52 protein-coding genes (2 of these 52 cut by a window edge) are annotated in these 56025 nt (G+C 72.2%); 33 read left to right on the top strand and 19 right to left on the bottom strand.

Going from position 1 to position 56025, the window contains the following annotated elements; translation table 11 throughout:
- Nucleotides 1–526 carry the 5' portion of a hypothetical protein gene (locus EDD29_RS22700; RefSeq protein WP_123666350.1) on the bottom strand. The gene continues 8 nt to the left of window position 1, outside the view, so 526 of the gene's 534 nt are visible here — the first part of the coding sequence; the start codon lies at nucleotides 524–526; the stop codon falls past the left edge of the window.
- Nucleotides 527–571: 45 nt separating this feature from the next.
- Complete coding sequence (locus EDD29_RS22695; RefSeq protein WP_123666349.1) at nucleotides 572–1471, bottom strand: NmrA family NAD(P)-binding protein; 900 nt, start codon at nucleotides 1469–1471, stop codon at nucleotides 572–574.
- A gap of 101 nt (nucleotides 1472–1572) precedes the next feature.
- On the opposite strand from EDD29_RS22695, the gene EDD29_RS22690 reads away from it, so the two are divergent.
- A complete protein-coding gene (locus EDD29_RS22690; protein ID WP_123666348.1) occupies nucleotides 1573–2148 on the top strand; it encodes a TetR/AcrR family transcriptional regulator in 576 nt (191 codons plus the stop codon).
- 11 nt (nucleotides 2149–2159) lie between these two features.
- Nucleotides 2160–3287, top strand: a complete 1128-nt coding sequence (locus tag EDD29_RS45580; RefSeq protein WP_170201515.1) for a hypothetical protein — start codon at nucleotides 2160–2162, stop codon at nucleotides 3285–3287.
- 12 nt (nucleotides 3288–3299) lie between these two features.
- Here the strand turns inward: EDD29_RS45580 and EDD29_RS22680 are convergent, their stop codons facing one another.
- From EDD29_RS22680 to EDD29_RS22660, 5 genes are all read right to left on the bottom strand, one after another.
- Nucleotides 3300–4625, bottom strand: coding sequence for an alginate lyase family protein (locus EDD29_RS22680; protein WP_123666347.1), 1326 nt, complete (start codon nucleotides 4623–4625; stop codon nucleotides 3300–3302).
- A gap of 90 nt (nucleotides 4626–4715) precedes the next feature.
- Complete coding sequence (locus EDD29_RS22675; protein ID WP_123666346.1) at nucleotides 4716–5501, bottom strand: MerR family transcriptional regulator; 786 nt, start codon at nucleotides 5499–5501, stop codon at nucleotides 4716–4718.
- A 33-nt stretch (nucleotides 5502–5534) separates the two neighbouring features.
- Nucleotides 5535–6695 (bottom strand): serine hydrolase domain-containing protein, encoded by a 1161-nt coding sequence (locus tag EDD29_RS22670; protein ID WP_123666345.1) that lies wholly within the window; start codon nucleotides 6693–6695, stop codon nucleotides 5535–5537.
- A 170-nt stretch (nucleotides 6696–6865) separates the two neighbouring features.
- Nucleotides 6866–8245 carry a hypothetical protein gene (locus tag EDD29_RS22665; RefSeq protein WP_123666344.1) on the bottom strand — a complete coding sequence of 460 codons (1380 nt, stop codon included), beginning with the start codon at nucleotides 8243–8245 and terminating at the stop codon, nucleotides 6866–6868.
- A 79-nt stretch (nucleotides 8246–8324) separates the two neighbouring features.
- Nucleotides 8325–9005: a GntR family transcriptional regulator gene (locus EDD29_RS22660; RefSeq protein WP_211359841.1), complete on the bottom strand. Its 681-nt coding sequence runs from the start codon at nucleotides 9003–9005 to the stop codon at nucleotides 8325–8327.
- Between the two features lie 178 nt (nucleotides 9006–9183).
- Between EDD29_RS22660 and EDD29_RS22655 the strand changes: the two genes are divergently transcribed.
- From EDD29_RS22655 to EDD29_RS22615, 9 genes are read left to right on the top strand one after another with little or no spacing between them, the layout of a single operon-like run.
- Complete coding sequence (locus EDD29_RS22655; protein WP_123666343.1) at nucleotides 9184–10728, top strand: ABC transporter substrate-binding protein; 1545 nt, start codon at nucleotides 9184–9186, stop codon at nucleotides 10726–10728.
- Between the two features lie 6 nt (nucleotides 10729–10734).
- Complete coding sequence (locus tag EDD29_RS22650; protein WP_123666342.1) at nucleotides 10735–11742, top strand: ABC transporter permease; 1008 nt, start codon at nucleotides 10735–10737, stop codon at nucleotides 11740–11742.
- Entirely contained in the window at nucleotides 11739–12599 is an 861-nt protein-coding gene (locus tag EDD29_RS22645) for an ABC transporter permease (protein WP_123666341.1), read from the top strand. The genes EDD29_RS22650 and EDD29_RS22645 overlap by 4 nt, the downstream gene beginning before the upstream one ends.
- Entirely contained in the window at nucleotides 12596–13531 is a 936-nt protein-coding gene (locus EDD29_RS46400) for an ABC transporter ATP-binding protein (RefSeq protein ID WP_123666340.1), read from the top strand. The genes EDD29_RS22645 and EDD29_RS46400 overlap by 4 nt, the downstream gene beginning before the upstream one ends.
- Complete coding sequence (locus EDD29_RS46395; RefSeq protein WP_123666339.1) at nucleotides 13510–14331, top strand: ATP-binding cassette domain-containing protein; 822 nt, start codon at nucleotides 13510–13512, stop codon at nucleotides 14329–14331. The genes EDD29_RS46400 and EDD29_RS46395 overlap by 22 nt, the downstream gene beginning before the upstream one ends.
- Nucleotides 14328–15377, top strand: coding sequence for a sugar phosphate isomerase/epimerase family protein (locus tag EDD29_RS22630; RefSeq protein ID WP_123666338.1), 1050 nt, complete (start codon nucleotides 14328–14330; stop codon nucleotides 15375–15377). Before EDD29_RS46395 ends, EDD29_RS22630 begins: the two co-directional genes overlap by 4 nt.
- Nucleotides 15374–16792, top strand: coding sequence for an FAD-binding oxidoreductase (locus EDD29_RS22625; RefSeq protein WP_123666337.1), 1419 nt, complete (start codon nucleotides 15374–15376; stop codon nucleotides 16790–16792). Before EDD29_RS22630 ends, EDD29_RS22625 begins: the two co-directional genes overlap by 4 nt.
- Complete coding sequence (locus tag EDD29_RS22620; protein WP_123666336.1) at nucleotides 16789–17838, top strand: sugar phosphate isomerase/epimerase family protein; 1050 nt, start codon at nucleotides 16789–16791, stop codon at nucleotides 17836–17838. Before EDD29_RS22625 ends, EDD29_RS22620 begins: the two co-directional genes overlap by 4 nt.
- A complete protein-coding gene (locus EDD29_RS22615) occupies nucleotides 17835–19055 on the top strand; it encodes a M24 family metallopeptidase (RefSeq protein WP_123666335.1) in 1221 nt (406 codons plus the stop codon). Before EDD29_RS22620 ends, EDD29_RS22615 begins: the two co-directional genes overlap by 4 nt.
- A gap of 43 nt (nucleotides 19056–19098) precedes the next feature.
- Here EDD29_RS22615 and EDD29_RS22610 read toward each other — a convergent pair whose 3' ends face one another.
- A complete protein-coding gene (locus EDD29_RS22610) occupies nucleotides 19099–19797 on the bottom strand; it encodes a GntR family transcriptional regulator (RefSeq protein WP_148086056.1) in 699 nt (232 codons plus the stop codon).
- Nucleotides 19798–20126: 329 nt separating this feature from the next.
- Here EDD29_RS22610 and EDD29_RS22605 point away from each other — a divergent pair, with 329 nt between their 5' ends.
- Nucleotides 20127–20948 (top strand): VOC family protein, encoded by an 822-nt coding sequence (locus EDD29_RS22605; protein WP_148086055.1) that lies wholly within the window; start codon nucleotides 20127–20129, stop codon nucleotides 20946–20948.
- Nucleotides 20949–21034: 86 nt separating this feature from the next.
- On the top strand, nucleotides 21035–21706 hold the full coding sequence (gene lexA, locus EDD29_RS22600) for a transcriptional repressor LexA (protein WP_123666332.1): 672 nt from the start codon (nucleotides 21035–21037) through the stop codon (nucleotides 21704–21706).
- A 152-nt stretch (nucleotides 21707–21858) separates the two neighbouring features.
- On the opposite strand, the gene EDD29_RS22595 is transcribed toward lexA, so the two are convergent.
- Nucleotides 21859–22335 carry an AbfB domain-containing protein gene (locus EDD29_RS22595; protein ID WP_123666331.1) on the bottom strand — a complete coding sequence of 159 codons (477 nt, stop codon included), beginning with the start codon at nucleotides 22333–22335 and terminating at the stop codon, nucleotides 21859–21861.
- Between the two features lie 214 nt (nucleotides 22336–22549).
- On the opposite strand from EDD29_RS22595, the gene EDD29_RS22590 reads away from it, so the two are divergent.
- The 7 genes from EDD29_RS22590 to EDD29_RS22560 all read left to right on the top strand — a co-directional run bounded on the left by EDD29_RS22590 (nucleotide 22550) and on the right by EDD29_RS22560 (nucleotide 28476).
- Nucleotides 22550–22909 (top strand): DUF488 domain-containing protein, encoded by a 360-nt coding sequence (locus EDD29_RS22590; RefSeq protein WP_211359840.1) that lies wholly within the window; start codon nucleotides 22550–22552, stop codon nucleotides 22907–22909.
- Between the two features lie 120 nt (nucleotides 22910–23029).
- The gene (locus EDD29_RS22585) at nucleotides 23030–23890 is read left to right on the top strand and encodes an SIS domain-containing protein (protein WP_211359839.1); all 861 of its coding nucleotides are present in this window, start codon (nucleotides 23030–23032) and stop codon (nucleotides 23888–23890) included.
- Nucleotides 23887–24756: a 1-phosphofructokinase family hexose kinase gene (locus EDD29_RS22580; RefSeq protein WP_123666330.1), complete on the top strand. Its 870-nt coding sequence runs from the start codon at nucleotides 23887–23889 to the stop codon at nucleotides 24754–24756. The genes EDD29_RS22585 and EDD29_RS22580 overlap by 4 nt, the downstream gene beginning before the upstream one ends.
- Nucleotides 24753–25535, top strand: a complete 783-nt coding sequence (locus tag EDD29_RS22575) for a class II fructose-bisphosphate aldolase (RefSeq protein ID WP_123666329.1) — start codon at nucleotides 24753–24755, stop codon at nucleotides 25533–25535. Before EDD29_RS22580 ends, EDD29_RS22575 begins: the two co-directional genes overlap by 4 nt.
- A complete protein-coding gene (gene melA / locus EDD29_RS22570; protein WP_123666328.1) occupies nucleotides 25532–26830 on the top strand; it encodes an alpha-glucosidase/alpha-galactosidase in 1299 nt (432 codons plus the stop codon). Before EDD29_RS22575 ends, melA begins: the two co-directional genes overlap by 4 nt.
- Nucleotides 26827–27672, top strand: a complete 846-nt coding sequence (locus tag EDD29_RS22565) for a carbohydrate kinase family protein (RefSeq protein WP_123666327.1) — start codon at nucleotides 26827–26829, stop codon at nucleotides 27670–27672. Before melA ends, EDD29_RS22565 begins: the two co-directional genes overlap by 4 nt.
- A gap of 42 nt (nucleotides 27673–27714) precedes the next feature.
- Entirely contained in the window at nucleotides 27715–28476 is a 762-nt protein-coding gene (locus EDD29_RS22560) for a DeoR/GlpR family DNA-binding transcription regulator (protein ID WP_123666326.1), read from the top strand.
- 199 nt (nucleotides 28477–28675) lie between these two features.
- On the opposite strand, the gene EDD29_RS22555 is transcribed toward EDD29_RS22560, so the two are convergent.
- Both EDD29_RS22555 and EDD29_RS45570 read right to left on the bottom strand, forming a co-directional pair.
- On the bottom strand, nucleotides 28676–29212 hold the full coding sequence (locus EDD29_RS22555; protein WP_123666325.1) for an AAA family ATPase: 537 nt from the start codon (nucleotides 29210–29212) through the stop codon (nucleotides 28676–28678).
- A 38-nt stretch (nucleotides 29213–29250) separates the two neighbouring features.
- Nucleotides 29251–29457: a hypothetical protein gene (locus tag EDD29_RS45570; protein ID WP_170201514.1), complete on the bottom strand. Its 207-nt coding sequence runs from the start codon at nucleotides 29455–29457 to the stop codon at nucleotides 29251–29253.
- A 658-nt stretch (nucleotides 29458–30115) separates the two neighbouring features.
- Here EDD29_RS45570 and EDD29_RS22545 point away from each other — a divergent pair.
- The 3 genes from EDD29_RS22545 (at nucleotide 30116) to EDD29_RS22535 (ending at nucleotide 32526) form a co-directional block, all read left to right on the top strand.
- Nucleotides 30116–31057 (top strand): carbohydrate ABC transporter permease, encoded by a 942-nt coding sequence (locus tag EDD29_RS22545; protein WP_123666324.1) that lies wholly within the window; start codon nucleotides 30116–30118, stop codon nucleotides 31055–31057.
- A gap of 12 nt (nucleotides 31058–31069) precedes the next feature.
- On the top strand, nucleotides 31070–31951 hold the full coding sequence (locus tag EDD29_RS22540) for a carbohydrate ABC transporter permease (protein WP_123666323.1): 882 nt from the start codon (nucleotides 31070–31072) through the stop codon (nucleotides 31949–31951).
- A gap of 170 nt (nucleotides 31952–32121) precedes the next feature.
- Nucleotides 32122–32526 carry a peptidoglycan-binding domain-containing protein gene (locus EDD29_RS22535; protein WP_170201513.1) on the top strand — a complete coding sequence of 135 codons (405 nt, stop codon included), beginning with the start codon at nucleotides 32122–32124 and terminating at the stop codon, nucleotides 32524–32526.
- A 188-nt stretch (nucleotides 32527–32714) separates the two neighbouring features.
- Here the strand turns inward: EDD29_RS22535 and EDD29_RS22530 are convergent, their stop codons facing one another.
- From EDD29_RS22530 to EDD29_RS22520, 3 genes are all read right to left on the bottom strand, one after another.
- Complete coding sequence (locus EDD29_RS22530; protein WP_123666321.1) at nucleotides 32715–33896, bottom strand: Gfo/Idh/MocA family protein; 1182 nt, start codon at nucleotides 33894–33896, stop codon at nucleotides 32715–32717.
- Nucleotides 33897–33966: 70 nt separating this feature from the next.
- Complete coding sequence (locus EDD29_RS22525) at nucleotides 33967–36585, bottom strand: carbohydrate-binding protein (protein WP_211359838.1); 2619 nt, start codon at nucleotides 36583–36585, stop codon at nucleotides 33967–33969.
- Nucleotides 36586–36644: 59 nt separating this feature from the next.
- Nucleotides 36645–38036, bottom strand: a complete 1392-nt coding sequence (locus EDD29_RS22520) for a DUF4832 domain-containing protein (RefSeq protein WP_123666320.1) — start codon at nucleotides 38034–38036, stop codon at nucleotides 36645–36647.
- A gap of 150 nt (nucleotides 38037–38186) precedes the next feature.
- Between EDD29_RS22520 and EDD29_RS22515 the strand changes: the two genes are divergently transcribed.
- The 4 genes from EDD29_RS22515 (at nucleotide 38187) to EDD29_RS22500 (ending at nucleotide 43394) form a co-directional block, all read left to right on the top strand.
- Nucleotides 38187–39539, top strand: a complete 1353-nt coding sequence (locus EDD29_RS22515; RefSeq protein WP_123666319.1) for an ABC transporter substrate-binding protein — start codon at nucleotides 38187–38189, stop codon at nucleotides 39537–39539.
- Between the two features lie 79 nt (nucleotides 39540–39618).
- Entirely contained in the window at nucleotides 39619–41112 is a 1494-nt protein-coding gene (locus tag EDD29_RS22510; protein WP_123666318.1) for a glycoside hydrolase family 36 protein, read from the top strand.
- A 64-nt stretch (nucleotides 41113–41176) separates the two neighbouring features.
- Nucleotides 41177–42337, top strand: a complete 1161-nt coding sequence (locus EDD29_RS22505; RefSeq protein WP_123666317.1) for an ROK family transcriptional regulator — start codon at nucleotides 41177–41179, stop codon at nucleotides 42335–42337.
- A gap of 289 nt (nucleotides 42338–42626) precedes the next feature.
- The gene (locus EDD29_RS22500) at nucleotides 42627–43394 is read left to right on the top strand and encodes a DeoR/GlpR family DNA-binding transcription regulator (RefSeq protein ID WP_123670621.1); all 768 of its coding nucleotides are present in this window, start codon (nucleotides 42627–42629) and stop codon (nucleotides 43392–43394) included.
- Between the two features lie 94 nt (nucleotides 43395–43488).
- Here the strand turns inward: EDD29_RS22500 and galK are convergent, their stop codons facing one another.
- The 4 genes from galK to EDD29_RS45565 form a co-directional block, all read right to left on the bottom strand.
- Entirely contained in the window at nucleotides 43489–44586 is a 1098-nt protein-coding gene (galK, locus tag EDD29_RS22495) for a galactokinase (RefSeq protein ID WP_246052934.1), read from the bottom strand.
- On the bottom strand, nucleotides 44565–45515 hold the full coding sequence (gene galE, locus EDD29_RS22490) for a UDP-glucose 4-epimerase GalE (RefSeq protein WP_123666315.1): 951 nt from the start codon (nucleotides 45513–45515) through the stop codon (nucleotides 44565–44567). Before galE ends, galK begins: the two co-directional genes overlap by 22 nt.
- Entirely contained in the window at nucleotides 45512–46597 is a 1086-nt protein-coding gene (gene galT / locus EDD29_RS22485; RefSeq protein ID WP_246052932.1) for a galactose-1-phosphate uridylyltransferase, read from the bottom strand. The genes galE and galT overlap by 4 nt, the downstream gene beginning before the upstream one ends.
- A gap of 91 nt (nucleotides 46598–46688) precedes the next feature.
- Nucleotides 46689–46883, bottom strand: coding sequence for a hypothetical protein (locus EDD29_RS45565; protein WP_170201512.1), 195 nt, complete (start codon nucleotides 46881–46883; stop codon nucleotides 46689–46691).
- 210 nt (nucleotides 46884–47093) lie between these two features.
- Here EDD29_RS45565 and EDD29_RS22475 point away from each other — a divergent pair, with 210 nt between their 5' ends.
- The 4 genes from EDD29_RS22475 to EDD29_RS22460 all read left to right on the top strand — a co-directional run bounded on the left by EDD29_RS22475 (nucleotide 47094) and on the right by EDD29_RS22460 (nucleotide 51871).
- Nucleotides 47094–47747 (top strand): hypothetical protein, encoded by a 654-nt coding sequence (locus tag EDD29_RS22475; protein WP_123666314.1) that lies wholly within the window; start codon nucleotides 47094–47096, stop codon nucleotides 47745–47747.
- Complete coding sequence (locus tag EDD29_RS22470; RefSeq protein ID WP_123666313.1) at nucleotides 47738–49006, top strand: DUF6357 family protein; 1269 nt, start codon at nucleotides 47738–47740, stop codon at nucleotides 49004–49006. The genes EDD29_RS22475 and EDD29_RS22470 overlap by 10 nt, the downstream gene beginning before the upstream one ends.
- A gap of 976 nt (nucleotides 49007–49982) precedes the next feature.
- On the top strand, nucleotides 49983–50789 hold the full coding sequence (locus tag EDD29_RS22465) for a DUF4184 family protein (protein WP_123666312.1): 807 nt from the start codon (nucleotides 49983–49985) through the stop codon (nucleotides 50787–50789).
- The gene (locus tag EDD29_RS22460; RefSeq protein ID WP_123666311.1) at nucleotides 50786–51871 is read left to right on the top strand and encodes a DNA glycosylase AlkZ-like family protein; all 1086 of its coding nucleotides are present in this window, start codon (nucleotides 50786–50788) and stop codon (nucleotides 51869–51871) included. Before EDD29_RS22465 ends, EDD29_RS22460 begins: the two co-directional genes overlap by 4 nt.
- A gap of 53 nt (nucleotides 51872–51924) precedes the next feature.
- Here the strand turns inward: EDD29_RS22460 and EDD29_RS22455 are convergent, their stop codons facing one another.
- The gene (locus tag EDD29_RS22455; protein ID WP_123666310.1) at nucleotides 51925–52275 is read right to left on the bottom strand and encodes a hypothetical protein; all 351 of its coding nucleotides are present in this window, start codon (nucleotides 52273–52275) and stop codon (nucleotides 51925–51927) included.
- A 345-nt stretch (nucleotides 52276–52620) separates the two neighbouring features.
- On the opposite strand from EDD29_RS22455, the gene EDD29_RS22450 reads away from it, so the two are divergent.
- Nucleotides 52621–53325, top strand: a complete 705-nt coding sequence (locus EDD29_RS22450) for a sigma-70 family RNA polymerase sigma factor (RefSeq protein ID WP_123666309.1) — start codon at nucleotides 52621–52623, stop codon at nucleotides 53323–53325.
- Nucleotides 53326–53466: 141 nt separating this feature from the next.
- On the top strand, nucleotides 53467–56025 hold the 5' portion of the coding sequence (locus EDD29_RS22445; RefSeq protein WP_123666308.1) for a helix-turn-helix transcriptional regulator. Its footprint extends 204 nt past the window's final position; 2559 of the gene's 2763 nt are visible here — the first part of the coding sequence; it begins with the start codon at nucleotides 53467–53469; the stop codon falls past the right edge of the window.

The raw sequence follows: 56025 nt of genomic DNA, 5'->3' as shown, positions 1-56025 counted from the left end.
CCACCACGTAGTACTCGTACCAGGGGCCGGATATGTGTTCGTAGTCCAGGCTCTCGAAGCCCTCGCCGAGGGGCGGGATGGTGCCGGGGCCGTCCGGCGCGTAGATGAATCCGGCGTGGGCGAAGATGAAACCCGTGCCGGCGACCTGGAGGAGGACCGCGGTGCCCTCCCGCATCGGCTCCTCGATCTTGTAGAGCCCGGCCCTGCCCGGCTCGCCGCTCTCGGCGATCCTGCGAAGGTCGTCGTCGATCGCGCTGAGCAGGACCCGTTCCGGCAGATCCGAGTCCGTCGTCGCGAAGCTCGCCGCCAGGATCAGCACGGGCAGGGCCAGCCAGATCGCCTGCGGCCCGGCGCGGAGCGCGCGCACGACCGTCACCGCGACCACCAGCGACACGCCCGCGAAGAGGGCCAGGACCAGCGCCAGGGTCAGCAGTCCGTCGGAGACGGTCGCCGACCGGTACAGCAGCGCGCCGCCGGCGACGAGTGAGGCCGCGCTCAGCACCGCGGCCTTACTGATCATCTTCATCCCCGCACCCTAGAGGTCCGGGGTGCCGGCTCAGAGGGTCATGGCCTACAAGTGGGTGCGGGTCCAGTCGGCGAAGGTGGTGACCGGGATGCCGAGCGCCTGGGCGAATTCGGGGCGGGCGGGCTGGAGGACGGCGTTGGTCCATGCGTGTCCGGCGCCCCAGGCGGGCATGCCCGCTGCGAGGGCCTCCTCAAGGGTCATGGACGGGGCGGAGACCGGCACGCCCCACGCCGTGGACAGGGTCCGCGCGATCTGGGTCAGGCTGAGCAGCTCGCCGGCCAGTTCCAGCTCCACCTCGTGGAAACGGTCGGGGTCGGCGATCGCGTGCGCGGCGGCCGCGCCGATGTCCTCGGTCGCCACCAGCGCCAGCCGGGTGTCCGGCTGCAGGACCGTCAGCAGGCCGCCGCGGGGTCCGTTGGGGGCGAGCTGGGGGAGGTTGTCCATGAAGAACGCGGGCTTGATGATCGTCCACCGCTCGAAGCCCGTGCTCCGCACCTTGTCGATGATCGCCTGCTTGGTGGTGAAGTAGCCCTCCATCGCGGCCCAGCGGCCTTCCGCCCAGCCGGGGGCCCGGGTGTGCTCGCCGACCCCGCTCGTCGAGGACTGCACGAAGTGCCGCACGCCGGCCGCCACCGCGGCGTCGGCGAGGTTGACGGCCTGCGCCAGCTCCGCCGCGTGGTCGACGCTGGTCTCGGTCATCGGCGGCATCTGCACCGAGAACACCGCGCGGACCCCCTCGACGGCCGCGTCCAGGGAGGCCCGGTCGGAAAGGTCGGCCTTCACCAGTTCCGCGCCCAGGGCCTCGACGGCCCGGGCCGGCGCGGAGTCCGGGTAACGGACGAGTGCGCGCACGGGCGTGCCGGCGGCCAGGAGCGCACGGGCGGTGGCGCCGCCTTGACGGCCGGTGGACCCCGTGACCAGGACGGGTGCGGTGGCAGTGGTCATGATTTCTTGCTCCTCATGGATGGGAAGCTAAACGGCGGGGCCCGCCGTTTAGCTTCCGCTACGATATGGCGGGGCCCGCCGTTTTGCAAGGAGAGCGAGATATGACCGGTCAGCGTTCGGACGCCCGCCGCAACCGCGAGCGGATCCTCGCCGCGGCCGAGGCCGAGGTGGCCGCGCACGGAGCCGATGCGTCCCTGGAGCAGATCGCCCGCGTCGTCGGCGTCGGTTCCGCCACCGTGCGCCGTCACTTCCCCACCCGCCGGGCCCTGCTCGACGCCGTCTTCCAGGAGCGGATCGGGAACCTGTGCGAGCGCGCCCGCCGCCTGGGCGAGGCCGGCGACAGCCGCGCCGCGCTCCTGGACTGGCTCCGTGACCTCGTCGCCTATTCCGTCTCGGCCCGCGGGCTCGCCGAGTTCCTCACCTATGAGCCCCCCACCGACGCGCCCGCGTCGCACTCCTGCGGCAACGCGCTCGAGGCGGCGGGCACGCCCTTGCTCCGGCAGGCGATCGCCGACGGAGCGGTCAAGCCGGACGTCACCTTCCACGACCTGCTCACCCTCGCCGTCGGCATCGCGCTGGCCACCGAACACCACGGGGACCCCGCCTCCCAGGCCGAGCGCCTGTTCCACCTCGCCGTCGAAGGAATCAGCCCCACCCCCGGACCGGCCGCGGTCTAAGATGTCGCGACATGGCGGAACTTGCTCAGGTCCTCGGGCGCTGGAGCGCGGCCGCCGACATCGCGGTCGCGGACGAGCCGACCGCCCGCCGCCTCGCGGACGTCTTCATCGAGCGGGGCTACACCCAGGTCCTGCTCGCCCCCTGCGCCTACCGCGGCCGCTGGGGCGACGAACAGGGCTGGCGCGTCCTGGCGTGGGACGACGGACCCTACCCCGATGACGACGTCGAGTGGTGGACGGCCGAGGAGCGCCGGTTCGTCGAGCGGTTGAAGGACGCCTATGGAGTCCGCCACCCGAGCCCGCCGGAACTCGGCTCACTCGACGGGTTGCTCGTCGACCGGACGACCGAGGAGGTGCGGGAGCTCCGCCTGGCGTCCTTCGCACACACTCCGCCCCGAGCCCGGAGCGCCGTGGTCGCCCGGCTGCTGGACCACGGACCCCCGTCTCCGTCGGGCGAGGGCGAGCCGATCGCGCTCACCGGACTGGACGACGTCGACTGGTCGGCCCTCGACCACGCCTACGGCTCCGCGGACGACACGCCCGAGATCCTCCGGGCGCTGGCCGCCAACGACGAGGGCTGGTCGGACGCCGCGTACGAGTACTTCAGCGCCATCGTGCACCAGGACACCGTGTACCCGGCGACGGGGCGCACCATCCCGTTCCTGGTGCAACTCGCGCTCTCGCCGAGTCTCCTGCCGGAACGCCGCCTCGAACTCCTTCGGGACCTTCTGTACATCGCCGCCCAGAACACCTGGGCGCTCTGCGAGGCCGACGGTAACGGCCCGGGGGCACTGACGACGCGTGCCGTCGCCGAGGCGGTCCCCGACCTGCTGACCCTGTGGGAGCGGGCGCCGCAGGCCCACAGGGCCCGGTTGCTCCTGCTGGCCACGCTCGACCCGTCGGCGGCGGTGCCGCACCTCGGGCGGTTCACCGAGTTCCGCGCCGAGCTGGACGGGCCGAGCCCCACCCTGGACCTCGCCCTGGCGCTCATCGCCCAGGACGAGCCCCGCGCCCAGGACCTCGCACTCCAGACCACCACCTGGGACGTCAGAACCCCGGCCTGCCTCGCCGAGGATCTTCCCCTCAGGGCGCGCCTGATCAACGTCCTCCTTCACCTCGCCGATGACGAACTGGGCTGAGTCTTCGAAGCACTAGGGAGTTCCCCAGACGAGGGTCTCCCAGGCGACGAACTCGTTCGCCTGGCGCTCTTTGCGCTGTTTCAGCAGGACCTTCCGCGTGTTCGGGAGCGCGACGGACTTGTGGTACTGGGTGTATCCGATCTCGAGCGCGCCGGGAAGCATGCGGTCCTGGAACGCGCGCCCACCGCAGAGCTGCCGTGGCGACGGCTTCACCGTGTAGCGGGCATGGAATTCCATCGCGGCGGTCAGTCGCTTCTTGAGCCAGGAGAACTGTGCCCGGTCGCCCTGGATGCGTGCCGTCACCGCGGTCTCCAGGGCCGAGTCGATGCCGTAGCTGGGATGCTTCAGATCCCGGCACGTCTCCTGGGTCTGCCCCGACATATAGGCGCCCCGGTACTTCTCGGGAGCCGGGCACTCGGAGGGCGTGAGCGCGCCGGGGACCAGGATCAGCTGGTCGTCGGGATCGCCGTCGGGAATCTCGGGGCACATGTACCAGGACCGGTTGAGGCCCCAGGAACCGTCCACCGGCGGCCAGGGGTAACCGCTGCCGTTGTCGTCGCCCACCAGGTAGAAGTAGGCGGGCACCCGGTCGTGGAGCAGTTTGATCGCCTTTTTGTAAAGGGCGTGATCGTTGAGATAGACGGCCATGCCGATCGTGGCGTCCGCGGAGGCCAGATCCCAGTTGCCGTTCATCCCCTTCTGCGTTCCGCTCTTGACGAAGGGCACGTAGGCGCGCCGCAGCATGGCGCCGAACCGGGAGGCGCCCTGCCACTTCTTCCCCTTCGGCTGCGAATACCGGATGATCTCGGCGGCCTTGGTGAAATTGATCCCCGTCCAGGCGGCCTGGAGCGGGGCGTCGGCGTCGTGCGGCCCGCCGTCGCCCACATGCGTCTGCACCTTCGCCGAATAGGCGTCCAGAATCCTTTCGGCGGCGCGCAGATAGGACTTGTTCCGGCTCAGGTACCAGATCAGCGCGTCACCGTAGGCGGCCAGCGAATCGTTCCGCTCGTTCTTGCAGCCCGCGTCGCCGGTCACCTCCCCGTTCGGCAGGCACAGGATCCGCTCGAACGGATGCGGGATCCGCCCCGGCTTCGTCAGCGGATCCTTGCGGAGCTTCGCATAGGCCGACTTGAAAGGTTCCTTCTTCAAGTTCTTGCGCACTTTGTCCAGACGCTGCCGGTTCACGCCCACCCCGGGATGCAGGAACTCGGCGGCCGCGGAGCCCGCGACGGGTTCGACCTGCGCCGACTCCGCTCGATACCGGGGCAGGAGCACCGCGACGAGCGCCACCAGGAGCGCACACCCTGTCACGGCCAGCACGCACGCGCGCCTGTTCATGGCGGTCCTCGGTGGGTCTAGGGGGGCTCGGAATCGGCAAGTTTACTCAGCGCACCCGGACGATCCAGGGCTTCGCCGACATACGTGCGGTCAACGCGGATCCGGTCTGGGAATTCGGACACCGGCGGCGCGGAGCCTGCTCTCGAAGAGCTCCGTCAGCCGCACCGCGGCCGGTGTCCGTGCTTCGCCGTGCCGGGCGATGAGCGTGTACCGGGTCGCGGCCTCGGTGCGGGCCTGGAGGCCGGTCACGGTCTTCAGCAGCGCGGGGTCGGCGAGGTAGCGGTCGGCCGCCGCGGTGGCGAGTTCGGCGAGCCGGGGGTCGTCAGGTTCCCAGGTCGCGGCCTCGGCGACGCGTCTGGCCAAGGCGACGAGCCGGGTGTCCTCGAGCGCGTGCTCGAACTGGGCGAGGTAGTCGTCGAAGCCTTCCGGGACCAGTGCCCTGGCCAGCACCCAGCCCTCCCTGGTGGCCGCCACCTCCGCCGCGGGGAAGCCCAGGCCGGGCATCCGCGCGAGCAGCGCGACGGCCCGGTCGGGCAGCAGCGCCCGGTCGCCGTCGGCGAGCCGGTGCAGCGTGTCGCGCCGCGCGATCAGCTCCTCGATCCGGGCGGTGAGCTGCCGTTCGACGTCCGCGAGGGCGGCGGCGAACGGCTCGGCCTCGGCGTCGAGCAGGGGCCTGATCCCGGCGAGCGGCACCCCGGCGGCGGCCAGCGTCCTGGCCTGCACCAGCCGCAGCAGATCGGCCGATCCGTACCGCCGGTACCCGGAGGCGTCGCGGTCCGGCTCCTCGACCAGGCCGAGCCTGTGGTAATGCCGCACCGTCTTCACCGTGACGCCGACGAACGCCGCCGCCTGCCCGATCGTGACCCCTTCCTGCATCCGCTCATCCTGCCTCGTGCCGGGCCCCGGCGGCTACTCGCCCGGCCCGTCGTGGAACACCTCGGCGACGAGTCTCCGCTGGGCGTCCTGGAACGCCGCGGCGATGGACAGCTCGGCGTCGTCCACGCAGTTCAGCGCCGCGGTCAGGGTCCTGCCGCCGCCGGGCGTGCCGTACATCAGCGCCGCGTGGCCCACCGCGGCGCCGTTGTGGGAGATCAGGGTGCCGCCGTCGTCCGTGGTCAGCACGAAAACGCCCAGGCCGTAGTCCATGTTCGGGATGCCCGTCGGGTGCGGGGCGCACATCTCGGCCAGCAGCGGCGCCGGCAGCAGCCTGCCGCCCAGCAGCGCGGCGAAGAACGTGTGGAGGTCCCGGGTGGTGGAGATCATGTCGCCGCCGCTGGAGATCCAGGACGGGTTCTGGCGGGTGATGTCGACCGTCCTCTGCTCGCCGGCGTCCTCGTACCGGTAGTAGGCGTGGGCGTGCGGCTCGGGGATCTCCGGGGAAGCGTCCGGCACGATGGTGCCCGTCAGCCCGAGCGGCTCCAGGATCAGCCGCCGCATCTCCGCGGCCAGCGGCCGGCCGGTGACCTCCTCGACCAGCAGCCTGGCCAGCACGTAGTTGGTGTTGGAGTAGCTCCAGCCCGTCCCCGGCTCGAACCGCGCCGGCTTCGACAACGCCAGCTCCACCAGGTCCTGCGGCCGGTGGACCTTGAACCGGTCACCGACCCACGCCCCGCCCGCGGCGCCGTAGGGGATCGGGATCCCCGGCACGATCGTCCCGTCGTCGTTGACCTCACCGGTGAAGTTGAACAACCCGCTGGTGTGCTGCAGCAGCATCCGCACCGTGACCCGCCCGTCCACCCCGAACTCGGGCAGGTACTCGCTTACCGGGACGTCCAGCCCGACCCTGCCCTCCGCCACCAGTCGCAGCACCAGCGTCGCGACGAACGTCTTGGTGTTGCTGCCGATCCGGACATGCCCGTCCGCCGACGGCGCCACGCCTACGCCCAGCTCCGCCGTCCCGGCCCCACCGACCCACTCACCCCGCTCATCGCACACCCGCACCGAAATCCCCATGAACCCGGCCTCGACGATCCCCTCCATCACCTTCCGCAACCCCGCACGCCCCCGCCCACCGCCCACGGCGACCTCGGAAACATCGACGCTCTTGCCCTGCTCGGAAACCTTCGTCATGGCGAACCCCTTTCGACCCTGTCCTGCGCGGCACCTTGCCGCTGCGCCGACCCTCCACCCTGACCAAGGGTCAACCTCAACAGTGACCTGCCTCACATCCGCACCGACTGAGCCGGTCTCGTCGTCGTTGGGGTGGGACCCCGGCACATCCTTGCTGCCCTGCGGGACGCTCAGCGGGCGGGGGACTCCGGGGACGGGAGACCCCAGGAAGCCAGAAGCCCGTTCAGGGCGCGTCGTTCGGTCGCGTGGGAGTGCGGGAAGGCGGGGCGGCGGCCTTCGCGTAGGGCGGTGAGGTGGGCGTCGGGGTCGAAGGGGGCGTCGTCGGGGAGGGTCGCCAGGCGGGTGTGGACGGAGGCGAGGAGCAGCGGGTCGAGGGGGATGGCGTGTGCCGCCAGGTCGGCGGCCAGGGTCGGGTGGGCGGTGCCGGCGGTCAGGTGGGCGACGGCCGGGGCGTGCCAGCGCGGGTCGGCCAACGCGGCCAGGACGGTGATCGCGGCGGGCTCTTGCGGGGCGAGGGCGGCGAGGGCATCGGCGGCGCCGGCGGCGGAGGCGCCCGCCGGGATCAGGGCGTGCACGGCGGCCAGGCGCAGTGCCGGGCGGGGGTCGGTGAGGGCGCTCGCGACGTTGCGGGCGAGACGTTCCCGGTGCGGGGAAGGCAGGCGGTCGGGGCCGTCCGCGTGGAAGGCGCCGTGGGCGGCGGCCAGGGCGGCTCGCCGGACGGGTGCCGAGGACGAGGCGAGCAGGGCCGCGACGATGTCGGGTACGGCCTCTTGGGGGATGTTCTCGACCAGGTCGTCGACCGGATCCCAGCCCCACGGGTAGCCGAGGTTCATCGGGACGTCGTCGACGTCGCCCCGGTCCAGCCACGGATCGCCGCCGGCGAAGCAGTCCTTCACCGCGGCGGCGGCCGGGTCGCCCGGCCAGGCGGGGCCCGGACCCGAGGCGAGGACGGTCCGCTCCTGGCACGCGAGGGCCGCCGCGAGCGCCGCGGCGCCCCGGATCGCCGGGCGCTCATCCCCCAGTGCCTCCCGGATCAGGTCGTCGCCCCGGGACAGGACGGCCTCGGCGATGAGGAGGTTCCCCACGGCCGTCGGATCGTCCTCGCCGCGCAGACGGGCGCGGAGCGCCGGGACGGACTCGTCCGCCCGTCCGGGGCACTTGGCCAGCGCGTAGGCGGCGAGGCCGCGCACGAGGGCCTCGGGATGGTCCAGCAGCGGCAGGATCCGGTCGGCGAGCCCGCTCACCGCCGCGCGGACCTCCGCGAGCGACGCGACGGACGGGTCCACGATGTCGGCCATGTCGCCCAGCAGCCACAGCACGCCAGAGGTCGGCTCGCGGCCGTCGAGCAGCGCCCCGAGGAACGGGACCGCCGGTCCGGTCGCCGAGCACACCGACCCCTGGTGCAGGATCGTCCCCCGCAACGCCCCGAGCGCCTCCCACCCGTCCTCACCCCCTTCGGCGACCCGCCGCAGCAGCCCCGGAACCTCGCCCGCAGGCCCGTAGGCCCCCTCCAGGTCCTCCCACGCGACCGCGTCCAGCCCGTTCAGCACGCCGGCTCCCTTCCCGCCCCCATGATCGCCCAGCCCGGCGACCTGCCGCCACCGGTCCCACCGGCCGGGCACGCGCTGGTCAGGACGGGGGCAGGACGCCGAGGAGGGTGCGGAGGGACGGTGCCCGGCCGGAGGCGACGTGGACGAAGGCCAGGGAGCCGGCCAGGTCGACGTTGCCCGTGCGGAGCGCCTCGTAGAGCTGTTCGTGCTCGGCGCACTGGAGGGTGAGGTCGCGGTCTCCGGTCATCCGGAACAGCCACTCCATCCGGCCGTCGAGCGGCTGCATGAGGTCGTGCAGGAGGAGGTGCCCGGAGGCCTTGACGATCTGCCGGTGGAAGGCGACGTTCGCGGCGGCGGCCGTGGCGTCGTCGCCGTCGGCCAGGGCGCGCCGGGCGCGCTGGATGCAGTCGGCCAGGGCCAGGACGTCGGGCGCCCCGGGATCGGCGGCGGCGCGCCGGGCGGCCAGCCGCGCGGCGAGGACCTCCAGGCTCTCGCGGACGTCGAACAGCTCGTCGATGTCGCGGAGCGTCGGCTGGGTGACCACGGCGCCGCGCCGGGGCAGCAGCTTGACGAACCCGTCGTTCTCCAGCAGGGGCAGGGCCTCGCGCAGGGGGACGCGGGAGACCTGCATGAGCTCGGCGAGCTCGCGTTCGATCAGCCGCTGCCCGGGGGCGAACCTGCCGTTGAGTATCTGCTCCCGCAACCAGGCGTAGACGCGCTCCGACAACGACTGGTCCCTGAGGTCATCGAGGACGGACAAGGGCTCTCCATTCTCACTTTGTAATACAAAACTAAACCAGCCCGATGCCCCTGAAGCTAGACGCCCTCCAAAACCCCAGGTCAGGAAACAGATTCGTTACAAGCGCGATACGGGATCGACCCGCGAGCTTGGAACTTTGTATACCAAGCTCGTTTCCAGCCCCCCTCGGGAGCACCACATGCACCGCTCTCTGCACGTCCTGCCCGTCGCGGCGCTCGCCCTCGCGCTCACCGCCTGCGGCGGCGGCTCAGCCCCCGCCTCCGCCCGCACGGACACCCTGATCGTCGGGACGTCCGCCAAGCCGCAGACCCTCGATCCGCTGCTCGCCTCCGACGTCCAGACGGACTTCACCGCCGCACCGGCCTACGACACGATCCTCGGCTACGACCGCGAGGACCGGCTCGTCCCGCTGTTGGCGACCGAGTGGAAGGTCTCCGCCGACGCCACCTCCATCGACCTGACCCTGCGCTCGGACGTGAAGTTCCACGACGGGAGCCCGCTCACCGCCGACGACGTCGTCTACACCCTGGACCGCACCGCCGAGCTCGGCCTCGGCACCGCCTCGCTCATCGCCGACTACGCCTCGGCCGAGGCCGCCGACGCCACGCACCTCACGATCAGGCTGAAGAAGCCGAACTCCTCGTTCGCCGGGGCGCTCAGCCGCGTCTACGTCCTGAACGCCAAGCTGGTCGAGGCCAACGCCGGCACCGACCACGGCCAGTCCTGGCTGGCCACCCACGAGGCCGGGTCGGGCGCGTACGCGATGTCGTCGTACGCGTCCGGTCAGCAGATCGAGTTCACGAAGTTCGACGGCTACTTCGACCCGTCCCGCGGCGACGCCGGCACCCTCGTCTACCGGTACATGGGCGAAAGCGCGACGATCCGGGACGAGCTGCGCAGCGGTTCCATCGACGTCGGCTACGGGATGAACCAGACCGACATCGCCACCTTCGAAGGCGCCCCGGGCTTCACCACCACGCCGGTGCCCAGCCCTCTCCAGCTGTACGTCTTCTTCGACAACTCCGAAGGCCCCACCGCCGACATCCGCGTCCGCAAGGCCATCCGCCTCGCCTACGACTACCAGGGCCACCTGGACGGCATCCTCAAGGGCTCCGGCGTCCTGGCCAACGGGCCCCTGGCCAAGACCGTCGCGTGCGGCCTGGAGCGGCCCGACTCCGTCCAGAACGTCGCCGAGGCCAAGAGCCTGCTCGCCGAAGCGGGCGTCAAGGACCTGTCCCTGACGCTGAGCTACCAGCCCGTCATCCCCGAGCACGCCGCGGCCGCCACCCTTTTGCAGTCGAACCTGCGCGACATCGGCATCGACCTGAAGCTCAAGTCCGTCACCTACCCCGAGTTCATCAAGTCGCTCTCGACCAAGGGCGAGGCGCCGCAGCTCGGCCTGATGTACGACTTCCCGCTCTACCCAGACCCGACGGCGATGCTCTACCGCGTCTACGAGTCCGGTTTCGTCGGCACCGGCTCCAACTACGGCTCCTACGCGAACCCGAAGGTCGACGCCCTACTCGACAAGGCGCTCAAGGAACCCGACCCGGAGAAGGCCTGCGCCATCGACAAGGACATCCAGGAGATCATCGACGACGACGCGGTGTCGGTGAACATCGCCTCGTCCCAGATCCGGTTCGTGCACCGCAGCGAGGTCGGCGGCATCGCCTACACCCCGACCCACATCCTCAACGACGCCGCCGCGTTCACCCTGGACTGAGCCGACATGAGCCGCTTCCTTCTCCGGCGGCTGCCCCAGACGGCCCTCTCCGTCTGGGGCATAGCCACCGTCATCTTCTTCCTCATGCAGGTGATCCCCGGCGATCCCGCCCGGATCGCCGCAGGCCGCACCGCCACGCCCGAGCAGGTCGAGGCGGCCCGGCAGCGGCTCGGCCTCGATCTGCCGATCCTGGAGCAGTACCTGGGCTACCTCGGCCGGCTCCTGCACGGCGACCTCGGCACCTCCGTCGTCACCTTCCAGCCGATCACCGCCGACCTGGCCGACGTCCTGCCGCCCACGCTCGAACTCGTCCTGCTCACCATGCTGGTGAACCTGTGCGTCGCGGTGCCGCTCGGCGTCGTCGCCGCGGTCCGGCAGGGCCGCGCCGCCGACACCGCGATCCGGGTCATCGTCGTGCTCGGCGGCGGCGTCCCCGTCTTCTGGCTCGGCCTCATGCTCCAGTACCTCGTCGGTACGCGGCTCGGGCTGCTGCCGATCTCCGGCCGCCTCGACTACGGGATGGACTCGCCCGTCGTCACCGGGTTCGCCACGGTCGACGCGCTGCTGGCCGGGAACACCGCGGGATTCGGCAACGCCGTCGCGCACCTGATCCTCCCGGCCATCGCCCTGTCCGCGCCGTTCCTGGCGACCGTCGCCCGCGGCGTCCGCTCGACCCTCATGGGCACACTGGCCTCCGACTACGTCGTGTTCGCCCGCGCCAAGGGCGGCTCGACCGCCCGCGTCGTCGTCCGGCACGCGCTGCGCTCGGCGCTCACCCCGACGCTGACGATCGTCGGCCTCCAGTTCGGGTGGATGCTCGGCGCCGCGCTCCTGGTGGAGTCGGTGTTCGGGCTGACGGGCCTCGGCACCTACCTGTCGACCGCCGTGACCTCCCAGGACACTTTCGCCGTCCTCGGCACCGTCCTGGTCATCGGCGTCGTGTTCGTCTTCGCCAACCTGCTGGTCGACCTCTGCCAGCTCTGGCTCGACCCCCGAGTGAGGGCCGACGCATGACCGTCATCGCCGCACTTCGCCCGCCCCGCCTACGGCGGCCCGCCCGGATGCCGCTCGTCGACGAGCTGACCTTCGCCCTGGTGCTGGTCTTCGCCGTGCTCGCCGTCATCGGGCCCTGGATCGCCCCTCACGACCCCTACCAGGTCGACATGGCGCGGACCCTCCAGCCGCCCGGCGGCGCGCACTGGCTCGGCACCGACTCCTCCGGCAGGGACGTCCTGTCCCGGCTGCTGGCCGGGACCCGCCTCACCCTCCTGTCGTCGCTGTCGGTGGTCGCGCTCGCCGCGGTCACCGGGACGGCCGTCGCCGCGGCCGCCGCGCTGGCCCCCCGCTGGCTGGACGCGGCCATCATGCGGGTCTGCGACGTGTTCCTGTCGCTGCCGAGCATGGTCCTCGCCCTCGGCATCGCCGCCGCCCTCGGCTCCGGGCTGCGCTCGACCGTCATCGCGATGGCCTCGGCGATGTGGCCCGCCTACGCTCGCCTCGTCCGCGGCGTCATGCGCCAGACCATGACCGCCACCCACGTCGACAGCGCCCGCGTCCTCGGCGTGTCACGGACCCGGCTGATGGCCAGGCACATCCTGCCCAACTCCCTGGACGACCTGTACGTGCAGGCCGCCCTCGGCGTCGCCACCGTGATCATGCTCATGTCCGGCCTCGCCTTCCTCGGCGTCGGACCGCCCCCGACCAGCCCCGACTGGGGCGCGATGATCGCCGACGGCCGGGCCGTCGTCACCACCGCCTGGTGGGTCGCCGCCGCCCCGGGCATGGCCATCACCCTCGCCGCCGTCGCGTTCGGCCTCGCCGGCGACGCGCTGCGCGTCCACCTCGACCCGACCCTGCGGGAGCGCCGATGACCCCCCTGCTCGACGTCGCGGGCCTCACCGTGAGCCTGCCGGACGGGACCCGCCTCGTCCACCGCCTCGACCTCGCGCTCCGCGCCGGCGAACGGGTCGCGCTCGTGGGCGAGTCCGGTTCGGGCAAGTCCGTCGCCGCCCGCGCCGTCATGCGCTTGGACGACGGGCTGCGGCTCGGCGGCAGCGTCCGCCTCGCCGGACGGGAGCTCCTCGGCCTCACCGAACGGCAGATGCAGGGCGTTCGCGGAGGCGGCATCTCCATGGTCATGCAGGATCCGCTGACCGCGCTCAACCCGGTGCTGCCCGTCGGCGTCCAGGTCGCCGAGCCGCTGCGGATCAGGGGGGTGCCCAAGCGGGCGGCCCGCCGTGAGGCGATCGAGATGCTCGACCGGCTCGGCGTGCCGCGCGCCGCGGAACGCGCCGACGCCTACCCGCACGAGTTCTCCGGCGGGATGCGCCAGCGCGTCGTCCTCGCCGCCGCCCTCATCGCCCAGCCGAGCGTCCTCATCGCCGACGAGCCGACGACCGCGCTCGACGTCCGCGTGCAGGAGCAGGTCCTCTCCCTCATCGAGGAGTTCTCCCGCGACCTGCGCCTGGCCGTCCTGCTCATCACCCACGACCTCGGCATCGTCGCGGGCTTCGCCGACCGCGTCGCGGTCATGTACGCGGGACGGCTCGTCGAGGTCGGCGACGTCGACGCCTTCTACGCGGGGCCCCGCCACCCCTACGGGCGGGCGCTGCTCGCCTCCGTGCCGCGCGTCGACCGGGACCCGGGCCGGCGGCTCGACGTGATCGGCGGCGTCCCCGCCACACCCAAGGCGCTGCCGTCAGGCTGCGCCTTCCACCCCCGGTGCCACCGCGCCGAGGCCGTCTGCGCAGAGCGGGTGCCGGAGCTGAAGGGACAGGTGGCATGTCACCTGGTGACGTCGTGAGCGGCCTGCTCGAGGTGACGGGCCTGACCAAGACCTTCGGCGGGACCCCCGCCGTCCAGGACGTGTCCTTCGCCCTGCGCGAGGGCGAGGTGCTCGGCCTGGTCGGCGAGTCGGGATCGGGCAAGTCCACCACCGTCCGGTGCGTCGTCGGGCTGACCGAGCCGGACGCGGGCCGCGTCGTCTACGACGGCGTCGACGTCCGCACCGCGCGCGGCGCGGAGATGCGGCGGTTCCGGCGGGAGGTCCAGATGGTCTTCCAGGACCCGTACAGCAGCCTCAGCCCCCGCATGACCGTCGAGGAGATCGTCGGCGAAGGGCTGCTGGTGCACCGGCTCGCCACCGGCCGCGCCGGCCGCCGTGATCGTGTCGTGGAGGTGCTGGAGCTGGTCGGCCTGTCCGCCGCCGACCTGCGCCGCCACCCCCGCTCGTTCTCCGGCGGGCAGCGCCAGCGGATCGCCATCGCCCGCGCGCTGGCCGTCGCACCCCGCGTCCTCATCTGCGACGAGCCCGTCTCGGCCCTCGACGTGTCGGTCCAGGCACAGGTGATCAACCTGCTCCAGGACATGCGCGAGCGGCTCGGCCTGTCGGTGCTGTTCATCGCGCACGACCTCGCCGTCGTCCGGCAGCTGTGCGAACGGCTCGTCGTCCTCGACCAGGGGCGCGTCGCCGAGACCGGCGACCGCGACCAGATCTACGGCGCGCCCGCCCACCCCTATACCCAGGCGCTGCTCGCCGCCATCCCGCTGCCCGACCCGGCGGCGGAACGCGCGCGACGGGCCGCCGGAAGGAGCAGCACATGACCGGGTTCCGGATCGGCCAGGACATCAAGCTGGAGGCGACCTACGGGCCGCCTCCGTGGAAGGACCTCTTCGACGCGCTGCGCCAGACCAAGGAGGCCGGGTTGGAGGGCGTCAACGTCCGCACCCTCTACGAGGTCTCGCCCACCCTCGACCGGGCCCTCCTCGCCGACGCCGCCGAGCTCGCCCGCGAGCTCGATCTGTACCTGGAGCTCGGCGTCGGCAAGGTCAACCCGTACATGACCGCCGAGTACCCCCATATCCGCGCGCTGGGGGAGGGCGGCTACCTGGAAGGGATGCGCCGCCTCGTCCTGGCCGCCGCCGAGATGGGCGTCACCGAGCTGTGGACCGCCACCGGCGGCTTCAAGCCCCGCTACCGCGGCCTGCACGCCACCGACCGGTTCCGCGCCGAGGCGCCCTGGCCCGACCAGCTCGCCGCCACCGCCGCGCTGCTGCACCGGCTCGCGCCCGTCCTGCGCGACACCGGTGTGCACCTCAACCTGGAGACGCACGAGGAGATCACCACGTTCGAGCTCGTCCGGCTCGTCGAGGACGTCGGGCCCGACGTCCTGGGGATCTGCTTCGACTCCGCGAACGTCGCGGTCCGCGGTGAGGACCCGATGGCCGCCGTCCGCCGCGTCGCCCCCTACGTCCGCTCCACCCAGCTGCGCGACGCCGCCCTGTGCTTCACCGCCGACGGCATCAGCCGCTTCCTCGCGCCCTGCGGTGAGGGCGTCATCGACTGGGCGCTCCTGCTCGGCGAACTCGCCGACCGCGCTCCCGTCCGCAACCTCACCATCGAGGCGATCGGCGGCCTGCGCGCCGAGATGACCCTCCACCCCTACGACGACGCCTGGCGGGCCGGCCACCCCGACCTGACCGTCGCCGAACTCGCCGGGCTCTTCCGCCTCACCCGCGTCTACGAGGCGTCCGGCCGTCCCGGCCTGGAAGAGCTGCGCCACGGGACGCAGCCGACCTTCGCCGGATTCACCGCGGCCTGCGCCGCCCATCTCCGCACCGTCCTGACCGAGAGGGAGACCCGCCCATGAGCATCGAAGACCTGAGCGCCGCCGTCACCTGCAGGGTGATCCTGCCCGGCGAGACCGGCTACGACCTGGAACGCCGCGTCTGGAACGCCGACGTCGACCGGAGGCCCGCCGCCATCGTCAAGTGCCGCGACGCCGACGACGTCTCCCAAGCCCTCACCTGGGCCGTCGGCCACGGCTTCGAGATCACCGTCCGCGGCGGCGGCCACAACCTGGCCGGCACCAGCGTCATCGACGGGGCCGTCCTGCTCGACACCGGGCCGATGAAGGACGTCCTGTTCGACACCGAGGCCGGGACCGTCACCGTCGGGGCGGGCTGCCGCTGGGGCGACGTCGACCGGCCCGCCGCCGACCTGGGCGTCGCCGTCCCCGCCGGGGTCGTCTCGCACACCGGCGTCGCCGGGCTGACCCTCGGCGGTGGCGCGGGCTACCTGTCCCGCATGTACGGGATGACCGTCGACCACCTGGTCGCCGCGACCGTCGTCGTCGCCGACGGGCGGATCCTGCGCGTCAGTGAGACCGAGCACCCCGACCTGTTCTGGGCGCTGCGCGGCGCGGGCCACAACTACGGCGTCGCCACCTCGTTCACCTTCCGGTACGTGCCCCTGCCCGGCGAGGCGACCGTCCGCATCGCCCTGTTCGCCACCGACGACCGCGCGAAGGTGCTCCGGTTCTTCCGCGACTGGTCCGTCACCGCTCCCGACAACGTCTCCACCTACGCGCGCCTCTACAAGTGCCCCGCCTACTGGTCGCAGGTGCCGACCGCGCACCGCGAGACCGAGATCCTGTCCGTCGCGACGGTCTTCTACGGCGACCCGGCCGAGGAGGAGGCCGTCACCGCGCCGATGTTCGCCCAGGCCGAGCCGGTCTACCGGAGCCTGCGGACGATCCCGCACGTGACCCTCCAGCACGCCACCGACGACGAGTTCCGCTACGGAGTCGGCCATTACTGGAAGCACGTCTTCCTGGAGGCGCTGTCCGACGACGTCATCGACCTGGCCATCGACTGGGCCGACCGCTACCCCGGCCGCTCGCTCCAGGCGCACGCGAACATCGCCCACCAGGTGATGTGCCCGTTCGAGGTCATCGGCGGCGGCGGCGCCATGGCCCGCCGCGACCGGGAGGCCACCGCCGCCGGCTCCCACTTCATGCCGTTCAGCGCCAACATCGGAGCCGACTTCGAGTTCGCCGAAGAGAAGCCCCCGCTCCTGGACTGGGCCCGGGGATTCGCCGACGCCCTCGCCCCCCACCAGGGCGGCACCTACGTCAACTTCGCCAGCGTCCAGGGCGACGCCGACGCCGCCCGCGCGGTCTACGGGGACAAGTACGACAGGCTCGTCGCGGTCAAGCGGGCCTACGACCCGCGCAACGTCTTCCACCGCGGCCTCGTCGACCTCGCGCCGGAGGGTGCCGCGTGAGGATCGGCACCGACACCAGCAAGTTCCCCGGCGCGGCCGAGAACGGCGCCGCGTGGACGCTGCGCGAGATCGCCGCGCTCGGCCTCGAAGGGGCGTTCTTCCGCTCGCCCTACGAGCTCAGCCCCACGCTGGACCCCGGCGAGATGCGGGACGCCGTCGCGCTCGGCCACGACCTCGGCCTGTACGTCGAGGTCGGCACCGCGAAGGTCAACCCGTTCGCCGCGCCCGAAGCGCCCCGCGTCCGCGACCTCGGCGACGGCGACTACCTGCGCGGCCTGGAACGCCTCATCCGCGCCTGCGCCGGGGCCGGCGTCACCGAACTGTGGACCGCGACCGCCAACTACCAGTTCCGGCTGCCCGGCCTGCGCGCCTGCGACCGGTTCCGCGACGACGTCGCCTGGGCCGGCCAGCTCGCCGCCACCGCCAAGGTCCTCGACCGGCTCGCGCCCCTGTTGCGCGACCTCGGCGTCCACCTCAACCTGGAGACCCACGAGGAGATCACCAGCTTCGAGGCGGTCCGGCTCGTCGAGGACGCGGGACCCGACGCCTTCGGCATCACCTTCGACACCGCCAACGTGTTCGTCCGCGCCGAGGACCCCGTCGCCGCCGCCGCGCGCGTCGGCCCCTACGTGCGGCAGAGCCACGTCCGCGACGTCGCCCCGATGTTCACCGACGACGGCGTCGGCAGGTTCCTCGCCCCCTGCGGGCAGGGCGTCATCGACTGGCCCGCCCTCCTCGCGCACCTGCCCGCCGAGGCGACCCTGTCGATCGAGGGCATCGTCGGCGGCCGCGCCGAGATGCCGCTGTTCCTGCACGACCCGCTCTGGCAGGAAGGCCACCCCGACCTGACCGTCGCCGAGCTCGCCGAGGTCCTGCGGCTCACCCGCGGCTACGAGGACCGCGCCGCCGCCGGGGAGGCCCCCGGGCTCGCCGCGCTGCGCGCGCCGTGCGGGCCCGGGGACTCCCTCGCCTTCATCACCCAGAGCGCCGCGCACCTGCGCGCCGTGCTGTCCACCCGATCGGCCGACCTGGAGGTCACCGTATGAGCACCTGGTTCCCCACCCTGTCCCTGGCCGAGCGCGACCGCCGCTGGGCGGCGCTGCGCGCGCTCATGGCCGACCACGGCCTCGACGCCCTCGTCGTCTTCGGCGGGCAGCGCGACCCGCTCGACCAGTACGTCGCGGGGGAGGCCGGCGGCACCGTCGTCCTCACCCCGCAGGACGACCCGGTCCACCTGCTCGGCAGGTTCCCGCTCCAGCGGTTCGACGAGCCCGGCCGGGACCGGCAGCGGTGGATCGCCGACTTCCGCGTCGGCGCGAAACTGCCCGACGTCCTGGCCGAACGCGGTGTCACCCGCGGCGCCGTCGGCGTCGTCGGGCTGAGCAGCCGCCAGGTCGGCATCTACGCCGGCAGCATCCCCCACTCGGTCTGGCAGGGCGTGCTCACCGCGCTGCCCGACGTCACCTGGGTCGACGTGTCGGCGGAGTTCGAGATCATCACGGTGGTCAAGAGCCCCGAGGAACGGGACATGATCCGCAAGTCCGCGCAACTCGGCGAGGACGCCTGCGCCGCCTACATCGCCGCGTGCAAGCCCGGAGCCCTGGAGAGCCTGCCCGTCGCGGGTGCCGTGGGCGCGATCCTCGCCGGGGGCGGCAGCCCCTTCCGCGGCCCGTACATCCTGGAGCGCAGCGGGCCGAGCCGGTTCGCCTGGGGCCAGCCGGAATGGATGACGATGGGCGGCGCGCCGCGCACGCTCCGGCGCGGTGACACCATCGCCTCGGAGATCTTCGCCTTCTACGGCGGATTCGAGACCCAGCAGCAGATCGACGTCAGCATCGGCGAACCCGCCAAGGAGTTCCGGCGGCTGGAGGAGATCGTCCTGGAGTCCCACCACGCCGGGCTCGGCGCGCTGCGCGCCGGCATGAGCTTCGCCGACCTGTGCGACATCATGCACGAGCCGCTCACCCGCGCGAAGGTCTGGAACACCGGGCCGCTCGTCCAGACCGTCTCCCCCGTCATCTTCAACGGCAAGACCCACGAGGGCACCGAACACGACCCGGGTCTCGCGCACCTGCCGTCCCTGCCCCCGGTCGTGGCCCGCGACGGCGACTTCACACTCGTGCCCGGCGTCGCGTTCGCGTTCGAGGCCAACGCCCTGTACGAGGGCAAGCGCGTCTGCCTGGGCGGCACCGTCCTGCTCACCGAGGACGGCTACGAGGAGCTCAACACCCTCCCGAACAGGCTCGTCGTCGTCGACGCCTGACCGCTTCGCACCCCGGCCTCCGGCTACGCCGGGGGCCGGGGGCTCAGTCCGCGTCCGGCGGCAGCACCCCGGCCAGCTCGGTCATCGCCTGCTCCCTGATCCGGGCCACGTGCGCCAGCGCCAGCGCCCCCGCGACCTCCACCTGGCCCTGCGCGATCGCCCGGAAGAGCCGGTCGTGCTCCTCGAACTCCTCTTCGGTCTGCTTGCCGGTCATCCGCGTCAGCCACTCGCGGCGTCCGCTCAGCGACCGCATCACCCGCTCCAGCAGCCGGTGTCCCGCCAGATCCAGCACCAGCCCGTGGAACGCGCTCGTCGCCCGCTCCGCGGCGGCCCGGTCGCCCGCCCGCGCCGCCTCACGTGCCGTGTCGATGCTCTCGGCGAGCGCGCGCAGCCCCTCGTCGGCGGGGTTCGCGGCCATCCTCTGGGCGGCCAGGCGCGTGGCGAGGACCTCCAGCGCCTCCCACACGTCGAACACCTCCGCCACGTCCCGGAGGGTCAGCTGGGTCACGACCGCGCCCCGGCGCGGCAGGAGGTCGATGAAACCGTCGGTCTCGAGCTGGGGCAGCGCCGTGCGCAGCGGCACCCGCGACACCTGGAGCGCCTCGGACAGCTCGCGCTCGATCAGGCGCTGACCCGGCCGCAGCTCCCCGGAGATGATCTGCTCGCGCAACCGCTGGTAGATCTGCTCGGGGAGCGACATGTCCGCCACCCCCGGCGGTCCGGCTCCGTCTGCCCTGGTCACCTGAGCCCGTTCCTGGTCGGCAGTGCCACGCCCGCAAGATTACCGGATCACCACAGCCCGGAACGGCCCCGCAGCCCCGCCGGTTCCGCGCCGCCGTCCACAGCCTGCGACCCTGCGGCCGGGAGAGGCCCGGGCCCGGACTTCCCAGGCCGAGGCCGTTCGGACGACGCGCACCCAGGCGCTCACGAACGACCCGCGATCGTCGGCGCGGTCCTCCGACAGTTTCGAGGTCGGCCACGAGGGCAAGGAAAGGCGAAGAGATCAATAAGTGCAGGTAAAGATCTTTGTTCGGGATGTCGGTGGCGGGCGGGGAGGGCGAGCATGGAGGTATGGAGCAGCGGTATCCGCTCGGGTCTCCGTGCTGGGTGGAGTTGAGCGCGGAGGACATCGATGAGGCTGCGCGATTTTACCGGGGGCTTTTCGGGTGGGAGGTCTCCCGGCTGGAGTCGGGCTACCCGGTCTTCACACTGGAGGGCGAGGCCGTGGCGGGGATCTGGCCTGAGCCGGTGTCCGGCGGGTCGGCGTCCTGGACGGTGTACTTCGCGGTCGAGGACATCCGGTCGCTGAACTCGCTCGTCGAGGACGCCGGGGGCAAGGTCGTGCTGGAGCCCGTTCCGTTGGAGGACCACGGCGTTCTCGGCGGCTACATCGATCGTGAGCGGGTCCACTTCATGGGCTGGGAGCCGCACGGCCGGTACGGGGCGGAGGTCTCCGGGCGGGACTGCACCTGGGGGTGGACCGAACTGGTCACCCGCGATGTCGAAGGCGCGAAGGACTTCTACCCCCGGGTCTTCGGCTGGGGCAGGGTGGGTGAAGGCGACCAGACCCTCTGGACCGTCGAGGGCCGGCCGGTCGCGAGCATGGCGCCCATTCCCCCGGACGTCCCCGGTGAGGGCTTGTCCGCCTGGATCGTCCAGTTCGCGGTCCCCGACTTGATGGAATGGGCACGCCGCGCCGAAGACCTGGGCGCCCACCGCATCGTCGAATTCGACGACCCCGTCCATGGTCCCGCCGTCGCGCTCACCGGTACCCAGAACGCGATCTTCGTGCTCATTCCCACCTCGAGCCTGGAGACCCGACGAAGGACTCCGTCCCCCGGCGCCCCGAAGGTCCTCAGCCGGAGCGGACGCATCATCCGCCCGCCTGCCTGACGGGGAACGTGGTCCCGTCGGATCAGCGCAGGTCATGGGACCCGGGCGTCGGCCCGACGAGGCCGCCCGACCTGCCGCCTGGGGCTATGCTTCGGGCGGTGAGCTACGACGATCTTGACGGGTTCGAGGACCTGAACGCGGCAGCCCTGCCGGCGCGGCAGCAGCGGATCCTGGTCGTGATCCGGGACTGGGTGACCCGGCACGGTTACGCGCCGAGCACCCGGCAGATCGGCGACGCGGTGGGGCTGCGGTCCTCGTCGTCGGTGTCGAAGCATCTCGTGAGCCTGGAGGAGAAGGGCTTCCTGCGGCGCGGCACGGCCGTGGCGCGCCCGATCGACGTGCGGGCGTTCCTGCCCGGGGCCCGCGCCGCGGGGCCGGGGGACGACGCGGTGGCCGTGCCGGTGGTCGGCGACATCGCGGCGGGCGTCCCCATCACGGCCGACGAGCACGTCGAGGACGCCCTGCGGCTGCCCCGCGGACTCACCGGCCGCGGCACGGTGTTCGCCCTGCGCGTGCGCGGCGACTCGATGATCGACGCGGCCATCTGCGACGGCGACATGGTCGTCGTCCGCCAGCAGCAGGAGGCCCACTCGGGCCAGATCGTCGCCGCCATGATCGACGGCGAGGCCACCGTCAAGGTCTACCGCCGCCGCGACGGCCATGTCCTCCTCGAACCCCGCAACCCAGCCTACGACCCGATCGACGGCGACAACGCCTCCATCCTCGGCATCGTCGTCTCCGTCCTCCGCACGGTCTGAGAACACGGGCCCTTCTCGCCCTCGCACCGCGGGCACATCTCCGTAAGAGTTCTCCCGTTCGCCGTGGACTTCGATCGGAGCGCGGCCAAAGCTCTCAGAGATGACTTGTCCCGCGCTCATGTCGAACGTGGGCCGAGGAGCCATGGTCGGCGTCAGTGGATCGGGTCATCCGGGATGAATCCATCGACGACTTTGAAGGTCGCGTCCTTGCGGCTCAGCTCGTCGTTGACGGGATCGAGGAAGAGGTGGAAATCCCTGTGCCGGAGGAACCGGTCGGGAAAATTGAATGAGCGGAACGACGCGCTGGCTGGATCGGCCAGTCCGGGCACCATTTCGAACGTGGCGTCCTTCCGCATGAGCTTCATCTCGTCAGTCTCCGGAGGGGGAACGCCGAGGGCGCCCACCGGGCCCTCGTGGAGTCTGATGCGGAACCCCTGGTGGCGCAGGTAGTGGATGGGGAAGTTGCGGGATTGGATGGAGATGAGATCCGGGTCGGCGAGACCGCGCACGATGGCGAAGGTCGCGTCATGGCGGTCGAGTTCGCTGGCGATGGGTGTCAGTTCCCCTTGGAAATTTGCGTGCCGAATGAACCTGTCCGGAAAGTTGAAGGACTGAAAGGATGTTCCCATGCCGCACCCCCCGATCTCTTTAGAGCTTGCACGAAGCGACGCATGCACTACATTCTTATTTCTACCCTCAGGTCGGATGCCCATCCCTCTCCGGTCTCGCGAAGGCGTCCGCGCAGAACTTCACCATGGTCTGCCGAAGCCTGGCTTCCCACGTTGACACCGTCCCCAGCGGGGGAAGGCAGGTGGGAAGGGCCGGGCCTTCGTGGGGGGGGCGATGGTGGAGATCGGGATGCGCCGGGTCTACGAGGATCTGAGCGGGGTGCGGGGTACTCGGGTGCTGGTGGACCGGCTCTGGCCGCGGGGGGTCGCCAAGGCGGAGGCGCCTTGGGACGAGTGGTTGAAGGACGTCGCGCCTTCCAACGAGCTGCGGCGGTGGTACGGCCACGCGCCTGAGCGCGAAGAGGAGTTCGGACGGCGCTACCTGGCGGAGCTGGACTGCCCGGCCCGGGGCGGCGCGGTGGCTCGGCTGCGTGAGCTCACGCGGTCCGGACCGGTGGTGCTGCTGACCTCGACGAAGGAGATCGAGCACAGCCACCTGCCCGTCTTGGCCGGCTTCCTCAGCCGAAACCCCTGACGGAGCCGAACCCTACGGCGGGACGACCTGAACGGTGGAGCCCCGCGCGGGGTCTCCGCTGGCTGGTTGATTTTGCTTGATTGTGCTAGAAAGTGCTCATATTCGAGCACGGAGGTTGATGTGGTGTTTCACGTTGAGGCGGAGATCAGGTCGCAGCCGGAGTGCTGGCGGCGGGTGGGCGAGGTCGGGGCCGGGGGGCTGCCGGAGCCGGGGGAGCGGGTCGCCGTGGTGGGGTGCGGGACCTCGTGGTTCGTCGGGCAGGCGTATGCCGCGCTGCGGGAGGCGGCGGGGCAGGGGGAGACGGACGCGTTCGCCGGGTCGGAGTTTCCGGTGGGGCGGCGGTACGACCGGGTCGTCGCGCTGACGCGGTCGGGGACCACGACCGAGGTCCTTGACGTGCTCGCGCGGGTGGAGGCGCCCACGGTCGCCGTCACCGCGGATCCGGAGACGCCGATCATGGGGGCGGCCGACCAGGTCGTCGTGCTGGACTTCGCCGATGAGCGGTCGGTGGTGCAGACGCGGTTCGCGACGACCGCGCTGGCGCTGTTCCGGGCGAGCCTGGGCGAGGATCTGACGGCCGCGATCGCGGACGCCGAGGAGGCGCTGGCCGTCGAGATCCCCGCGCTGGACCGGACCCAGTTCACGTTCCTCGGCCGGGGCTGGACGAACGGGCTGGCGGCCGAGGCGGCGCTGAAGATGCGCGAGGCGTCGCTGAGCTGGACCGAGGCGTACCCGGCGGCCGAGTTCCGGCATGGGCCGATCGCGATCACCGACGAGCGGTCGGCCGTGTGGTCGCTGGGCCCCGGGCCGGACGGCCTGCGGGAGCAGGTCGAGGCGACCGGCGGCCGGTGGGTCGAGCACGACCGCGATCCGATGGCCGACCTGGTGCTGGTGCACCGGCTCGCGGTCGCGCTGGCCGAGGGCCGCGGTCTCGACCCCGACGCGCCCCGGCATCTGACCCGCTCGGTGATCCTCAGGTGATCCTGACCGTCACGCTGAACGCCGCGCTCGACGTCACCTATCCCGTCGACCGGCTGGTGCCCGGGGCCGTGCACCGGGTCGGGCCTCCCCGGAGGCGCGCGGGCGGCAAGGGCGTCAACGTCGCGCGCGTCCTGGCCGCGCTGGGCGAGGAGGTGCTGGCCACCGGCTTCGCGGGCGGCGCGACGGGCGCGGCGTTCCTGGCCGATCTGCCCGTGCCGTCCGCGTTCGTGCAGATCGGCGGCGAGACCCGGTGCACGCTGACCGTCCTCGACGCCGAAGCCACCCTCTTCAACGAGCCGGGCCCCCTCGTCACCGAGCCCGAGTGGCAGGCGTTCCTCACGCGCTTCCGCACGCTGCGCGCCGACGTCGTCGTCCTGTCCGGCTCGCTTCCGCCCGGCCTGCCCGACGACGCCTACGCCCGCCTCATCGAGGCCGCCGACGCCCCCGTCATCCTGGACGCCGACGGCCCCGCCCTGCTGCACGGCCTCCCGGCCCGGCCCGCCCTGGTCAAGCCGAACGCGCAGGAGCTGCGCGCCACCGGCCGCACCCCCGCCCAGCTCCGCGCGCTCGGCGCCCAGGCGGTGGCCGTGTCCGACGGGCCGCGCGGCCTGGCGGTCCATCTCGCCGACGGCGGCTGGCGCGCGACCCCGCCCGAGACGCACGGCAACCCGACCGGCGCGGGCGACGCCGCCGTCGCCGCGTTCGCCCGCGGCCTGCGCCGCGGCACCCCCTGGCCCGAGCTCGTCGCCGACGCCGTGGCGCTGTCGGCCGCCGCGGTGGCCGCGCCCGTCGCGGGCGACTTCGACGCCGACCGGTACACGGCCGCCGAGATCCGGCCGACCCCCCTCCCGAAGGAGCACGAATGATCGCGGCGTTCAACGCCATCCAACTGGAGCACGCCGAGGCGATCGTCCAGGGCGCGGAGGCCGCGGGCAGCCCTGTGGTGCTCCAGCTCAGCGAGAACGCGGTGCGCTACCACGGCGCGCTCGCCCCGCTCGGCCGCGCCCTGCTGACGCTCGCCGACGCCGCCCGCGTCGAGGTGACCGTCCATCTCGACCACGCGACGGACGAGGCGCTCGTCCGCGAGGCGGTCGCGCTCGGGTTCGGCTCGGTGATGTTCGACGCCTCCGCGCTGCCGCACGCCGAGAACGTCGCCCGCACCGCCGCGATCGTGCGCGAATGCCACGCTTCGGGCGTCCGGGTGGAGGCCGAACTCGGCGAGGTGGGCGGCAAGGACGGCGTGCACGCGCCCGGTGTCCGCACCGATCCCGTGGAGGCCGCCGAATACGTCGCGGCCACGGGCGTGGACGCGCTGGCCGTGGCCGTGGGCTCCTCCCACGCGATGCTCACCCGCGACGCCGAACTCGACTTCGCCCTCATCGCGAAGCTGCACACGGCGGTCCCGGTGCCGCTGGTCCTGCACGGCTCCTCGGGCGTGCCCGACGCGGACCTCGCGGAGGCCGTCCGCCGCGGCATGCACAAGATCAACATCGCCACGCAGCTCAACAAGGTGTTCACCGCGGCCGTCCGGGCGCGGCTCGCGGCGGCCCCTGACCTGGTGGACACCCGCAAGTACCTCGGCGCGGGCCGGGACGCCGTCGCCGCCGAGGTCACCCGCCTCATCCACGTCCTGGAGGCCCGATGATCCGCGTCGCCTTCGTCGGCGCCGGGTCGGTGGTGTTCACCCGGCAGCTGATCCACGACCTGCTGTCCTTCCCCGAACTCGACGGCCTCCACCTGGCCCTGCACGACATCGATCCCGAGCGCCTCGCCGTCGCCGAGTCCCTGGCCCGGCTGACCGCCGAGCGGCTCGGCGCGCGCCCGGTCGTCACCGCGCACCCGGACCGAAGGGCCGCGCTGGAGGGCGCCGACTTCGTCGTGAACCTGGTCGCGGTCGGCGGGCACGCGGCCACCCTGACCGACCTCGACGTCCCGCGGGCCCACGGTCTGCGCCAGACCATCGGCGACACCCTCGGCGTCGGCGGCGTCTTTCGCGCGCTGCGCACGTTCCCGCTGCTGGACGGCCTGGCCGCCGACGTCAGGGCGGTCTGCCCGCGCGCGTGGCTGCTGAACTACACCAACCCGATGGCCATGAACCTCCAGTACCTGGCCGCGGTCGCGCCGGACGTGCGGGCCGTCGGCCTGTGCCACTCGGTGTACTGGACGGTGCGGGGCCTGTGCGACCTCGTCGGCGTGCCGCACGAGGAGGTGGACTTCGTGTCGGCGGGCGTCAACCACCAGGCCTGGATCCTGCGCTGGGAACGGGAAGGCCGCTCGCTCTACCCCCTGCTGGACGCCGCGATCGAGGCCGATCCGCAGCTCGCCCGAAGGGTCAGGGTGGACATGTACCGGCGGTTGGGCTTCTATCCGACGGAGACGTCCGAGCACTCCGCCGAGTACGTCCCCTGGTACCTGCGTCATGCCGGAGAGATCGAGAGGTTGCGCATTCCGGTGCGCGATTATGCGCGGATCTCGGCGGAGAACCTCGCCGAGTACGAGCGCGTGCGCGATCGGCTGGCGGCGGGGGAGGACCCGGGCCCGGGGGAGCAGGAGGGCGCGGTGGAGTACGCGCCGCAGATCGTGCACTCGCTCGTCACGGGCACCCCCCGCGTCCTCCAGGTGACCACCGCCAACACCGGCCTGATCGCCGATCTGCCCGACGGCGCGGCCGTGGAGGTGCCCGCGACCGCCGACCGCACGGGCGTCCGCCCGCACCACGTGGGCGCGCTGCCGCCGCAGCTCGCCGCGCTCAACCGGAGCTTCCTCGGCGTGGTGGACCTGGTGGTCCAGGCCGCCGTGAAGGGCGATCGCGACCACGTCCGGCACGCGCTCCTGTGCGATCCGGCCACGGCGGCCGCGCTCACCGTCGAGGAGATCACCGCCCTGTGCGACGCGATGCTGGGCGCCCACCGCGACCTGCTGCCGGAGGCCCTGCGATGAGGGATCTCGTGGTGGTCGGCGACACCAATCCCGACGTTCTGCTGTTCGGCGCGCCCGAGACACCCCCCTTCGGGCAGGCCGAGACGCTCGTGTCCGACGGCGTCCTCGCGCTCGGCGGCTCGGCGGCGATCGTCGCGCACGGCGCGGCCCGGCTGGGCCTGGACACCGCGCTGGTCTCGATGGTCGGCCGCGACGCCGCGGGCGACTTCGTCCTCGACGTCCTGCGCGCGGCGGGGGTGGACGTCTCCGGCGTGGTCCGGCATCCCGAGCTGCCGACCGCGCTCACCGTCTGCCTGAACCGGCCGGACGGCGACCGGGCCATCCTCACCGCGCCCGGCTGCCTGCCGCACTTCACCGCGGCGGAACTCCCCGAGGCGCGCCACGCGCACGCCGCGTCGTACTTCCTCCAGCCCGTGCTGGACGTCGTGGGCCTGTTCCGCCGCTTCCCCGGCAGCACCTCCCTGGACACCAACCACGACCCCTCCGGCCGCTGGGAGCTCGCCGAGGGCCTGCCCGACGTCGTCGACGTCCTCCTGCCGAACGAGGCGGAAGCGGCGTCGCTGCCGCGCTTCCCCGGCACGACCGTGGTGAAGCGCGGCGCCCGGGGCGCGCTCGCCCTGCCCTCCGGAACCTCGGTGCCGTCGCCCCCGGTCACCCCGGTCGACACCGTGGGCGCGGGCGACAGCTTCGACGCCGGCTTCCTCGCCGGCTGGCTGGACACGGGCGACCTGGAGTACGCGATGCGCCTCGGCTGCGCCTGCGGCGCCCTGTCCACCCGGGCGCCGGGCGGGACCGCCGCGCAGCCGACGCGAGCGGAGGTGGATTCCCTGATACGCGCATGATGTGTCGTCATTCGATCAGGTCGGCCGTTCTATAGTGAGCGAATGCGTCAAGAACGGCTCGCTTTCATCCTCGATCGGCTCGCCGCGCACGGCTCGGTGACCGTCACCGGCCTGTGCACGGAGCTGGGGGCGTCCCCCGCGTCGATCCGGCGCGACCTCCAGACCCTGGAGGACCAGCAGCTGCTCAAGCGCACGCACGGCGGCGCCGTGGGCGCGGGCGTCACCTATGAGCTGCCGGTCCGCTACCGTGCGGGCCGCCACGACGAGGAGAAGGCCAGGATCGCCGCCGCCGCGGTCGCGCTGGTCACCGACGAGGTGCACACCATCGGGCTGAACGGCGGCACCACCACCACCGAGCTGGCCCGCCGCCTCGCCGCGCTCGGCAGGCCGCTCACGGTCGTCACCAACGCCCTGAACATCGCCGGCGACCTCGCCGTGCGGCCGTCGATCGAGCTCGTGGTGACGGGCGGCCGAGTACGCCCGGAGTCCTACGAGCTCGTCGGCCCGATCGCCGACCGCGCCCTGTCGGGCATCAGCCTGGACGTCGCGTTCCTCGGCGTGGACGGCGTCGACGCCATCGTCGGCATCACCACTCACGACGAGGTCGAGGCCCAGACCGACCACCACCTGATCGCCGCCGCCCGCCGCGTCGTCGTCCTCGCCGACGGCTCCAAGATCAAGGTCCGCGCGTTCTCCCGCATCGCCGAGACCGCCGAACTCCACATCCTGGTCACCGACGCGACCGCCGACCCCGCCGAACTGGACCGCCTCCGTGCCGCCGGCGTCCAGGTCCACGTCGCCTGACAGGCCGCCCCCGACCCGCCCGTCCGCTCCCGAACACGGCCCCGGCCCCCGAAGGAGCCGTGGGCGATGGTGGTGACCGTGGGTCGTGTTCCCGCAGGTCGCGCTTCGCGGAACTCCTCGACGGATGCCGGAGCCGGACGCGTAGGAGTCACCGGAGACGAAGTCACGAGATCAACGCAGGTCGAGGACACGGCTCGTCTCACCGGAGCTGTTCCAGCGCGGCGAGTACCGTCGCCGGCCGTGTGCCGAGGGGGCCGTCGAGTTCCAGGATGGGCAGGTCCGCCCAGACGTCGAACGGGTCGGCGCTGATCAGGTCCAGCAGCGCCTCGTTCATCCGGGAGCGGAGCGCGGGCATCTCCGGCGGCGGCAGGGTCCGTTCCGTTTCGGGGGTGATCACCGTGATGACGAGCAGATCAAGGCTCATGAGAGCCGTGCGGAGCGCTTCGCCGCCGACTCCGTTCACGGGATCCGCGCCGATCGCCGCCATATAGGCCAGGTAGTCCACCGGTGTCCGGTCGAACACGATCCCGTCCTCCGGTGAAGCCAGGCTCCGCACCGAGCACTCCAGCAGCGCCCGGTAGTCCTCCAGCGAGGGCGGAAACCCGAAGTCGTACCCTTCTTCCTCGAGCAGGTAGTAGGGCTCCTCCGCCATCACATGACGGGGCAGCCGCTCGCAGAGCCCCTCGGCCAACGTCGTCTTCCCGGTTCCATGCGTCCCAGAAATCCCGACTCTCATTTTTCCGCTCCGTTTCCGTTCCCACTGGAACGGCGATCTTAGGGCCGGCACGGAGCCGCTGAGCCCGCCTCGTCATCGCCGAGTCCGCTGGGCCGGTCGGGGTCGTCGGCGGGATCGGCCGCAACGGCCTGCCGGTGGACGTCGACCGAATCGTTCAGGTCGGTCAGCGCCCCCGACCGCTCGAACCCGATCCGCACCGTGCTTCCCGGATCGCTGAGGCCGCCGGGGCGGAGGTCCGCGACCACGGGGGTGCCGCGGATGTGTGGAGAGGGAGTCCGGCGCCCGCTCAGGCGGGGCGGGTGGTGAGGTGGTGGAGGGCGGTCTGGGCGGGGCGGGGCGGGTCCGGGTGGGTTTGCCGCCGGGATGGGCGTGGAGGCCGGCGTGGCCGATGAGGAGGGCGGTGAGGGCGCGGAGGGCGGCCCGGCCACGGGCGCGGAGGCGGGGTCGGGTGGGTGGTGCAGGCGCCGCAGCCGAGACGTCCGGTGGGGGCGTCGCCCACGGCAGCCGGACGGCCAGGTCGTCGCCGAGCCGCCACCTCTGACCATCCGAGCCCCGCGCCCCGAACCGCACCGGACGGTCGGCCGGCTCGGGACACTGCTCCCGCACCGGCTCCCGCACCGGCTCCGCGGTGATCTCCACTCCGCCTTGCGTCATGGCGGGCGACCGTGGACGCCTCCCGGAGGGCCCCGCAAGATCGCGGACCCGCCGGACGGCGGAGCCGCCCCGGTGCCCCTGACGCCGCCGCGATCCGGGCGCGTACCGTGTCGGTACCGCGACGGCGTCCGGGTGAATTCGGCGGATAAATATGATGCGCTCTTGACAAATTTCCGCTGTGCCACATCATTATTGTCCGTTGGGTGTGTCGTGGGACACGGCGCACGGCCACCGAGAAGGAGTGGGCGCATGCAGGTGGCGGGAACGCGGTTCGGTTCCGGGGTGAAGCGGCGGGTCGGCCGGGTGGCGGAGAAGGGCAGGGCGCGGGACGACCGGCGCGTCGGGTGGCTGTTCCTGGCGCCGGTGATCCTCGGGTTCCTCGTGTTCTACGCCTATCCGACGGTACGCGGTGTCTGGTACTCGCTCACCGACTACAGCCTGCTCAACGACCCGTCCTACGTGGGCGCCGACAACTACGAGCACCTCATCGACGACGCGCAGTTCTGGAACGCGCTGAAGGTGACCGGCTACTACGTCGTGGTCAACATCGCCTCGCAGACCGTGCTGGCGCTCGGGCTGGCGACGCTGATGCACCGGCTGACGCGGTCGGTCGTGCTGCGGGCCGGGCTGCTGGTGCCCTGGCTCGTGCCGAACGTGACGGTCGGCCTGCTGTGGGCGTGGCTGCTGGACCCCGACCTCGGATTCGTCAACCACCTGCTCGGGTCGGCGGGCCTGGACACGACGCTGTCCTTCAACTCGCCCGCGTGGGCGATGCCGCTGGTCGCGCTGGTCAACAGCTGGGCCTACACCGGGTACACCTCGCTGCTGCTCTACGCCGGGATGCTCCAGATCCCCGAGCACCTGTACGAGAGCGCGTCGATCGACGGCGCGGGCGAGCTGCGCAAGTTCCGGTCGATCACGCTGCCGCTGCTGCGGCCGATCCTCGCGCTGGTGCTGGTGGTCTCGATGATCGGCTCGTTCCAGATCTTCGACACCGTCGCGGTCGTCTACGGCGGCAAGGCGCCGATCCCCGAGACCCGCGTCATCTACTACTACATCTACCAACAGGCGTTCACCTACTTCCACATGGGCTACGCCGCGGCTGTGGCGATGGTCCTCGTGGTCATCCTCGGCCTGCTGACGGCCTTGCAGATGCGGATGCTGCGCGCGTCCCGCTCGGACCTGGGCTAAAGGAGCCGCTCGATGTTCTCCGGATTGAAGATCGGCCGGCGGGCGGCCTGGGCCGTCCTCTTCGTCGCCGTCGTGCTGACCCTGTTCCCGTTCTACTGGATGGTCCGCACCGCGCTCACGCCGGCCGCCGACCTGTACCGCGACGCGACCGCGCTGTGGCCGCAGCACCCCACGCTGATCAACTTCAAGCGCGTGCTCGGCCTGGTCGACCTCGAGCAGGTACGGGAGGCGGGCGGCTCCGGCGCGGAGATCAACTTCCTGCGGTACACGCTGAACTCGATCGTCTACAGCGGCCTGATCGCGATCGTGCAGACCTTCTGCTGCGCGATGGCCGGCTACGCCTTCGCCCGGCTGCGCTTCCCCGGGCGGGATCTGATGTTCGGCGTCATCATCGCGGCCCTCATGGTGCCGCCGATCTTCACGCTGCTGCCGAACTTCGTCCTGGCCAAGCAGCTCGGCCTGCTGAACTCCCTGCCGGGCATGGTGCTCCCCAGCCTGCTGATGACGCCGTTCGCGGTGTTCTTCCTCCGCCAGTTCTTCCTGTCGATCCCCAAGGAGGTCGAGGAGGCCGCGGTCATCGAGGGCGTCGGCCCGTGGCAGATGTTCTGGCGGATCGTCCTGCCGATGAGCCGCGGCCCCCTGATCACCATCGGCCTGACCACGGTGGTCTGGAGCTGGAAGGACTACCTCTGGCCGCTGCTGGTGGGCAAGGAGGAGAGCACCCGGGTCCTCACCGTCGGCCTCGGCGTGTTCCTCCAGCAGTCCCCGAACACCGCCCCGGACTGGACGGGCCTCATGGCCGGCTCCGTCATCTCCATCATCCCGGTGCTCATCCTGCTGCTCTTCCTGGGCAAGCGCCTGGTCCAGTCCCTGAACTTCTCCGGCAGTAAGTGAGCCAAGCCCATCGGAACGGTTCGGTCCCGCACCGGGAAAAGGGCACCTGGTCTGCGCGGATCACCTGCGGTCACTTTTCGGGTGCATGAGGTTCCGTGAATTCTGGGGTTGACTGCGAAAAACGTTTCTTGCACAGTGAAACGGTTCTGTCTTCTGGCGGAAGGATCCTTTTGTTCTCCTTCGTTTCGGCGCGCCCGCTGCGCCGGGCTGCGCTCGTCGCCGGTGCGGCCTCCTGCGCGGCGGTCGTACTCTCGGCACCGGCGTCGGCCGCTCCGTCCCAGCTTCAGCTCGGGGACACCGGCGCCAGCGTGGTCTGCCTGCAGAAGGGCCTCAACCTCGAGTACAGCGACTGGACCAGCAACTCGTCCCCCCTTGCCACCGACGGGATCTTCGGCACCGCGACGCGCAACGCCGTCAACGACCACAAGTCGTGGTTCGGCCTCACCACGGACGGCATCTTCGGAAAGGGCGCCGGCGACGCCATGATCTCCCTCTCCTACACCGCCACCGCGAACGGAAGGACCGCGGCGACGACCTGGCGGAACGGTTGCGCCAGTCAGATCCCGCACAACTAGACAGGGCCCGGAACGACACCGACGGCGATATCCCGGCATTAATTCGGATAACTTTGTTCCGGATTCGTGGCTCGTGCCGCGATGGAACGGCCGGTCATATTGATGAGCCCGGTGGTCCCCTTTTGAGCGGGCCCCGGGAGGTCCCGCGGCGACCGCCGATGCCCTCGCGCGTCGGCGGTCGCCGGTGTTCAGCGGGTCTGGTGGCGGGTGAAGTAGGCGACGAGGTCGGGAGCCAGGGGCGGGACGGTGAAGGGGGCGCCGTCTTCGCGGAGGGAGCGGGTGGCGAGGTAGCCGGCGGCGACGCTCATGCGGGCGGCGACCGGTGAGGTGTCGGTCGGGCCGCCGTGGCGGGCGAAGCGCAGGAACTCGGCCATGATGGCCGTGTCGGCGCCGCCGTGGCCGCCCTCGGCGGGTGGGACGGTGTAGGCGATGTCGCAGTCGTCCCGGTACGTCGACGGGCCGCGGTTCCAGACCTTGACGACCGCGCCGTCCTCGTCCCCGAAGTTCTCCAGCCGCCCGTGGGTGCCGATGACGGTGTAGTTGCGCCAGTAGTCGGGGCTGAAATGGCACTGCTGGTAGGCCGCGATGACCCCGTTGTCCAGCCGCATGTTCATCACCGACACGTCCTCGACGTCGATGCGGTGGTTCAGGCCGGTCGAGGAGGTCGGCGGCCACGGCCAGTCGGTGAGCCACCCTTCGGCGGGCGGCGTGCCCTCGGGACGGCGCGGCAGACCGCCGTAGAGCATGAGTTCGCCGAGGGCGTTGACGCGCTCGGTGTAGCCGCCCGCGAGCCAGTGGACGACGTCGAGGTCGTGCGCGGCCTTCTGGATGAGCAGACCGGTGGTGCGCCGCCGGTCGGCGTGCCAGTCCTTGAAGTAGTAGTCGCCGCCCCGGCCGACGAAGTGCCGCACCCAGACGGTCTGCGGCGCGCCGATGTCACCGCGCCGGATGATGTCGCGCATCAGGCGGATCACTCCCATGTGCCGCATGTTGTGCCCCAGGTACAGCCGGGTCCCGGTGTCGGCGGCGGTGCGGAGCACCCGGTCGCAGTCCTCGATCGTGATGGCGAGGGGCTTCTCCAGATAGACGGTCTTGCCCGCCTCCAGCGCGGCGCAGGCGAGGTCGGCGTGGGTGTCGTCCGGGGTGGCGATGACGACGGCGTCGACGTCGGCCCGGTCGAGCAGGCGGTCGTGGTCGGTGAATCCCGCCGCGCCCTCGAACCGCTGAACGCCGCGCGCCAGCGCCGCAGTGTCGGTGTCGCACACGGCGGTGACGCGGCTTCCCTGTCCGGGCCGGTGCGCGGCGTCGGCGAGTTCGCCGCGCTGCCCGGCGCCGATGAGGCCCAGCCGCAGGTCTCGCGGGTCGGTCATGAAGTCCTCCGGAAATGGGGGACCCCGGACCGGACCCGAGGGCACAGTCCGGGGTCGTGGGTGAGGGGGCTCAGCCGGTGACGGTGATCTTGTCGACGTCAGGGGCCCAGCCGCCGGGGTCGGCGAGGGTGATGGTGTTGGCGCCTGCCGCGAGGGTGACGGTCACCGTCTTGGTGCCGACGGTGTTCCAGTCGGCGGTCGCCGGGAAGCCGACGGAGGTGGCGGGCCCGCCGTTGACCTGGACGGTCGCGGTGCGCGCCTCCGCCGTGAGGTAGGAGATCGTCAGGGTGCGGGTGCCGCCGGTCCCTCCGGCGACATTGTTGAAGGTGAGCGTCGCGCCGTTGCCGACGTAGCCGACCTTGGACCCGCCCGAGCACGTCGCGCAGGCCGCGATGACCGCCGTGCCGGTCCGCGTGTTCCCGGTGGCCTCGGCCTCGACCGTCGCGGACGTCGTGGTCGTGCCGCCGACGCTGATCTTGTCGAAGTCGGGCGCCCAGCCACTCGCGTTGGCGAGGGTGATCGTGTTGTTCCCCGAGGTGAGGATCACGTCGACCGTCTTGGTGCCGACGGTGTTCCAGTCGGCGGTCGCCGGGAAGCCGACGGACGTCGCCGCCCCACCGTTGACCTGGACGGTCGCGGTGCGCGCCTCCGCCGAGAGGTAGGAGATCGTCAGCGTGTGCGTCCCGGCCGTCCCGTCGCCCACCTGGTGGAAGGTGAGCGTCGCGCCGTTGCCGACGTAGCCGACCTTGGACCCGCCCGAGCACGTCGCGCAGGCCGCGATGACCGCCGTGCCGGTCCGCGTGTTCCCGCTCGCCTCGGCCTCGACCGTCGCGGACGGTGTGCCCGCCGCCTGCGTGGTGACGGAGAGGGCGGAAGACGCCGCCGAGGAGTTCCCGGCCGCGTCACGCGCCTTCACGGTGTAGCTGTAGGCCGTGCCCGCGGACAGCCCGGTGTCGGTGTAGGAGGTGGTGGCGGTCGTGCCCACCGCGGTGCCGTTGCGCAGCACCTGGTAGGAGGTGACCCCGACGTTGTCGGTGGCCGCGTTCCACGTCAGCGCGGTCGAACCGGACGTCGTGGCGGACGCGGCGAGCCCGGTCGGCGCGCTGGGCGCGACGGTGTCGGTGCTCGTGCCGACGGTCACCGGGCCGAGGCCGAGCCAGCCGTCGGCGTTCTGGGCGGCGTTGGCGAAGCGGAGCTTCTTGGCACCGGCGTTGACGGCCTCCAGCGGGTTCTTCACCCGCATCACCCACTGGTAGTCGCCGTTGGCGACGCCCGAGAGGCTGACGCTGGTGTCGTAGTACTGCGGGTGGCCGTAGTCCAGGTACGTCGGGTCGGCGCCGACGTTCCAGTCCGGGAAGGACCTGATCCTCAGCGGCATCACCTTGCGCAGGTCCCAGGAGGTGTCCCAGGACTTCACGACGGTCCCGGCGCTGTTCTTCAGGCCGAGCGAGACCGTCCACGGGTAGTAGAACGGGGCGACGCCGTTGTTGGCGATCCGTACCCCGACCTTGGCGGTGCCGGAGGCGGTGCCGGTGTAGTAGGAGTCGGTGACGCCGAGGTCGTAGCCCATGAGCCGGACCGCGGCGGCGACGTTGGCGTCGGTCGAGCTGTAGCCGGCGCTCTGCTCGTTCATCTTCCAGGTGGTGTGCTCCAGCTCGATGCACGCCTTCATGTCGTCGACGTCCCCGGAGCCGCCCGGCCAGAAGGAGAAGGCCCGCGACTGGATCTCGGGCCGGACCTCACCGCCCATCGAGGAGGTGATCCACTTGTTCTCCACGCCGGCGTCGAGCGCCCGCTGGAGCTGGGAGTAGCTCGCGCCGCCGAGCGACGTCGGCAGCGTCACCCCGGCGAGCGGGCTGCCTTCGCGGAAGCAGAACGAGTCGTCGTGGTAGCCGATGTCGAACCCGCTCGCGGCCGACCCCCCGGCGCCCGGGTACCGGACTTCGAGCTTGGTGGTGTTGAAGGCGTTGTCGAACGCCTGGAGGATCTGCGCGCCGTGCGCGTCGGTCGGCATGTAGTTCGGCAGGCCGTCCGCGGTGTCGGTGTCGTAGGGCCAGGTGTGCCATTCGCCCCACAGCCCGATGAGGCCGGTGTGGACGAAGCCGACGCGCGGGTCGCCGTCGTACCGCGCCCCGAACGCCGCGATGAAGTTCTGGAGGGCGGTGAGGAGGTACGCGCTGTCGTAGTCGGGGCTGGTGGTGCCCCAGTTGGCGTTGGTGCGGTAGGTGACGTGGCCGTCGAAGCAGTGCGGGATCGCGTTGGCGGGGTGGGTGCCGGAGCCGCCCGGGTACTCCATGTAGAACCGCATGGCGACCTGGTTGCCGTAGGTGGCGCTCTCGTTGAGGGCCGCGTCGACGAGCGACCAGTCGTAGGAGCCGCAGTTCGCCGCGTTGGTCATGATCTCGGACAGGCCGAAGTACGTCCAGGTGAGCGAGTGCGGGTAGCCCGAGTTCTGGTTCGCGCCGGGGGAGTAGAAGCGGGCGAAGCCCTTGAGCGGGTTGTCCACGGGGCTCGCGGCCGCGGTGAGCGGGTGGGCGGTCAGGGACGGGTCGGGGCTCGGCGGGGCCGTCGGCCGGGGCGGCGGCCCCTGGGGGGCGGCCCCCGCGGGCGCCGCCGACGGCAGCGCCAGCAGCGCGCCCATGGCCAGGGCGACGGCGGCGCGGCAGAACCGCGTCAGGGTGGAGTGCATGGGGGTGGTGACCTCCGTTGGGGGGTGGATGGTGGTTCCCCGAGAGCGGACGGGCCCGGTCAGGAGACCCGGGTCCGGCCGAGCGTGAGCCAGCCGGGGAGCGTGGTGTCCTGGCCGGCGTTGGCGAAGCGCAGCGGCACGCCGCCGCGCAGCGGGTTGGCGGCCCGCAGGACGAGCGTGTACTCGCCCTTGCGCAGGCCGGAGTCCGGGAGGGCGGCGGAGAACTCGACGGGCGCGCCGGGCTGGACGCCGGTGAGCTTCCAGGACGTCGTCCAGGTCTTGGCGACCCGCCCGTCGCGGCCGACGGCGGCGAGCTGGAGCGGCCAGTCGTAGGAGAACGGCGCGACGCCGTCGTCCCGCATCCGGATCGAGACGGTGAGGCCGCGGCGGCTCTCGCCGGTCCGCATCGCGCTGACCCGCAGTCGGTAGCCGAGGGACTTCGCGGCGGCCAGCGCGTTGTCGTAGGCGGCTCCGGTGTAGCCGGGGGTGAACGCGTAGTGGTTCAGCAGCCACGAGGCGTGTGTCTGGGCGACGCCGTCGGCGAAGTTGTTGTCGCCGTCGCTCGTGCAGTCCATCGGCAGGTCGAACAGGCAGCCCTGGAGCTCGGGGCGCAGCTCGCCGGCGACCGGGACGTCCTTCCACTTCTCGGTGGTCCCGGCCTGCCGCATCAGGTCCATGAAGTGCCAGCCCGTCCCCGGCAGCGTGGAGTAGGCGAAGGAGTCGTCGTGGTAGCCGATGTCATGGGCCGCGTTGTCGGTGCTCGGGTAGCGGACCATGAGCCGGGTCTCGTCGAAGGCCGCGTCGTAGGCGTCCAGGATCCTGACCTGCTCGGCCTGGGAGGCGAACCAGTTCTCGGTGCCGGGGTCGCCGTTGTGCGGCCAGGTGTGCCATTCGCCCCAGAACCCGAGCAGACCGAGCTGGACGAAGCCGACGCGGGGGTCGCCGTCGTAGGCGGCGCCGAGGGCGGCGATGAACTCGTCGAGCGCGGCGACGAGGCGGGGGTCGTCGTAGTCCGGGGAGACGCTCTGGCCGTTGTTGCCGAAGTCGTCGTACGGGTGGGTGGTCAGGCCCGCGTCGAGCAGGTACTGCGGGACGCCGCTGGGCTTGCCCGGGTAGTCCAGGTAGAACCGGAAGGCCGCCTGGTGGCCGCGGGCGGCGATGGCGTCGAGCTGGTCTTCCAGGGCGGTCCAGTCGAAGGCGCCGGGGCCGGTCATCACCGCGTCGAGCGGCAGGTAGAACCATTCCATCGAGTGCGGGAACGTCGAGTACGAGCCGGAGTAGGGGATGAAGCCCTCCAGGGGGTTGGTGTCCGGCGCGTCCGCGGCCGCCAGGGCCCGCCAGCCCGAAGGCGCGGAGGCCGCCGCGACCGAGGTGGGCAGGGCCGTCGCGAGCGCGGTCAGCGCGGCCACGGCGGCGATCCGGACGTGCCGGGGGATCGGACGATGGGCCATCGGAGCCTCCACAGGGGATGTTCGCCAGAGCCGCGTTATGAGCTGCCCTTGACAAATTTTCGATGAGCCACATCATTATTCGAGAGAGCCACCAAGGCAAGAGGGAACTTTTTCTGGCCCCTCGGCCCCATCCCCTGGAAGAGGACCTCGATGTTCAACAGAAAGCGCATCGGCACCGCGCTGGTCTGCGGGTTGCTGGCGGGCACGGCGCTCGCGGCCTGCGGTTCCGGCGACGAGAAGCAGAGCGGCCCCGTCACCCTGGACTACTGGCTGTGGGACGACAACCAGCTGGCCTCCTATCAGCAGTGCGCCGATGCCTTCCACACCGCGAACCCCGACATCACCATCAAGATCACCCAGAACGCGTGGGCGCAGTACTGGCAGAACCTGACCACCCAGCTGGCCGCCGGCGACGCCCCCGACGTGTGGACCGACCAGGTCTCCTACTACCCGCAGTTCGTCTCCAGCGGGCAGATCCTCGACATCCAGCCCTACGTCGAGGCCGACAAGGTCGACCTCACCCAGTACCAGGACGGTCTCGCCGACCTGTGGACCAAGGACGGCGCCCGCTACGGCCTGCCCAAGGACTGGGACACCGAGGCGATCGTCTACAACGCCGACATGCTGGAGAAGGCCGGCGTCAAGCCCGAGGAGCTGGCCGACCTCACCTGGAACCCCACCGACGGCGGCACCTTCGAGCAGCTCATCGCCAGGCTGACCATCGACGACAAGGGCCGCAACGGTCTGGACCCGGCCTTCGACAAGGACCACGTCAAGGTGCACGGCTACCAGCCGGAGTGGAACGACGGTTCCCAGGGCCAGAACGGCTGGGGCGAGCTCGCCGCCGCCAACGGCTGGACCTACCTGGACAAGAACCCCTGGGGCACCCGGTTCAAGTACGACGACCCCAAGCTCGTCGAGACCATCGCCTGGTACAAGTCGATCACGGAGAAGGGCTACGCGACCCGGTTCGACAAGCAGTCGACCCTCGGCATCGACGCGATCATGGGCTCCGGCAAGGCCGCGACGACCATCGCCGGCTCCTGGACGATCAACACCTACCTCGGTGAGGACGCCGCGCAGGACTTCGCGATCGCGCCGCTGCCCGTCGGCCCGGTCGGCTCGCGCAAGAGCGCGATCAACGGCCTCTCCGACGCGATCTGGGCGGGCACCGAGCACAAGGACGCCGCCTGGAAGTGGGTCAAGTTCCTCGGCTCCGCCGAGTGCCAGGACCTCGTCGCCGCCAACGCCGTGGTGTTCCCCGCGATCAAGACCGCGACGGAGAAGGCGCTGGCCGCGCACAAGGACAAGGGCCACGAGGTGCAGGCGTACGTCGACTACACCAAGACCCCCGGCGCGACGTTCCTGCTGCCGATCACCGAGCACGGCACCGAGATCAGCCAGATCGTCCAGGACGCCCTGCAGTCGGTCGCCGTCGGCCAGGACGAGCCCGGGTCTGCGCTGAAGAAGGCCAACGAGCAGGTCAACGGCCTGTTCGGCTGATCGTTCCACCGCCTTTCCCGCTCGGTGGGCCTCGCGCCCGCCGGGCGGTCACCGCTGTTCGCTGTTTTGAAGGAGTGCCATGCCTTTGCTCGTCGACCTGGCCGGCCGCACGTTCGCGGTCGAGCAGACCGGGGCGCAGCCGCCCGAGCCGGTCACCGGTGGCCTGATCCTGCCTCCCGGCAGAGTCGCGGTCCTGCACGGTCTCGCCGACGCCCTGTTCTACCGGCACGGTCAGAACTCCTGGAGCCCGTGCGGCTGGCGGCGCCTCAGCGAGGACCCCTTGCGGATCGCCGACCCCGGGCGCCGCCTGACCGCCGACGACACCGTCTGGGATGATCCGCACCGCCACCACTCCTCGGCGGTCGCCGCGCTCCAGGGCCCCGACGGACGGGTCCTGCTCCTGGGCTCGCTCGGGCTCGGCACCCCCCGGCTCGCCGCCGACCGCGACACCCTCGTCGGCTGGTGCGAGGTCGACGGCGCGCCATGGTTCCTCGCCTACGGCACCGAGGCGGAGGTGTTCGGTCACTACACCGCGCAGCTCGCCGAGCGGCTGGGCTCCGCGGATCAGCGTGCGGGCAACGTCTGGTGCACCTGGTACGCCTATTACGAGGGCATCACCGAGGAGGCCCTGGCCAAGGACGTCGCCGCGCTGACCGGGCTGGGCTTCGACGTCGTGCAGGTCGACGACGGCTGGGAGCGGGCCGTCGGCGACTGGGCGGCCAACGAGAAGTTCCCCTCCGGGATGCGGGCGCTGGCCGAGCGGATCTCCGCGGCGGGGATGCGGCCGGGCCTGTGGCTCGCGCCGTTCATCGTGCTGCCGACTTCGGAGACGGCGCGCGAGCACCCCGAATGGCTGCTGCGCGACGAGGCGGGGGAGCCGGTCGTCGCCGGGAACAACTGGGGCGTCGGGTACTGGGCGCTCGACCTCACACATCCGGGTGTCCAGGAGCACCTCACGGAGATGATCCACCGGGTGGTGCACGAGTGGGGGTTCACCTACCTCAAGCTCGACTTCATCAACGCCGGCGCGGTCCCCGGCGTCCGCGCCTCCGGGGCGCCCCGCGAGCAGGCGTACCGGGACGCGCTCGCGCTGATCCGGCGCGTCGCCGGCCCCGGCGCCTACCTGCTCGGCAGCGGCGGCCTGCTGCTCCCGTCGCTCGGGCTGGTCGACGGGATGCGCAGCGGCCCCGACGTGGCGCCCCTGTGGACCAACTACGCCACGAACGACCCGTCGGACGCGATGGCCTACAACGCCGTCGTGAACACGCTTCACCGGCTGTGGCAGGCGCCGCTGCTCCAGGTGGATCCGGACATCGTCTACTTCCGCAGCCGCCTCAACCTGCTCACCGAGACCCAACTGGGCTGGTTGCAGGACCTCGCCGCGATCTGCGGGTTCAAGGCGATCTCCGACCCGCCCTCCTGGCTGACCCCCGACGAACTGGGACGGATGATCGCCTATCTCGGCCAAGATCCGGAGATCGTCCAGGAGGGCCGCTACCGTTTCAGTCTGGACGGCCGTCCCGTCGATTTCACCGCCGCGCTGAACCCGGACCAGCGGTATCCGATCTCCTGATCGGACGGTAGGATTATGCTTTGGTAAAGCATAATTAGGGGGACACATATTTAGGGGGACAGTGGTGACCGAGGCGGTCGCGGGTGGAGCCGACGTCAGCAAGCTTCGCGAGCTGAATTCGCTCAGCATCGTGCGGGCGATGCGGGGCCGGCGGCCCGCGACCGTCACCGAGCTCGCCACCCGCACCGGCCTGTCCCGCCCCGGCACCGACGTGGTGGTCCGCGGGCTGGTCACCGACGGCTGGGTCAAGGTCGTCGAGCCCGACGGGAGCAGCGTCGGGCGTCCGGCCCGCCGCTACCGCTTCAACGCGGGCGCCGGGCACGTGCTCGGCGTCGACGTCGGCGGCCACAAGATCCTCGTCCTGCTCGCCGACCTCGACGGCACGGTGCTGCACCGCCACCGGCTGCCGGTCGCGTCCGACGCCGACCCGGCCGCCCGGCTGGAGGCCGTCGATCTCGCCATCACGCAGTGCCTGAGCGCCGCCGGGATGCGGCCCGAGGAGATCTGGGCGGTGACGGTCGGGGTGACCGGTCCCGTCGACGCCACCGGCCGCACCACCCTGTTCACCCCGCTGCCCGGCTGGGCCAGCGTGTCGCCGGCCGAGCACCTCGCGGACCGGTTCACCTGCCCGATCCTCGTCGAGAACGACTGCAAGCTCGCCGCCGTCGCCGAACGCTGGCAGGGCGCCGCCCAGGACGCCGACGACATCGTCTACCTGCTGGCCGGCATGCGCACCGGCGCGGGCCTCATCATCGACGGCACGCTGCGCCGCGGCTTCGGCGGCGCGGCCGGCGAGATCGGCGCGCTCAAGGCGGTCCGCTGGCTCTCGGCCCCCGCGCACATCGAGAACTGCCCCGGCGTCCCCGAGGACATCCACCCCGACGACAAGGCGGCCTGGGTCTTCGAACGCGTCCGCGAAGGCGACCGCGACGCCAAGGCCGCGCTGCGCCGGTATGTGAAGGACCTCGCCGTCGGCGCGGCGGCCCTCGTCCTCACCCTCGACCCGCAGGTCGTGGTGCTCGGCGGCGGCTACTCCCGCTCCGCCGACCTCATCATCGACCCTCTCACCCGCGAGCTCACCCGCCTGTGCCTGCGCGTCCCGGAGATCCGGGCGTCGAACCTCGGGGCCGACAGCGTCGCCCTCGGCGCCCTGCGCGTCGCTTTGGACCAGATCGACGCCCGCCTCTTCGGCGACGGGATGCCCGCTCCCCTCGCCCTGTCCTGACCGCGGCCCCGCGGCTCGCCCGGCTCGGCTCGACCGGCCTGGCTCGGCTCGACCGGGCCGTTCGGACCGCCGGGGCGCCCGTCCCGCGGCCCGCCTGACCTGCCCGCGCCCGCCCGGCTCGCCTGCTCTGCCCGGCTGCCCGGCTGTCCGGCTGTCCGGCTGTCCGGGAACCGGCGCACGTCCGCCGAGCGCCGGATGCGGGCCGTTCGGACGGCGGGTCCGGCCCCTGGCGGCGCGATGTTCGGTAATGTTGATTTCCTGAGGCGAGCCGGACGCGGTGGAGGTGGCGGTGCTGGCGACACAGCGGCAGGAACTGATCGCGGAGGCGGTGCGGCGCGAGGGCTCGGTGCGGGTCGTGGAGCTGGCCGAGCGGTTCGGGGTGTCGGACATGACGATCCGGCGCGATCTGGAGCTGCTGGCCGAGCAGGAGCGGCTGGTCAAGGTGCACGGCGGGGCCACGGCCCTGGAAGGCTCGGCCGCCGCCGAGCCCGGGTTCGCCGTCAAGTCGGGGGTGCTGCGGGCGGAGAAGGAGCGGATCGGGCGCAGGGCGGCGGAGCTGGTGCCGCCGGGCAGCGCCGTCGCCCTGTCGGCGGGCACGACCACGTGGGCCGCCGCGCGCCACCTGGTGAGGGTGCCCGGCCTGACGGTCGTCACCAACTCGTGGTCGGTCGCCGAGGTCTTCCACGCCGAGGGCGGCGCGGACCAGACCGTGGTGCTGACCGGGGGCACCCGGACCCCGTCCGACGCGCTGGTCGGCCCGATCGCGGTCGCCGCCGTAGCCTCCCTGAACGTCGACGTGCTGCTCTTGGGCGTGCACGGCATGAGCGTCCGCGCGGGCCTCACGACCCCGAACCTGCTGGAGGCCGAGACCGACCGCGCCCTGATGGCCGCCGCCCGCCGCCGGATCGTGCTGGCCGACCACACCAAGTGGGGCGTGACCGGCCTCAGCACCATCGCCCCGCTGCGCGACGCCGACGTCCTGGTCACCGACGACGGCCTCCCCGAGGAGGCCCGCGCCGACCTCGCCGCCCACGTCGGCGAACTCGTCATCGTCTGAGTCGGCGCGGGTGCGTCGAGGCCGAGACCGACCGCGCCCTGATGGCCGCCGCCCGCCGGGGAACCCTCCATCGTGGGAGGCGGGGCCGACCCTGTTACGCAAGGGCGCGGGCTCCGGGCCCGGCGACCGCTTCGAGCAGGCGGGCGGGGCGCAGGCCGCGTGCGGCGTAGGCGTCGGCGACGGCCAGGCCGAGCGCGGGGATCAGGTCGCGGTGCGCCAGCGCGATGACGGAGCCGCCGAAGCCGCCCCCGATCATGCGCGCGCCGAGCGCGCCCGCCGCCAGGACCGTCTCGACCGTCAGGTCGGCCTCGGGCCAGGAGACCTCGTAGTCGTCGCGCAGGGAGCGGTGCGAGGCGGTCAGGAGCGGGCCGACGCGCGGGACGTCCCCGGCGCGCAGGGCCCGCACGACCTTCTCCACCCGCCGGTTCTCGGTGACCACATGCCGGACCCGCCGGATCTCCTCAGGGTCGTCCAGCGCGGCGAGTGCTGCGCCGAGGTCGGCGACCTCGCGCAGGGAGGCCAGGCCCAGCCGTGCGGCGGCCCGTTCGCAGGCGATCCGGCGCGCGGCGTACTGGCTGTCGGCCAGGTCGTGCGCGGCCCCGGTGTCGATGACCAGGATCCGGTGGTCGCCCAGGAGGAAGGGGATCTGCTCGGTCTCGCCCGAGCGGCAGTCCAGCAGGAGCGCGTGGTCGCCGCGGCACAGCAGCGACGCCGACTGGTCGAGGACGCCGCAGGGCACTCCCGCGTACAGATGCTCGGCCCGCCGGGTGAGGTCGATCAGCTCTCGGCAGTCCAGCTCAAGCCCATACAGGCCGGTCAGGGCGAGTGCCGTGGCGCATTCCAGGGCGGCGCTGGAAGACAGGCCCGCGCCTTGCGGAAGATCGGAGGCGATGCGCAGGCTCGCCCCCGCGACGGGGTGCCCGGCGGCCCGCAGGCAGCCGGCGACGCCCGCGACGTAGGCGGCCCACCCGGTGATCCGGCCGGGTGAGAGGTCGGCCAGCTCGACGCGGGCCTCGAGGTCGCCGGAGCGGATCTCCAGGACGCCGTCGTCGCGCCGGGCGCCGGTGACGGTGACGCCCTGGGTGAGCGCGAAGGGCAGGACGAGCCCCTCGTTGTAGTCGGTGTGCTCGCCGATGAGGTTGACGCGGCCGGGCGCGTGCCAGCTCTGGTTCATCGCCGCGCGAACCCCCACGCGTCGGCGACCATCTCGTTAAGGCCGCGCTCGGCCTTCCAGCCCAGGTCGCGGGCGATGGCGGCGGAGGAGGCGACCAGGATCGCGGGATCCCCGGGTCGCCGCTCCTCGATGACGGCCGGGATGGGCAGGCCGGTCACCTCGCGGCAGACGTCGATGACCTCCCCGACGGAGTGGCCGCCGCCGCTGCCGAGGTTGTAGACGACGTGCGCGCCGGGCGCGCAGGCGTCGAGGGCGAGCAGGTGGGCGCGGCCTAGGTCGACGACGTGGACGTAGTCGCGGACGCAGGTGCCGTCGGGCGTCGGGTAGTCGGCGCCGAAGATCCGCACGGCCTCGTGCCGCCCCAGCGCCGCGGCCAGGACATTGGGGATCAGGTGGGTCTCGACGGCATGGCGCTCGCCGAACCGGCCGTGCGCCCCGGCGACGTTGAAGTACCGCAGGGAGACCGCGCCCAGGCCGTGCAGCCGGGCGTACGCGGTGAGGACGCCGTCGATGGCCAGCTTGGTGGCGCCGTAGGGACTCGTCGGCCGGGGCGGCGCGTCCTCCGGGATCGGCGTCCGTTCCGGGTCGCCGTAGGCGGCCGCGGTGGAGGAGAACACGATCTTCGCGACGCCGGTGCGCCGCATCGCCTCGAACAGCGCGAGCGACTCGCCCAGGTTGGCGTCCCAGTAGAGCGCGGGCCGCGCCACCGACTCGCCCACCAGGGACTTCGCGGCGAAGTGCAGCACCGCGTCGAAGCCGCCCTCGGCCAGGACGGCCTCCGCCGCCTCACGCAGGGAGCCCCGGACGAGCCGCGCCCCCTCGGGCACGGCGTCGGCGTGGCCCGTCGACAGGTCGTCGAGCACGACGACCTCGTGCCCCTCGGCGAGGAGCTGCGCGGTGACGACGCTCCCGATGTATCCGGCGCCGCCGGTGACCAGCAGATTCATGAACGGGGGCTCCGATCGGTCGACGCGTCGCGCAGCCTCCGCGCGGCGGTCTCGGGCAGGACGTCGTTGAGGAAGGCCCCCGCGCCCGACTCACTGGAGGCGAGGAACTTCCACTTGTCGACGTCCCGGCGGGTGGTGAACACCTGGGCGTAGAAGTGCGACAGGTCGGCGCGGTGCCGGACCGGGGCCTGGTGCCAGCACGCCATGTACGGGGTCTCGCCGGAGCCGAAGAGGTGCGCGAACCTGCGCAGGACCTCGCCGTACAGGCGCATCAGGTCGGCGCGCGCCGTCTCGTCGAGGGCGGCGAGGTCGGGGGCGCAGGTCCGGGGGGCGAGGTGCACCTCGTAGGGCCAGCGGGCGGCCTCCGGCACGTAGGCGACGAAACCGTCCGTCTCCGCCACGACGCGCGGCCCTGCGGCCTCGCGCGCCACGATCTCGCACAGCAGGCAGCCGCCGTGCCCGTCGCGGAACGCCCGCGCCGACTCCAGGACCGCCCGGTGCACGGGCGGCAGGTAGGGGTAGGCGTAGATCTGCCCGTGCGGATGCGCCAGCGTGGCCCCGACGCGCGCGCCCCGGTTCTCGAACACGAAGACCTGCTCGACCCCGGGCAGCGCCGAGAGCGCCCGGGTGCGTTCGGCCCAGGCGCGTCCGATCGTCGCGAGCCGTTCGTCCGGCAGTTCGGCCACCGACCTGCCGTGGTCGCTGGAGAACGACACCACCTCGCAGCGCCCCCCGGCAGTTCCGCCCAGCGCGGGGAACCGGTTCTCGAACACCGCGACGTGGTAGTCCGCGGCCGGGATCTCGCTGGGTCGTCCGGCTTCACTCGGGCACAGCGGACAGTCCGCGGCCCCCGCGCTCACCGTCCGCGTCTGCCGGTGCGCCGCGACGAGCACGACCTCCCCGGTCAGCGGATCGCGCCGCACCTCCGCCCCGGCCGCGGCCCGCTCCAGCACCCGCCCGTCGACCGCGGTCCGGTCGAAGCCCGCCGTGTCGTCGTAGTAGACGAGCTCCCGCCCGTCGGCCAGCCTCCCCACGGTCCTCCCGCCGACCTCGGCCCTCACCTCGACCCCGCCCAAGCCCACCGACCTCCTCAGCGCCGGGCCCGGCGTCTCCGCGCCCCGAGCACCCCCAGAAAACCAGAAGACCAAACATATTTCAACAGTGAGCGTTCGATTATGTTTGAATCTGCAGCCGGACGGCACTGGCGACCGGGCAGAACGGGGCCCGAGGGGTGATCTCGTGCCGGGTAAAGTGCTGCGCGGAAGTTCTGATCGAGTCGAGGGATGCCGTGTCGAGCACGCCGCCGCTGCCGGGCCGGCCGGCCGCCGCCACGAGCGGGGAGACCAGGCGGCGCATCATCACGGCCACGATGCGCTGCGTGGCGGAGATGGGCTATTCGCGGGCGACCATCCGGCAGATCGCGCGGGTGGCGTCCTGGACAAGCTGATGGCCGTTCGACACACGGCCACGACCCCGCCGGAGGTCTACCAGGCCACCGGACGCGCGCTGAGGCTCCTCATCCAGGGCTCCCTGTTCGACTACACGAAACTGGCCTAGGGCCTGTAACGAAGGACATATATGGCTCGCCCTTACGACCCGGGGCCGAAACAGTTCGTCTTCGTCGCCGGTGACGGCGACGACCGGCAGGTCTCCGTGGGCGACCCTCAGGAAGCCTACGTGGCGTTCTCCGCTTTCTTCCGGGAGCGGAATTCCGGCACCTGCACCATCGAAGATGTGCCGGCCGGCCAGAAACTGGTGCTCATGCCCGGTCAAGGGGTGATCGCCCGGATCGAAGTGGCGGACCGACGCCGGTTCGCCTGCCTCAAGGCCGACAGGGCCAATCGCTATCTGCCGGCCGCGATGCTGTTCTTCGAGAACGGATATGCCGGTCTCGACCACTTCGGTCAATGGTTCCCGGACCTCGCCGACCTCGACGCGTCACCGGAGGCCCGCGGTGCCATCCGTGCCGCCACGATCACGACCGAAGCCGCGGCGATCGAAGAAGTCGCCCGAATCTGGAGCGATTCGGGAATCGTAGACCCGAGCGACCGGTACTACGTCTTCTTCGACTCGCACGGTGCCGACGATGACCGGGCCGAACGAGCCGAACTGCTCAAGTTGATCGAGTTCCTCGGTCTCGAACGGGTCGACGCTCCTGCCGGGGCCGCCGATGGCGAAGTCCGGGTGCGCGCCGACAGGCGCCTCGATATCGAGTTCGAGCGATGGTCGTGACGCGGGACGTCGTTTTCACGCGCAGGAGCGGCTGGATCCCGCAGGTGATCCGCGAGGACGGTGAGCTGAGACTGATGCTCGGCGCCGGGGCCGACGCCGATCATGAGCCCCGCACGTTCACGTTCCCGATCGGGGAAGCCCATCTCGCGGTGCTCCGGGAAGACCTGGCCAGACACCTGCTGCTGTGGAGCGCGGTCCTTCCGCTGTGCGACGCCGCCGGAACCCGGGGCCGGCTCGACGAGAACGCCGCCGTCGCGCTCCTGGATCCGATCCTCCTGTCCTCGCCCGCGGACGTCGACGCGCTCTTCCAGCGCATCCGGTGGGACAGGGGTCGGCTCATCGCCCACGGCGCCGACATCGGCCTGCTCGAACTCGGTCGGCTCTACGCGGCGATGCGCACGGCGACAGAGACGTCGAACGGGAGAAGGGCTCAGGAGTACCACGCGGACCGCGCTCGCGCCGAGCGCGGAACCGTGCTCGGTCCACTCGATGCCGCGCTACTGAGGTACACGGGCCAGTACCTGCACGGTGCGACGGTTCCGAAGCGGATACCCGACTCCGTCGACCCCGCGCTGCTGCCGGAGGTCATGCGGGTGATCGCCACCGCGGAACAGGCGTGCGCCGGGATGCGGATCGGCCGCGATCCGCGACGGGGCGAGCGCGCCACCGACAAGCGCGACCGGGACCGGATGGCGGCGACGGCCGACGCGGCCGTCCGCCGTGCGCACCCCGAACTCGTCGACGACGCGGTGCGCACCGTGAGCTTCCTGATCTGCTCGGAGGCCGCGGACCGCTCGAGGAACGCACCCATGGAGGACGGCGAGCGGGCCCCCGGCGACCGCGTCCGCGAGAGCGCCGGGAAGACGGTCCTGTCTTTCACCGACGACAAGGGCGTCGAGAAGAAGTGGCTCCTCGGCGGTCCTCGCACCGCCACCGTGGACTTCTGGGAGTTCGTCGCCGATCGCTCCGCCGCGGACAACGAGGTGTTCACCATCGAGGACGAGGAGAGGGGAGAAGGGATCCAGCTCCATTTCTACGCGGATTCCGCCGCCCGGATCACGACGGTGCGCGAAGGCGAGGACGGCGGGCCGGATCCGGAGTACCGGGTCGAGTACAGCCTGGTCGACGGGATCGGCGGGTACCGGAACCTGGTGAGCGCCTTCGTCCGCGGCGGCTGCGCCGCACTCGAAGAGCACGGCCCCTGGATAGGGGACAACGCCGAGTTCGAGCGGGCGCGCAGGCAGCGCGACGCCGAGTAGTCCGCCGGATTCTTCGATCTCCCGAAACACCGGTGCGGTGACGGGTGGGGGCGGAGCGGCCGATCAAGGCGCCGGGGAGTCCGTGGAAGGCGCTGCCGGCCCGGAGCTCCTGGACGGCTTCACCGGCCCGGTGGACGCGGACCGTCCGTCCGTTCGGGGAGCCCGGCGCGAGGTGGCCTGGACCAGAGGTCCCGGCGGAGGCGGTGACGGTGAGGACGAGTGAGGGGCGCTCCTGGCCGGCGCCCGGCGTCCAGGAGCGGGAGGCCACGTCGGTGCAGTACTGCGCGGGGTGCGCGGGGTGGAAGTAGCCCTGGCGCGAGTAGACCATGTTGTCCCGATGGCAGTACCACAGGTCGGCCCGGGCCCGTACGGCCTGCTCACAGAGCGCGCAGGCGGCCTGCCATTCCTTGCGCCGCCTTCTTCCCGACACGACGAAGGTCGGGATGAGGAGGACGGCGATGACCATCAGCCCCGCCGTGATGATGAGGCCGGTGTGGCTCTCGGCGGATACCTGGTCGAGCAGGATCCAGATTAGACAGGGCAGAGCGATGACGCACGCGGCGATCAGGGGGCCGGAGTCCTGGTGGCGCGGGGGCGGCGGTATGTCCAGCATCTCCGCCAGCGTGCTGCGGGTGCCCCCCCGAGGAGCTGATTTCGTGCCGGGTGGTGGCCGTGGGAAAGAAGGCGCCACTCACGTAGATCTTGCCGTGGGCGAAGCCGGTGCTGCTGCGATGGCTCGTCTGCGTGTCGATGACCGCGGACACCCGCTGAATCCGGTCGGAGCGCCGGCACAGAGGGCAGGCGTTGGCGTCGGGCGCGTGCTCGGTCAAGCGGACCCTCCCGCGTCTGAACGATCGCTGATCGCGATACCAGTGAGCATTTCAGATTTGACGGATCATTCGGTGTATACGGTCGGCGGGGAGTCAACAGGAGCAACCGGGCTGCCGGGCGCGGCGAAGGATGATCTCATGGGGGCGTGCCCCTCACATTTCCCTCGCACGCCGCGGTCGTGCTGCCGTTGAAGATGCGGTGGCCTCGAAGGTTCGACGGGGTCGCGCTCGTGGTCGGGTCGGCGGTGCCGGATCTGCCTTACGCGCTGGGCAGGCCGCTGCTCACCTACGGGCACACCTGGGCGGGCCTCGTGGTGTGGGGTGTGCCCTTGAGCATGGTCGCGGCGCTGCTCGTCCGGCGTGCGGCGCCCGTCGCCGCGGCGCACCTGCCGGGCTGGTCGCGGGACTACGGCGTGCTGGGCGGAGTACGCCACCGGTGGTACGTGACGGCGTCGTCCGCGCTGGTCGGCGCGGTCAGCCACCGGCTGTGGGACGACGTCACCCACGCGGGGCTGCCCGGGACGTCGATGGGGTACGCCGCGCTCGGCGAACCGGTGGTGGACGGGATCCCGTGGTGGTTCGTGCTGCACGGGGCGTCCACGGTGCTCGGCCTGGCCGGATGGGCGTGGGCGACCGTCCTCATCGGACGCCGGGGGCTGCTGCGCGAGTGGCACGGCCCGCCCCCCGAGACCGTTCGGCGGCCCCGACGGTTCTGGACGGTCCTCGCCGGAATCCTCGTGACCGGGAGCATCGCCTCCGTGCTGCTGCCCTACGGCGACGTCCCGGTCAACTTCATGATCCGGGCACTCGTCGTGTCCGCGTTCGCGGTCATCGTGGCGGCCCAGGCCGTCGAGCTCACCGGGGCCCGCGCGCCACGGATGCGAATCCCTCCCGCGCGGGGTGGGTACGGGGCGAAGGAGAACATGCGGAACGCGGAGGGGCGAAGGCCGTGAACGGGAGTCGGATCGAGGTCGACCGGAGCCGCGTTCTCGCTTACCGGGTCGCGGCCCACGGGTTCGACCGCGCGTCGGAGGCCCCAGAAGTGCTCCGTCTCGGCGTTCAGGACACGCCCAGAGGCTCGGCCCTGCCGGCGCTCGCCGCCAGGGGCGCGTCCCGGGACGGGCTGGAGACCGTCTGGTCCTTCCGCGGCGCGCCGCATCTGCACCCGAGGGCCGGGCTGCCCGCGCTCGCCGAGGCACTGTGGCCGCTCGACGACGCGGACGCCACGGGACGGATCAGCACGGCGGTGATCAAGGAGGGGGCCGGACTCGGTCTGGCGGCCTTCACGGCGACCGCCGAGGCCTTCAGGGCCGCCGTGACCGGACCGCTCGCCAAAGGCGAGGTCAGTACCGCCGTGAGCGCGGCGGTGCCCGAGTCGCTGACGTATTGGTGCGCGACCTGCGGCGCGCGGCACATCTCCGGGCTGCTCTTCCAGCAGGCCGGTCTGGCGGGGGGCGTCCGGGTCGGCGCCGAGGGGCGGCGGACGGTGCTCGCCCCGCTGGAGCCGTCGTTCCCGGTGCCGTCGGCGGCGCGCGGCACCGCGGAGCTGGTCCGCGCGTACCTGCGCTTCCACGGGCCGACGACGCCCGCGGAGGCGGCCAGGTTCTTCGGCACCAAGGCCGGGACCATCAAGAAGGCATGGCCCGGAGACCTCGCCGAAGTGCGGATCGACGGACACCGGGCCTGGCTGCCCGCTGATTGGGTCGGGGACCTGGTGGGCGCCGTGCCGGGCGACGCCGTCCGGCTGCTGCCCCCGGGCGATCCGTTCCTCCAGGCCAGGGATCGTGCGTTGCTCGTCCCCGACAAGGCACGGGAGAAAGAGGTCTGGCGGGCGCTCGGTCCCCCGGGTGCGGTGCTGGCGGGGACGGAGATCGCCGGAGTCTGGCGGGCCAAGACCGTCGGCCGCCGTCTCGACCTGACCGTCACCCCGTTCGAGCCCCTGTCGGCGGCCGCCATGAAGGCCCTGGAAGCCGAGGCCGCCACGGTGGCCGCGGCCCGCGGCGCCTCCGACGTCCGCCTGACGGCCACCGCCTGACGGCGAGATCGCTCCGGCGGCGACCTGCCGCGGTCACCGGTGCGTTCGGTGCCTCAGGGGGTTTCGCGAAGTTCGAGACCGCCGCCGGTGACGACGCCGACGCAGGTGAGGGACACGGAGGCGTGCGGGCCGGTGTCGGTCCAGGCGCTGTACCTCGTGCTCACGACGGGGAAGCCGCGGCTGTCGTTCAGGCATTTGATCATGGCTCGGTACTGGCCGGTCCCCGAGGCGCAGTTCCGCGTCACGACGGTCCGGAGCGTGCCGGTGGAGGTCTGGTCGCGCACCACGGTCGAGGTGCAGTCGGCCGGGAGGGCCGCAGCGGGGGAGGCGGCCCCGAACACGGCGGCGGGGACGGCGAGGGCGGTGGCCGCGAGCGTCACGGCGGTCTTGCGGCGAAAGCGCATGGTCGGTCTCCTTGTCGGCCGCCCCGACCGGCCCGGCGGGCCCGAACACCGTTTCCGGGGCGGCTCCGCCATGATCGGCCGGGTCGCGTCCCCGGCGCCTGAGCCGGGTGTCCCTCCGGCCGTCCTCGGAAGCAGCGCGCGTTTCAGGGTCTTTGTCCCCGTTCGCGGGCCCTCGCGGCGGTCCGGCGCTGGGCGTTCATTTCCCGGGGCCGGTGGTGGACCCGGGGGTGCTACGGGTGCGACCGGGGCCGGCTCTCGGTGACGGTGGTCGGGTGACCGGGCCGGGTCCGCCGCACGGCGCGCCCGGCCCGGTGGTCCAGCGCACCGGGAACGGGGGAGATCGTCATGCGGTCGTCCGGCATCGACGTCGTGGTGGAGCCGGGTGCGGACGTGGCCGGAGGTGCGACGGCGGTCCGCGCCGGGCCCGAGGACGCGGCGGACTTCGAGTCCGTCCGGCACCTGTTGTTCCGGGTCGCCTACCGGACCCTGGGACGGGCCGCGGACGCCGAGGACGTCGTTCAGGACGTGTGGGTGTGCCGGCAGGGCGCGGACCGGGCCCAGGTGCGCGACCGGCTGGCGTTCCTCGTGACGATCACGACCCGGACCGCGCTCAACGCCGCGACCTCGGCCCGGGCCCGTCGCGAGGTCGGCGCGGGTGCGTGGAGTCCTGAGAGATGGCTCACCTCCGTCGATCCGGAACGGGAGGCCGAGCGCGGGGAGGTGCTGGAGCTCGCGGTCCGGCTCCTGCTGGAACGGCTGTCTCCCGTCGAACGTGCCGTGTACGTGCTGCGCGAGGCGTTCGGGTACCCGTTCCGTGAGATCGCCGAGCTGCTCGGGCTCAGCGAGGCGAACGCGCGGCAGCCGGCGGTCCGGGCGCGCAGGCGCCTCGCCGTCCGACGGCACCGCCCGGGCGGACCGGCGGAGCGGGCGCGACTGCTCGCGGCGTTCCGCGACGCGGCGGGGAGCGGCGACCTGGCCCCCCTCCTCCGGCTTCTCCGGCGTGGGCTGCACGCCGTACCAGGGCCTCCGGTGGTCGCCCCAGGTCATTGATCCACCACCGATGGTCAGCGAGCCGTGGACGTTGGAGGGTGGTGACATTCCGGCGAATTGTCCGGATCGCTCACGCTGGTGCATGATGGGGATGACCCGCTGTGAACACGGGTTTTGCCCCTTTGACCTGTGTGGTGGTGGATGTCGTACGGCGCTCCCCGGCGCGGGCTGCTCGGCCGGCGTGCCGAGTGCGCGGCGCTGGACCAGGTGACGGCCGGGGCCGGCGCGGGCCGGAGCCAGGTGCTGGTGCTGCGGGGCGAGCCCGGAGTCGGCAAGTCCGCGTTGCTGGAGCACCTGGCGGAGAACGCGGTGGGGTGCCGGGTCCTGCGGGCCTCCGGCGTCGAGTCCGAGATGGAGCTGGCGTACGCCGGGCTGCACCAGCTGTGCGTGCCGATGATGGGGTACCTCGATCGTCTTCCCGGTCCTCAGTACGACGCCCTGGCCGTCGCGTTCGGGCGGAGCGCGGGGAACGCGCCGGACCGTTTCATGGTCGGGCTGGCGGTGCTCAGCCTGCTGGCCGAGGTGGCGGAGGAGCAGCCTCTCGTCTGTGTGGTGGACGACGCCCAGTGGCTCGACCGGGTCTCCGCGCAGACGCTGGCCTTCGTCGCGCGCCGGCTGCTCGCGGAGCGGGTGGCGCTGGTGTTCGCGGTGCGCACGCCGGCGCACGACGCGGGTGACGACCCGTGGCACGGGCTGCCGGAGCTCGCGGTCCAGGGCCTGCGCGCCGACGACGCGCGTGCGCTGCTGGATTCGGTGGTCCCCGGACGGCTGGACGAGCGGATCAGGGACCGGATCGTCGCCGAGACCCGCGGCAACCCGCTGGCCCTGCTGGAGCTGACGCGAGGGCAGACCGCGGCGGAGCTGGCCGGCGGGTTCGGGCGTCCGGACGCGCGGCCGCTGGCGAGCCAGATCGAGCAGAGTTTCGTACGGCGCATCGGATCCCTTCCGGACTCGGCGCAGCGGCTCCTGCTGGTGGCGGCAGCCGAGCCGGTGGGCGACGTGCCGTTGCTGCGGCGGGTGGCCGAGCGCCTCGACCTCGGGGCGGACGCCGAGGGGGCGGCCGAGGCGGCGGGGCTGATCGAGATCGGCGCGCGGGTGCGGTTCCGCCATCCGCTGGTGCGTTCGGCGGCCTACCGCGCGGCCGATCCCGGCGTGCGCCGGGACGTGCACCGCGCGCTGGCCGAGGCGACCGATCCCGATTTCGACTCCGATCGACAGGCCTGGCACCGCGCCCACGCGGCGGTCGAGCCCGACGAGGACCTGGCGGCCGAGCTGGCCCGGTCGGCCGACCGGGCCCAGGCCAGGGGCGGCATCGCGGCGGCGGCCGCGTTCCTGAGACGTGCGGCCGAGCTGACGCCCGATCCCGTCGGCCGCGGCACGAGGGCGGCGGCCGCGGCACGGGCCACCTTCGAGGCCGGGGCTCCCGACACGGCGCTCGAACTCGTCGCCGCCGCGGAGATGAGCCCGCTGGACGAGGCGGAGCGCGCCCGGCTGGCCAGGCTGCGCGCCCAGATCGTCTTCGCGCGGCGGCGGGGCGGTGCGGCCCTGCCGTCGCTGCTCGACGCGGCCGGTCGCCTCGAGGGCGTCGACGCAGGACAGGCGCGGGAGGCGTACCTCGACGCGATCGGCGCGGCGGTCTTCGCCGGCCGGCTCCAGGGCGGCATCGGCGTACGGGAGGCGGCCGAGGCCGCGCGCTCCGCGCCGCGCGGACCACGGCCCCCGCGGCTGCCCGACCTGCTTCTCGACGGCCTGGCCGCCTGGTTCACCGCGGACCACGGCACCGCGGCGGCCCGGTTGAAGCCCGCGCTGCGGGCGTTCCGGGAGGCCGCCGGATCCGACGAGGAAGACGTCATGCGCTGGCTCTGGCTGACCTGGCTGGCCGCCGGCGACCTGTGGGACGACGAGACGTGGCATGTGCTGACCACGCGCGCGGTCCGGGTGGCCCGCGACACCGGCTCGCTCAACTTCCTGCCTCTGGCCCTCGCCTACCGTGCCGCCGTACATGTGCACGCCGGGCAGTTCGACCTCGCCTCGACGTTGATCGACGAGTCCGCCACCCTCACGGAACTGACCGGAAATTCGCCCCTCGCCTACCCGTCGCTGCTGCTCGTGGCCTGGCGCGGCGAGGATCCCGCGGGGGCGGAGGTGATCCGGTCCGCCGCCAGGGACGCGACGTCCTGGGGCGAGGGGCGGGCGATCGGCCTGGCCGACTACCTGTGCGCGGTGCTCTACAACGGCCTCGGCCGGTACCAGGACGCGCTGGCCTGTGCCGAACGGGCGGCCGAGCACGAGGACCTGGCGGTCGTCGGGTTCGCCCTCGCCGAACTGGTCGAGGCGGCCGCGCGTGGTGACGCCCCCGAGGCGGCCGCGGCCGCACTCGTCCGGCTGGAGGAGCGGGTCACCGCGAGCGGCACGGACTGGGCCCTGGGCGTGCTGACCCGGTCGAGAGCGCTGCTGTGCGAAGGTCCCGAAGCCGAGCCGCTGTACCGCGAGGCCATCGAACGCCTGGCCCGCAGCCGGATCACGATCCACCTCGCCCGCACCCACCTGGTGTACGGCGAGTGGCTGCGCCGCCAGAACCGGCGCGTCGACGCGCGCGAGCAACTGCGCATCGCCCACGACCTGCTCCAGGGCTTCGGCGCGCTCGCTTTCGCCGAACGCGCCCGTCGCGAGCTCATGGCCACCGGCGAGACGATCCGC

It is taken from the genome of Actinocorallia herbida (assembly GCF_003751225.1).
GTDB classification, from domain to species: domain Bacteria; phylum Actinomycetota; class Actinomycetes; order Streptosporangiales; family Streptosporangiaceae; genus Actinocorallia; species Actinocorallia herbida.
Note: the sequence above shows the minus strand (reverse complement) of the source record. Positions and strands in the feature narration are given on the sequence as shown.

What these genes read in the sequence shown, in the direction of transcription:
- EDD29_RS22630 (WP_123666338.1), top strand. Translation starts at nt 14,328, where the DNA reads ATGACCGGGTTCCGGATCGGCCAGGACATCAAGCTGGAGGCGACCTAC.
- galE (WP_123666315.1), bottom strand. Translation starts at nt 45,515, where the DNA reads ATGAATCTGCTGGTCACCGGCGGCGCCGGATACATCGGGAGCGTCGTC.
- EDD29_RS22455 (WP_123666310.1), bottom strand. Translation starts at nt 52,275, where the DNA reads ATGCGCTTTCGCCGCAAGACCGCCGTGACGCTCGCGGCCACCGCCCTC.
- EDD29_RS22595 (WP_123666331.1), bottom strand. Translation starts at nt 22,335, where the DNA reads ATGGGAACATCCTTTCAGTCCTTCAACTTTCCGGACAGGTTCATTCGG.
- EDD29_RS22670 (WP_123666345.1), bottom strand. Translation starts at nt 6,695, where the DNA reads ATGACGAAGGTTTCCGAGCAGGGCAAGAGCGTCGATGTTTCCGAGGTC.
- EDD29_RS22645 (WP_123666341.1), top strand. Translation starts at nt 11,739, where the DNA reads ATGACCGTCATCGCCGCACTTCGCCCGCCCCGCCTACGGCGGCCCGCC.
- EDD29_RS46395 (WP_123666339.1), top strand. Translation starts at nt 13,510, where the DNA reads ATGTCACCTGGTGACGTCGTGAGCGGCCTGCTCGAGGTGACGGGCCTG.
- melA (WP_123666328.1), top strand. Translation starts at nt 25,532, where the DNA reads ATGATCCGCGTCGCCTTCGTCGGCGCCGGGTCGGTGGTGTTCACCCGG.
- EDD29_RS22650 (WP_123666342.1), top strand. Translation starts at nt 10,735, where the DNA reads ATGAGCCGCTTCCTTCTCCGGCGGCTGCCCCAGACGGCCCTCTCCGTC.
- EDD29_RS22680 (WP_123666347.1), bottom strand. Translation starts at nt 4,625, where the DNA reads ATGAACAGGCGCGCGTGCGTGCTGGCCGTGACAGGGTGTGCGCTCCTG.
- EDD29_RS22690 (WP_123666348.1), top strand. Translation starts at nt 1,573, where the DNA reads ATGACCGGTCAGCGTTCGGACGCCCGCCGCAACCGCGAGCGGATCCTC.
- EDD29_RS45580 (WP_170201515.1), top strand. Translation starts at nt 2,160, where the DNA reads ATGGCGGAACTTGCTCAGGTCCTCGGGCGCTGGAGCGCGGCCGCCGAC.
- EDD29_RS22590 (WP_211359840.1), top strand. Translation starts at nt 22,550, where the DNA reads ATGGTGGAGATCGGGATGCGCCGGGTCTACGAGGATCTGAGCGGGGTG.
- EDD29_RS22545 (WP_123666324.1), top strand. Translation starts at nt 30,116, where the DNA reads ATGCAGGTGGCGGGAACGCGGTTCGGTTCCGGGGTGAAGCGGCGGGTC.
- EDD29_RS22540 (WP_123666323.1), top strand. Translation starts at nt 31,070, where the DNA reads ATGTTCTCCGGATTGAAGATCGGCCGGCGGGCGGCCTGGGCCGTCCTC.
- EDD29_RS22475 (WP_123666314.1), top strand. Translation starts at nt 47,094, where the DNA reads ATGGCTCGCCCTTACGACCCGGGGCCGAAACAGTTCGTCTTCGTCGCC.
- EDD29_RS22605 (WP_148086055.1), top strand. Translation starts at nt 20,127, where the DNA reads ATGGAGCAGCGGTATCCGCTCGGGTCTCCGTGCTGGGTGGAGTTGAGC.
- EDD29_RS22470 (WP_123666313.1), top strand. Translation starts at nt 47,738, where the DNA reads ATGGTCGTGACGCGGGACGTCGTTTTCACGCGCAGGAGCGGCTGGATC.
- EDD29_RS22555 (WP_123666325.1), bottom strand. Translation starts at nt 29,212, where the DNA reads ATGAGAGTCGGGATTTCTGGGACGCATGGAACCGGGAAGACGACGTTG.
- EDD29_RS22530 (WP_123666321.1), bottom strand. Translation starts at nt 33,896, where the DNA reads ATGACCGACCCGCGAGACCTGCGGCTGGGCCTCATCGGCGCCGGGCAG.
- EDD29_RS22510 (WP_123666318.1), top strand. Translation starts at nt 39,619, where the DNA reads ATGCCTTTGCTCGTCGACCTGGCCGGCCGCACGTTCGCGGTCGAGCAG.
- EDD29_RS22675 (WP_123666346.1), bottom strand. Translation starts at nt 5,501, where the DNA reads ATGCAGGAAGGGGTCACGATCGGGCAGGCGGCGGCGTTCGTCGGCGTC.
- EDD29_RS46400 (WP_123666340.1), top strand. Translation starts at nt 12,596, where the DNA reads ATGACCCCCCTGCTCGACGTCGCGGGCCTCACCGTGAGCCTGCCGGAC.
- EDD29_RS22450 (WP_123666309.1), top strand. Translation starts at nt 52,621, where the DNA reads ATGCGGTCGTCCGGCATCGACGTCGTGGTGGAGCCGGGTGCGGACGTG.
- EDD29_RS22655 (WP_123666343.1), top strand. Translation starts at nt 9,184, where the DNA reads ATGCACCGCTCTCTGCACGTCCTGCCCGTCGCGGCGCTCGCCCTCGCG.
- lexA (WP_123666332.1), top strand. Translation starts at nt 21,035, where the DNA reads ATGCTTCGGGCGGTGAGCTACGACGATCTTGACGGGTTCGAGGACCTG.
- EDD29_RS22560 (WP_123666326.1), top strand. Translation starts at nt 27,715, where the DNA reads ATGCGTCAAGAACGGCTCGCTTTCATCCTCGATCGGCTCGCCGCGCAC.
- EDD29_RS22615 (WP_123666335.1), top strand. Translation starts at nt 17,835, where the DNA reads ATGAGCACCTGGTTCCCCACCCTGTCCCTGGCCGAGCGCGACCGCCGC.
- EDD29_RS22625 (WP_123666337.1), top strand. Translation starts at nt 15,374, where the DNA reads ATGAGCATCGAAGACCTGAGCGCCGCCGTCACCTGCAGGGTGATCCTG.
- EDD29_RS22520 (WP_123666320.1), bottom strand. Translation starts at nt 38,036, where the DNA reads ATGGCCCATCGTCCGATCCCCCGGCACGTCCGGATCGCCGCCGTGGCC.
- EDD29_RS22515 (WP_123666319.1), top strand. Translation starts at nt 38,187, where the DNA reads ATGTTCAACAGAAAGCGCATCGGCACCGCGCTGGTCTGCGGGTTGCTG.
- EDD29_RS22695 (WP_123666349.1), bottom strand. Translation starts at nt 1,471, where the DNA reads ATGACCACTGCCACCGCACCCGTCCTGGTCACGGGGTCCACCGGCCGT.
- EDD29_RS22525 (WP_211359838.1), bottom strand. Translation starts at nt 36,585, where the DNA reads ATGCACTCCACCCTGACGCGGTTCTGCCGCGCCGCCGTCGCCCTGGCC.
- EDD29_RS22565 (WP_123666327.1), top strand. Translation starts at nt 26,827, where the DNA reads ATGAGGGATCTCGTGGTGGTCGGCGACACCAATCCCGACGTTCTGCTG.
- EDD29_RS22575 (WP_123666329.1), top strand. Translation starts at nt 24,753, where the DNA reads ATGATCGCGGCGTTCAACGCCATCCAACTGGAGCACGCCGAGGCGATC.